General features: G+C 67.6%; 50 protein-coding genes (2 of these 50 cut by a window edge). 25 read left to right on the top strand and 25 right to left on the bottom strand.

Annotated elements, in window-relative coordinates:
• Window positions 1–366, bottom strand: partial view of a penicillin-binding protein activator gene (locus ABC728_RS11930; protein ID WP_416618195.1) — the 5' portion only. It extends 939 nt beyond the left edge of the window; only the first 366 of its 1,305 coding nucleotides appear in the window; it begins with the start codon at window positions 364–366; the stop codon falls past the left edge of the window.
• Window positions 367–406: 40 nt separating this feature from the next.
• Between ABC728_RS11930 and rsmI the strand changes: the two genes are divergently transcribed.
• Both rsmI and ABC728_RS11920 read left to right on the top strand, forming a co-directional pair.
• Window positions 407–1,384, top strand: a complete 978-nt coding sequence (rsmI, locus tag ABC728_RS11925) for a 16S rRNA (cytidine(1402)-2'-O)-methyltransferase (protein ID WP_416618196.1) — start codon at window positions 407–409, stop codon at window positions 1,382–1,384.
• Window positions 1,368–1,751, top strand: a complete 384-nt coding sequence (locus tag ABC728_RS11920) for a YraN family protein (RefSeq protein WP_416618197.1) — start codon at window positions 1,368–1,370, stop codon at window positions 1,749–1,751. Before rsmI ends, ABC728_RS11920 begins: the two co-directional genes overlap by 17 nt.
• Before the next feature lie 157 nt (window positions 1,752–1,908).
• On the opposite strand, the gene ABC728_RS11915 is transcribed toward ABC728_RS11920, so the two are convergent.
• Window positions 1,909–3,231 (bottom strand): RsmB/NOP family class I SAM-dependent RNA methyltransferase, encoded by a 1,323-nt coding sequence (locus tag ABC728_RS11915; RefSeq protein WP_416618198.1) that lies wholly within the window; start codon window positions 3,229–3,231, stop codon window positions 1,909–1,911.
• A gap of 145 nt (window positions 3,232–3,376) precedes the next feature.
• Here ABC728_RS11915 and msrA point away from each other — a divergent pair, with 145 nt between their 5' ends.
• Window positions 3,377–3,886 carry a peptide-methionine (S)-S-oxide reductase MsrA gene (gene msrA / locus ABC728_RS11910; protein ID WP_416618199.1) on the top strand — a complete coding sequence of 170 codons (510 nt, stop codon included), beginning with the start codon at window positions 3,377–3,379 and terminating at the stop codon, window positions 3,884–3,886.
• 21 nt (window positions 3,887–3,907) lie between these two features.
• On the opposite strand, the gene ABC728_RS11905 is transcribed toward msrA, so the two are convergent.
• A complete protein-coding gene (locus ABC728_RS11905; RefSeq protein WP_416618200.1) occupies window positions 3,908–5,074 on the bottom strand; it encodes an iron-containing alcohol dehydrogenase in 1,167 nt (388 codons plus the stop codon).
• Window positions 5,075–5,288: 214 nt separating this feature from the next.
• On the opposite strand from ABC728_RS11905, the gene ABC728_RS11900 reads away from it, so the two are divergent.
• Window positions 5,289–5,702: a cytidine deaminase gene (locus tag ABC728_RS11900; protein ID WP_416618201.1), complete on the top strand. Its 414-nt coding sequence runs from the start codon at window positions 5,289–5,291 to the stop codon at window positions 5,700–5,702.
• Window positions 5,703–5,733: 31 nt separating this feature from the next.
• The gene (gene deoC / locus ABC728_RS11895) at window positions 5,734–6,495 is read left to right on the top strand and encodes a deoxyribose-phosphate aldolase (RefSeq protein WP_416618202.1); all 762 of its coding nucleotides are present in this window, start codon (window positions 5,734–5,736) and stop codon (window positions 6,493–6,495) included.
• Here the strand turns inward: deoC and ABC728_RS11890 are convergent.
• The 4 genes from ABC728_RS11890 to ABC728_RS11875 form a co-directional block, all read right to left on the bottom strand.
• Window positions 6,489–7,133 (bottom strand): ATP-binding cassette domain-containing protein, encoded by a 645-nt coding sequence (locus ABC728_RS11890; RefSeq protein ID WP_416618203.1) that lies wholly within the window; start codon window positions 7,131–7,133, stop codon window positions 6,489–6,491. The genes deoC and ABC728_RS11890 overlap by 7 nt on opposite strands.
• A complete protein-coding gene (modB, locus tag ABC728_RS11885) occupies window positions 7,126–7,821 on the bottom strand; it encodes a molybdate ABC transporter permease subunit (protein WP_416618204.1) in 696 nt (231 codons plus the stop codon). The genes ABC728_RS11890 and modB overlap by 8 nt, the downstream gene beginning before the upstream one ends.
• Window positions 7,822–7,824: 3 nt before the next feature.
• A complete protein-coding gene (modA, locus tag ABC728_RS11880) occupies window positions 7,825–8,592 on the bottom strand; it encodes a molybdate ABC transporter substrate-binding protein (RefSeq protein WP_416618205.1) in 768 nt (255 codons plus the stop codon).
• Window positions 8,593–8,669: 77 nt separating this feature from the next.
• On the bottom strand, window positions 8,670–9,293 hold the full coding sequence (locus ABC728_RS11875; protein WP_416618206.1) for a DUF938 domain-containing protein: 624 nt from the start codon (window positions 9,291–9,293) through the stop codon (window positions 8,670–8,672).
• A 173-nt stretch (window positions 9,294–9,466) separates the two neighbouring features.
• Between ABC728_RS11875 and fdxA the strand changes: the two genes are divergently transcribed.
• The 4 genes from fdxA (at window position 9,467) to ABC728_RS11855 (ending at window position 12,967) form a co-directional block, all read left to right on the top strand.
• Window positions 9,467–9,799, top strand: a complete 333-nt coding sequence (gene fdxA, locus ABC728_RS11870) for a ferredoxin FdxA (protein WP_416618207.1) — start codon at window positions 9,467–9,469, stop codon at window positions 9,797–9,799.
• A 339-nt stretch (window positions 9,800–10,138) separates the two neighbouring features.
• The gene (locus ABC728_RS11865) at window positions 10,139–10,639 is read left to right on the top strand and encodes a CarD family transcriptional regulator (protein ID WP_416618208.1); all 501 of its coding nucleotides are present in this window, start codon (window positions 10,139–10,141) and stop codon (window positions 10,637–10,639) included.
• A gap of 169 nt (window positions 10,640–10,808) precedes the next feature.
• Window positions 10,809–11,627, top strand: a complete 819-nt coding sequence (locus tag ABC728_RS11860) for a hypothetical protein (protein WP_416618209.1) — start codon at window positions 10,809–10,811, stop codon at window positions 11,625–11,627.
• A 365-nt stretch (window positions 11,628–11,992) separates the two neighbouring features.
• Window positions 11,993–12,967 carry an RNA polymerase factor sigma-32 gene (locus ABC728_RS11855; protein ID WP_416618210.1) on the top strand — a complete coding sequence of 325 codons (975 nt, stop codon included), beginning with the start codon at window positions 11,993–11,995 and terminating at the stop codon, window positions 12,965–12,967.
• 214 nt (window positions 12,968–13,181) lie between these two features.
• On the opposite strand, the gene typA is transcribed toward ABC728_RS11855, so the two are convergent.
• A complete protein-coding gene (gene typA, locus ABC728_RS11850; RefSeq protein WP_416618211.1) occupies window positions 13,182–15,005 on the bottom strand; it encodes a translational GTPase TypA in 1,824 nt (607 codons plus the stop codon).
• A 337-nt stretch (window positions 15,006–15,342) separates the two neighbouring features.
• Between typA and ABC728_RS11845 the strand changes: the two genes are divergently transcribed.
• Together ABC728_RS11845 and ABC728_RS11840 are read left to right on the top strand one after the other, a co-directional pair.
• Entirely contained in the window at window positions 15,343–17,148 is a 1,806-nt protein-coding gene (locus ABC728_RS11845; RefSeq protein ID WP_416618212.1) for an autotransporter assembly complex protein TamA, read from the top strand.
• Between the two features lie 104 nt (window positions 17,149–17,252).
• Window positions 17,253–21,599, top strand: a complete 4,347-nt coding sequence (locus ABC728_RS11840; RefSeq protein ID WP_416618213.1) for a translocation/assembly module TamB domain-containing protein — start codon at window positions 17,253–17,255, stop codon at window positions 21,597–21,599.
• 198 nt (window positions 21,600–21,797) lie between these two features.
• Here ABC728_RS11840 and galU read toward each other — a convergent pair whose 3' ends face one another.
• Complete coding sequence (galU, locus tag ABC728_RS11835) at window positions 21,798–22,667, bottom strand: UTP--glucose-1-phosphate uridylyltransferase GalU (protein WP_445376667.1); 870 nt, start codon at window positions 22,665–22,667, stop codon at window positions 21,798–21,800.
• A gap of 338 nt (window positions 22,668–23,005) precedes the next feature.
• Between galU and ABC728_RS11830 the strand changes: the two genes are divergently transcribed.
• Both ABC728_RS11830 and ABC728_RS11825 read left to right on the top strand, forming a co-directional pair.
• Entirely contained in the window at window positions 23,006–23,668 is a 663-nt protein-coding gene (locus tag ABC728_RS11830) for a LuxR C-terminal-related transcriptional regulator (protein ID WP_416618214.1), read from the top strand.
• Window positions 23,669–23,688: 20 nt separating this feature from the next.
• On the top strand, window positions 23,689–24,633 hold the full coding sequence (locus ABC728_RS11825) for an SAM-dependent methyltransferase (RefSeq protein ID WP_416618215.1): 945 nt from the start codon (window positions 23,689–23,691) through the stop codon (window positions 24,631–24,633).
• Between the two features lie 48 nt (window positions 24,634–24,681).
• On the opposite strand, the gene ABC728_RS11820 is transcribed toward ABC728_RS11825, so the two are convergent.
• On the bottom strand, window positions 24,682–25,893 hold the full coding sequence (locus ABC728_RS11820; protein ID WP_416618216.1) for a pentapeptide repeat-containing protein: 1,212 nt from the start codon (window positions 25,891–25,893) through the stop codon (window positions 24,682–24,684).
• Window positions 25,894–25,991: 98 nt separating this feature from the next.
• Window positions 25,992–26,954: a patatin-like phospholipase family protein gene (locus ABC728_RS11815; RefSeq protein ID WP_416618217.1), complete on the bottom strand. Its 963-nt coding sequence runs from the start codon at window positions 26,952–26,954 to the stop codon at window positions 25,992–25,994.
• A gap of 107 nt (window positions 26,955–27,061) precedes the next feature.
• On the opposite strand from ABC728_RS11815, the gene ABC728_RS11810 reads away from it, so the two are divergent.
• Window positions 27,062–27,943, top strand: coding sequence for a sterol desaturase family protein (locus ABC728_RS11810; RefSeq protein WP_416618218.1), 882 nt, complete (start codon window positions 27,062–27,064; stop codon window positions 27,941–27,943).
• Window positions 27,944–28,115: 172 nt separating this feature from the next.
• The gene (pgmG, locus tag ABC728_RS11805) at window positions 28,116–29,510 is read left to right on the top strand and encodes a phosphoglucomutase/phosphomannomutase PgmG (protein ID WP_416618219.1); all 1,395 of its coding nucleotides are present in this window, start codon (window positions 28,116–28,118) and stop codon (window positions 29,508–29,510) included.
• Between the two features lie 133 nt (window positions 29,511–29,643).
• Here the strand turns inward: pgmG and malQ are convergent, their stop codons facing one another.
• Window positions 29,644–31,158, bottom strand: coding sequence for a 4-alpha-glucanotransferase (gene malQ / locus ABC728_RS11800; protein WP_416618220.1), 1,515 nt, complete (start codon window positions 31,156–31,158; stop codon window positions 29,644–29,646).
• Between the two features lie 190 nt (window positions 31,159–31,348).
• Here malQ and ABC728_RS11795 point away from each other — a divergent pair, with 190 nt between their 5' ends.
• The gene (locus tag ABC728_RS11795) at window positions 31,349–34,570 is read left to right on the top strand and encodes a glycoside hydrolase family 15 protein (RefSeq protein ID WP_416618221.1); all 3,222 of its coding nucleotides are present in this window, start codon (window positions 31,349–31,351) and stop codon (window positions 34,568–34,570) included.
• Between the two features lie 7 nt (window positions 34,571–34,577).
• Here the strand turns inward: ABC728_RS11795 and ABC728_RS11790 are convergent, their stop codons facing one another.
• Window positions 34,578–35,471, bottom strand: a complete 894-nt coding sequence (locus ABC728_RS11790; RefSeq protein WP_416618222.1) for a uracil-DNA glycosylase — start codon at window positions 35,469–35,471, stop codon at window positions 34,578–34,580.
• 157 nt (window positions 35,472–35,628) lie between these two features.
• Here ABC728_RS11790 and ABC728_RS11785 point away from each other — a divergent pair, with 157 nt between their 5' ends.
• From ABC728_RS11785 to glcF, 3 genes are all read left to right on the top strand, one after another.
• Window positions 35,629–37,290, top strand: a complete 1,662-nt coding sequence (locus tag ABC728_RS11785; RefSeq protein WP_416618223.1) for an electron transfer flavoprotein-ubiquinone oxidoreductase — start codon at window positions 35,629–35,631, stop codon at window positions 37,288–37,290.
• A gap of 146 nt (window positions 37,291–37,436) precedes the next feature.
• On the top strand, window positions 37,437–38,630 hold the full coding sequence (locus ABC728_RS11780; RefSeq protein ID WP_416618224.1) for an FAD-binding protein: 1,194 nt from the start codon (window positions 37,437–37,439) through the stop codon (window positions 38,628–38,630).
• 5 nt (window positions 38,631–38,635) lie between these two features.
• Entirely contained in the window at window positions 38,636–39,919 is a 1,284-nt protein-coding gene (gene glcF / locus ABC728_RS11775; protein WP_416618225.1) for a glycolate oxidase subunit GlcF, read from the top strand.
• A gap of 21 nt (window positions 39,920–39,940) precedes the next feature.
• Here the strand turns inward: glcF and ABC728_RS11770 are convergent, their stop codons facing one another.
• Together ABC728_RS11770 and ABC728_RS11765 are read right to left on the bottom strand one after the other, a co-directional pair.
• Window positions 39,941–40,495: a molecular chaperone DnaJ gene (locus ABC728_RS11770; RefSeq protein WP_416618226.1), complete on the bottom strand. Its 555-nt coding sequence runs from the start codon at window positions 40,493–40,495 to the stop codon at window positions 39,941–39,943.
• 37 nt (window positions 40,496–40,532) lie between these two features.
• Window positions 40,533–41,651 (bottom strand): cysteine desulfurase family protein, encoded by a 1,119-nt coding sequence (locus ABC728_RS11765; protein ID WP_416618227.1) that lies wholly within the window; start codon window positions 41,649–41,651, stop codon window positions 40,533–40,535.
• A gap of 315 nt (window positions 41,652–41,966) precedes the next feature.
• Between ABC728_RS11765 and ABC728_RS11760 the strand changes: the two genes are divergently transcribed.
• The 4 genes from ABC728_RS11760 to ABC728_RS11745 all read left to right on the top strand — a co-directional run bounded on the left by ABC728_RS11760 (window position 41,967) and on the right by ABC728_RS11745 (window position 44,739).
• On the top strand, window positions 41,967–42,629 hold the full coding sequence (locus ABC728_RS11760) for an alpha/beta hydrolase (protein ID WP_416618228.1): 663 nt from the start codon (window positions 41,967–41,969) through the stop codon (window positions 42,627–42,629).
• A gap of 219 nt (window positions 42,630–42,848) precedes the next feature.
• Complete coding sequence (locus tag ABC728_RS11755) at window positions 42,849–43,163, top strand: ferredoxin family 2Fe-2S iron-sulfur cluster binding protein (protein ID WP_416618229.1); 315 nt, start codon at window positions 42,849–42,851, stop codon at window positions 43,161–43,163.
• Window positions 43,164–43,171: 8 nt separating this feature from the next.
• The gene (tenA, locus tag ABC728_RS11750; RefSeq protein ID WP_416618230.1) at window positions 43,172–43,879 is read left to right on the top strand and encodes a thiaminase II; all 708 of its coding nucleotides are present in this window, start codon (window positions 43,172–43,174) and stop codon (window positions 43,877–43,879) included.
• Window positions 43,876–44,739 (top strand): EamA family transporter, encoded by an 864-nt coding sequence (locus ABC728_RS11745; protein ID WP_416618231.1) that lies wholly within the window; start codon window positions 43,876–43,878, stop codon window positions 44,737–44,739. Before tenA ends, ABC728_RS11745 begins: the two co-directional genes overlap by 4 nt.
• Here the strand turns inward: ABC728_RS11745 and ABC728_RS11740 are convergent.
• The gene (locus ABC728_RS11740) at window positions 44,719–45,603 is read right to left on the bottom strand and encodes a CPBP family intramembrane glutamic endopeptidase (protein WP_416618232.1); all 885 of its coding nucleotides are present in this window, start codon (window positions 45,601–45,603) and stop codon (window positions 44,719–44,721) included. The genes ABC728_RS11745 and ABC728_RS11740 overlap by 21 nt on opposite strands.
• Complete coding sequence (locus tag ABC728_RS11735) at window positions 45,600–46,517, bottom strand: CPBP family intramembrane glutamic endopeptidase (RefSeq protein WP_416618233.1); 918 nt, start codon at window positions 46,515–46,517, stop codon at window positions 45,600–45,602. Before ABC728_RS11735 ends, ABC728_RS11740 begins: the two co-directional genes overlap by 4 nt.
• Window positions 46,518–46,671: 154 nt before the next feature.
• Between ABC728_RS11735 and ABC728_RS11730 the strand changes: the two genes are divergently transcribed.
• Entirely contained in the window at window positions 46,672–47,331 is a 660-nt protein-coding gene (locus tag ABC728_RS11730) for a glutathione S-transferase family protein (RefSeq protein ID WP_416618234.1), read from the top strand.
• Between the two features lie 20 nt (window positions 47,332–47,351).
• Here ABC728_RS11730 and ABC728_RS11725 read toward each other — a convergent pair whose 3' ends face one another.
• The 5 genes from ABC728_RS11725 to hemC all read right to left on the bottom strand — a co-directional run bounded on the left by ABC728_RS11725 (window position 47,352) and on the right by hemC (window position 52,615).
• Window positions 47,352–48,338, bottom strand: coding sequence for a cobalamin biosynthesis protein CobD/CbiB (locus tag ABC728_RS11725; protein ID WP_416618235.1), 987 nt, complete (start codon window positions 48,336–48,338; stop codon window positions 47,352–47,354).
• An 81-nt stretch (window positions 48,339–48,419) separates the two neighbouring features.
• Complete coding sequence (locus ABC728_RS11720) at window positions 48,420–49,712, bottom strand: heme biosynthesis protein HemY (protein WP_416618236.1); 1,293 nt, start codon at window positions 49,710–49,712, stop codon at window positions 48,420–48,422.
• Window positions 49,712–50,968 (bottom strand): COG4223 family protein, encoded by a 1,257-nt coding sequence (locus tag ABC728_RS11715; protein ID WP_416618237.1) that lies wholly within the window; start codon window positions 50,966–50,968, stop codon window positions 49,712–49,714. The genes ABC728_RS11720 and ABC728_RS11715 overlap by 1 nt, the downstream gene beginning before the upstream one ends.
• Window positions 50,961–51,659, bottom strand: a complete 699-nt coding sequence (locus tag ABC728_RS11710) for a uroporphyrinogen-III synthase (protein ID WP_416618275.1) — start codon at window positions 51,657–51,659, stop codon at window positions 50,961–50,963. Before ABC728_RS11710 ends, ABC728_RS11715 begins: the two co-directional genes overlap by 8 nt.
• A gap of 5 nt (window positions 51,660–51,664) precedes the next feature.
• On the bottom strand, window positions 51,665–52,615 hold the full coding sequence (gene hemC / locus ABC728_RS11705; RefSeq protein WP_416618238.1) for a hydroxymethylbilane synthase: 951 nt from the start codon (window positions 52,613–52,615) through the stop codon (window positions 51,665–51,667).
• Between the two features lie 79 nt (window positions 52,616–52,694).
• Here hemC and tsaD point away from each other — a divergent pair, with 79 nt between their 5' ends.
• Window positions 52,695–53,765 (top strand): tRNA (adenosine(37)-N6)-threonylcarbamoyltransferase complex transferase subunit TsaD, encoded by a 1,071-nt coding sequence (gene tsaD / locus ABC728_RS11700; RefSeq protein WP_416618239.1) that lies wholly within the window; start codon window positions 52,695–52,697, stop codon window positions 53,763–53,765.
• A gap of 29 nt (window positions 53,766–53,794) precedes the next feature.
• Here the strand turns inward: tsaD and ABC728_RS11695 are convergent, their stop codons facing one another.
• From ABC728_RS11695 to ABC728_RS11685, 3 genes are all read right to left on the bottom strand, one after another.
• Window positions 53,795–55,270 (bottom strand): FAD-linked oxidase C-terminal domain-containing protein, encoded by a 1,476-nt coding sequence (locus tag ABC728_RS11695; RefSeq protein WP_416618240.1) that lies wholly within the window; start codon window positions 55,268–55,270, stop codon window positions 53,795–53,797.
• Window positions 55,271–55,484: 214 nt separating this feature from the next.
• A complete protein-coding gene (gene ykgO / locus ABC728_RS11690) occupies window positions 55,485–55,610 on the bottom strand; it encodes a type B 50S ribosomal protein L36 (RefSeq protein WP_029014073.1) in 126 nt (41 codons plus the stop codon).
• Between the two features lie 161 nt (window positions 55,611–55,771).
• Window positions 55,772–56,403: the 3' portion of an SAM-dependent methyltransferase gene (locus ABC728_RS11685; RefSeq protein WP_445376547.1), read on the bottom strand. The gene runs 313 nt beyond the window's last position; the window shows 632 of its 945 coding nt (coding positions 314–945); its start codon lies beyond the right edge, outside the window; its stop codon occupies window positions 55,772–55,774.

Here is a 56,403-nt window from a genome sequence, read left to right as displayed (position 1 = left end):
GATGATGCCGGCCCCTTCATCGACCAGCCCCTTTGCCGCCGTCGCCGCGATGCCGGGGCTGCCCTGCGTGTCGCGCGGCAGCAGCGTGAACCTGTCGTCCCCCAGGTCGAACAAGGCCATCTGTGCCGCGTCCAGCATGGACTGGCCCAGCGCGGCATTGGCCCCGGACAGCGGCAGCAGCAGGCCCACGCGCACCTTCCCGTCCTGCGGCAGGGCGGGCGGCAATTCCGCCGGCGGTGCTTCGGGTGGCAGGGCCGTTACCGGCGGGGGTTGCGGGACGGGGGGCGGGGCCGGTACGCTGCGGGGGCTGGCGCAGGCCCCCAGCAGGCCGGCCGCCGCCGTCAGCGTCACCAGCAACGACGCCATGCGCCAACCAGAATTCCTTAGCATCCGGGACCCTTTCCCCTTGACGTCAGACCCTATGGACGACCAGACCCACCTTGACGCCGACCTTGACGGGGAGGATGTCCCCGACCTGGACGACGGCGATGCGGACGCGCAGCCTAGCGGCAGCGGCGCCATCCGTAAACCGGGGCCGGGGCTTTACATCGTCGCGACCCCCATCGGCAATGCCGGCGACATCAGCCTGCGTGCGCTGGACATCCTGCGCGGGGTCGATGCCATCGCCTGCGAGGATACCCGCGTCACGGCCAAGCTGTTGCGCCGGTACGGCATTCGCACGCGCATGGTGCCTTATCATGACCATAACGCGGCAAGGATGCGGCCGGTTCTGCTGGACCGTATCGCCGGCGGCCAGGCCATCGCCCTGGTCAGCGATGCCGGCACGCCGCTGGTCAGTGATCCCGGTTTCAAGCTGGTGCGTGAGGCGCGCGACCGCGGCCTGGGCCTGACGCACCTGCCCGGCGCCAATGCGGCGGTCACCGCCCTGGTCCTGTCCGGGCTGCCATCCGACCGCTTCCTGTTCGGCGGGTTCCTGCCGGCCAAATCGGCGGCACGGCGCAGCGAACTGGAGATGTTCCGCGCGCTGCCGGCCACGTTGATCTTCTATGAATCCGCCCAGCGGCTGGCCGAGATGCTGGCCGACGTTGCGGCCGCGCTGGGCGCGCGCGAAGTGGCCGTGGCCCGCGAACTGACGAAGCTGTTCGAAGAGGTGCGGCGCGGCACGGCCGCCGACCTTGCCCACCATTATACGCAATCCGGCCCGCCGAAGGGGGAGGTCGTCGTCGTCGTGGGCCCGCCGGCGGCCGATGCGGCGGCGGCCGATGCGGCCGACATGGACAGCCTGTTGCGGCAGGCGCTGAGCGGGGGGATGAGCGTGCGCGACGCGGCGGCGCATGTGGCCACCATCACGGGCCAGCCGCGCAAGCAGGTCTATGCCCGCGCCCTGCAACTGGGGACGGGGGGCCATGGCGCGGGTCCGTGAGCGCATCGACCGCCGGCGGGCGGAACGGCTGGGCCGCATCGCCGAGTGGCTCTGCTGCCTTGTCCTGTGGCTGAAAGGGTATCGCATCCTGGCCACCCGCCTGCGTCTGCCCATGGGGGAGGTCGACATCATCGCCGCCCGGCGTGGCGTGCTGGTGGTGGTGGAGGTGAAGGCGCGGCGCACCCTGGCACAGGCGCTGGGCGCGTTGCCGCGGACAAGCTGGCGCCGCCGTCACGCTGCCATCAGCCATTTCATCGCCCGCCGTCCCCACCTGGCCCGGCTTGGTATCCGCTTCGACCTGATGGCCGTGCTGCCCCGGCGGCTGCCGCGCCATATCAAGGATGTCTGGCGGGTGGAGGGGTTGTAGGCCTGCAGGCATGAAACGACCCCGGCCCATCCGCCGTTTCCTAAGCAGGTTCCTCCAGGCCGGGCCACACATGGCCCGGCCTGGAGGAACCTGCCAACTCCATGGTTTGCAGATTTTCCGAGCCCGCCCATCTGTGGGCGGCGTTCGGAAAATCTGCTTAGCCCGTCCGCCGCAGCCGGGCCGCGAAGAACCCGTCCATGCCGCCCTGTTCGGCCAGATGGCCCGGCGTGCAGCGCACGAAACCGTCCCCGGTCAGCAGGTCGGTCAAGCCGCCGACTTCGTCGGGCGTGACGGGTTCGATCACCATCTCCGGCCGGCGATAGAGCAGGTTGGTGATCTGGTTCTCCCCTTCCTCCGGCTGGAGGGAACAGGTGCAATAGACCAGGGTGCCGCCAGGCTTCAGCATGTCGACGGCGCGATAGAGCAGGCGGGACTGGATGCGGGCCAGCTTCTCCACATCCTCTTCCGTCTTCAGCCGGGCGACATCGGGATGGCGGCGGATCGTGCCTGTCGCGCTGCAGGGCGCATCCAGCAGAACCGCGTCCACGGGGGCCGCCGGCCGCCATTCGGTGGCGTCGGCCACGATGGTCGCGACCTGGCCGGCCAGGTCCAGCCGGGCCATGTTCTCCGTCAGCCGGGCCAGGCGCCGGTCCGACCGGTCCACGGCCGTGACCTGCGCGCCCGCCGCGGCCAGTTGCGCCGTCTTGCCACCGGGCGCGGCGCACAGGTCGATGGCGGTGCGGCCGGTCAGGTTCCCGAACAGCCGGGCGGGGATGGCGGCGGCGGCATCCTGCACCCACCAGCCCCCCTCATCGAAGCCGGAAAGCTCTGTCACCTGCCCGCCCGCGGTCCGGCGCAGGGAACCGGTGGGCAGGGGCACCGCCTCCAGCCGCCCGGCCCAGGCGCCCGCATCGCCCTTGACGGTGATGTCCAGCGGGGCTTCGGCCAGATGGGTTTCCACGATGGCCCGTGTCAGCGCCGTGCCATAGGTCTTGCGCCAGGACAGCCACAGCCAGTCCGGTGTGTTCAGCCGCCCGGCGTCCTGGGCCGCCAGGATGGCATCCCGTTCCCGGTCCAGGCGGCGCAGAATGGCGTTGATCAGCCCCTTGTACGGGTGCTGCCGGCGGGCCACGGCCAGTTCCACGGCCGTGTCAACGGCGGCATGGGCGGGGGTGCCCAGGAACAGGAGCTGTGCCGCCCCCAGGCGCAGGATATCCTGCACCACGGCCTTCAATTGTTGCCCCTGCTTGGTCAGCATGGACTGGATGGCATCGTCGATCTGTCCCAGCCGGCGCAGGGTGGTGGCGACCAGCAGGCGCGTGAAGGCGCGGTCGCGCGGGGCGAGCGCCCGCAGGCCGCGGCTGCCTTCCCAGGCATCGTCGAAGGGCACGCGCTTGGCCAGCACGTTGAACAGAAGGTCCAGGGCCACACCGCGCGTGGCAAGCGCGCTGTCGGCCGGGGCGGGGGTCTCGTCGGTCATGGCCGGGGTGTACCCCGGTCTACCCCGCTTGTCGAACGCCGATGACGCAACTGTGCCCGGAAGCGCGCGCCGCATCGCCCTGGACAGGCGGGCGTCGCGTCACCAAATTCCCAGGCCTAACCTTTTTCCGAGAGGAACCAAGCTCATGGCGATCGAACGGGCCATTCTGGCCGGTGGCTGCTTCTGGGGCATGCAGGATCTGATCCGCAAGGTGCCGGGCGTGGTGGGAACCCGCGTCGGTTACACCGGCGGCGATCTGGAGAACCCCACCTACAAGGATGTGAAGACGGGCCATACCGGCCATGCGGAGGCCATCGAGATCAGCTTCGACAATGACAAGCTGAGCTATCGCCGCCTGCTGGAATTCTTTTTCCAGATCCACGATCCCACGACGCAGGACCGTCAGGGCAACGATACGGGCAGCCAGTACCGCTCCGCCATCTTCGTGGCCGATGCCACCCAGGCCGGCACGGCCCGTGCCGTGAAGGCCGATGTGGAGGAAAGCGGACGCTGGCCCGGCAAGGTGGTGACGGAGATTACCGATGTCGGCCCCTTCTGGGAGGCGGAGGATTTCCATCAGGACTACCTGGAGCGCACGCCCGACGGCTATACCTGCCATTGGGTGCGCCCCGACTGGGTCCTGAACGGGGACTGACGGGGTGCTCCTGCCCGGAGATCAGTCGCCGTTCCAGGCCTGGCGGTAGAGCGCCACCATCGCCGCCACGTCGGGCACAAGCGGGTTGTTGCCGGGGCTGCCCGATGCCAAGGCCTGTGCCGCCATGGTCTCCAGCAGCCCGTCCCAGCGGGCAGGGTCGATGCCGTAATGGCGCGGGCTTGGCACCGACAGGTCGGCGTTCAACTGGCGCAGGGCCATGACGAGGGCCAGGCCCGCCGCCGCATCATCCTGCTCCGGCCCGGCCACGCCCATGGCGCGGGCACAATCGGCATAACGGCCGGGCGCGCCCGGCAGCGACCAGGCCGTGACGGCCGGCAGCAGCATGGCGTTCGACAGGCCGTGCGGCACATGAAAGAAGGCGCCGATGGGCCGGCTCATCCCATGCACCAGTGCTACGGAGGCGTTGGAAAAGGCCATGCCCGCCAGGGTGGCGCCCAGCATCATGGCTTCCCGCGCGGTCCGGTCGCCGGGGTCGGCGCAGGCACGGCGGATATGCGGGGCGATCTGGCGGATCGCCGCGATGGCCATGGCATCGGTATAGGGGCTGGCCTTCACGCTGACATAGGCCTCGATGGCGTGGGTCAGCGCGTCGATGCCCGTGTCCGCCGTCAGGCGCGGCGGGCAGGTCAGGGTCAGTTCATAATCGATGATGGCGGCGGCCGGCACCAGCATGGGGCCGGCGATCAGCATCTTCTCATCCGTTTCGGTATCGGTGATGACGGTGAAGCGCGTCACCTCCGATCCGGTGCCGGCCGTGGTGGGAATGGCGATGACGGGAACGCCCGTGCGCGCAATGGGATTGGGCACCTTGTAATCGCGCATGCGCCCGCCATTGGCGGCCAGCACGGCCATGGCCTTTGCGGTGTCGATGGGTGACCCGCCGCCAAGCGCCACCAGCCCGTCATAGCCGCCCGCCAGCAGCCGTTCCACCCCGGCGGCGATCACATCCGTCGTGGGGTCGGGCACGGTCTCGGCGAACATGTCGGCGGTGAAGCCGGCGGCGCGCAGGGGGGCCAGCAGCCGTTCGGCATGGCCGCTGTCACGCATGAAGGGATCGGTCACCACGAGCGGCCGGGTCACCCCCAGGCGGGACAGCACGGCCCCGATGCGGCCGATGGCTCCGCCGCCGATCTCCATGACGGGGGGGACCAGGATGGTGGCGATCATGGCATGTTCCTTGGTTCATCCGATTGTGGCCGCCAGGGCGGGGCACCATGTTTGGCCACACCCCGGTGATTTGCCAAGTCCCTTCCCGTGCGAGGAAAATGCATGGGGCGATGCGGTCCCCTCATCGCGCACCTTCCCCTCGCACGCCATCTGGCCGCCGTGCGTGCAAGCGCCTATGCTAGGGGCCGATACCGGTTTTCCAGGCTGAAAGCGCATGAGCAACCCCGCCCCCGACCTTTTCGACGCCGCCCTGGCTGTCCGCCTTCAGGCGCACGCCCCCTATTCCGGCTTCCGGGTGGGGGCGGCCATCCGGGCGGATGGCGGGCGCATCCATGCCGGTTGCAACGTGGAGAATGCCGCCTATCCCCAAGGCCAGTGCGCGGAGGCCACGGCCATCGGCCTGATGGTGGCTTCCGGCGACCGGCGGATTGCAGAGATCGTGGTGGTCGGCGGTGATGCCGGGGCCGGGGTTCTCTGCACCCCCTGTGGCGGATGCCGCCAGCGCATCCGGGAATTTGCCGGCCCCGACACGCCCATCCATGTCTATGATGCCGGGGGGCATCGCCGCACCTTCACGCTGGGGGAACTGCTGCCCTTCAGCTTCGGCCCCGACAATCTGGGGTTTTGACGTTATGATGGATCATTCCGATTCCGAAATAATGGTTGCCGCCATTGCCACACGCGCGCTGCCCCTTGTCGATCTGACCAGCCTGAACGATGCCGACGATGTCGCCAGCACCGCGGCACTCTGCGCCAAGGCGGTGACGCCGGCCGGGAACGTGGCTGCGGTCTGTCTTTGGCCTGAATTCGTTGCGCAGGCGAAACATGCCTTGATGGGCACGGGTATTCGCGTGGCGACCGTTGTGAATTTTCCTGGCGGCTCGCTGCCGGCGGAAAAGGTCGTGGACCAGATCGCCCGCGCCCTTGCCGACGGGGCGGAGGAGATCGACATCGTCATGCCCTATGGTGCCATCATGGTGGGGCAGGGGGGGGACCAGCGGGCGGCGGACCATCTGGCCGCCTGCCGGGCGGCGTGTGGGGCCGCCACCATGAAGGTCATCCTGGAAAGCGGGTCCCTGGCCAAGCCGGCCCTGATCGAGCGCGCGGCCCGGGTGGCGGTCGATGCGGGGGCGGATTTCCTGAAGACCTCCACGGGCAAGGTGCCGGCCGGGGCCACGCCCGGTGCGGCGCGCATCATGCTGGAAGCCAGCCGTGCGGCGGGCCGGCCTGTCGGCTTCAAGGCGTCGGGTGGCATCCGCGATGTGGAGACGGCGGGCCAGTATCTGGCCCTGGCCGACGAGATATGCGGCCCCGGCTGGGTTTCCCCGGCCCGTTTCCGGTTCGGGGCGTCCGGATTGCTGGATGCGATTCTGGCCGTACTGGGGCACGGGCCGGCGGCGGTGACGTCTGCCGGTTACTGACCCGGCAGCACACGCCCCTTTTCCACATGCAGCCAGGTGGTGGCCAGTTCGGCCAGTTCGTCCGCCTGATGCGTGACATAGAGCATGGGCAGCCCGGCCCCATCGCGCAGACGGATCAGATAGGGCAGCATCTCGGCCCTTCGCGCGGGGTCCAGGGCCGACAGGGGCTCGTCCAGCAGCAGCAGGCGGGGTGCAGACAGCAGGGCGCGGCCGATCGCCACCCGCTGCCGTTCCCCGCCCGACAGATCACGCGGCCGGCGCGACAGCAGGGGGGCGATATCCAGCAGGTCGATGATGGCGCCGGGCGCGGGCCCGCCGGTGTCGGCACCCGCGAACAGCCGGCCGTACAACAGGTTCTGCCGCACCGACAGGTGCGGGAACAGCCGCGCATCCTGGAACACCTGTCCGATGCGCCGCCGGTGGGGCGGCAGCCAGCGACGGGTCGTGGTGTCGACCAGTACAGTGCCATCCAGCACGATACGCCCGCGGGTCGGCCGGGCCAGCCCCGCGACCAGGGCGAGCAGCGTCGTCTTGCCGGCACCCGACGGCCCCGTGATGACGGTGACACCGGGGCCGATGGCCAGTTCCGCCGACAGCCTGAACTCGCCGATCTGGTGGGTCAGCGCGATCTCAAGCATCGCGCCCCTCCACCCGTCGGCGCACGCGCCGGGCCAGCAGCTCGCTGGCGGCGACGGCGAAAACGGCGATGACAACCGCCACCATGGTCAGCCGCAGGGCGGCCGCATCGCCACCCGGCACCTGTGTCAGGCTGTAGATGGCGGCCGGCATCGTCTGGGTGACGCCCGGAATGGCCGCCACGAAGGTGATGGTGGCCCCGAATTCCCCCAGCGCCTTGGCGAAGCACAGGATGGCGCCCGACAGGATGCCGGGCAGGGACAGGGGCAGGGTGATGGTCAGGAACACGGCCCAGGGCGGTGCCCCCAGCCCTGCCGCCGCATCCTCCAGCCGGTTGTCCACAGCCTCCATCGACAGCCGTATGGCCCGGACCAGCAGGGGAAAGGCCATCACCGAACAGGCCAGCACCGCCCCCGTCCAGTTGAAGGCCAGGACGATGCCCATCTCCGCCAGCACGGCCCCGAATGGCCCCTGTCGCCCGAACAGCAGCAGAAGAAGATAGCCCGTGACGACGGGGGGCAGCACCAGGGGCAGATGTACCAGCGCATCCAGAAGAATGCGGCCGGGAAAGGATTTGCGGGCCAGCAGCCAGGCCACCAGGATGCCGGGCACCAGACTGACCATCGTGGCCCAGCAGGCCACCTTCAGCGACAGCCAGATGGCCGTCATCTCCTCCGGCGTGAAATCCATCACTTACCTGGCCAGTATCGTGAAGCCCTGGTTCGTGAAATGGCGATGGCCATCCTCGGACAGGAGATAGTCCAGCAACGGCCGGGCCGTGGCCGCATCCGCCCCCTTGACCAGGGCGATCGGATATTCGATGGCCGGATGGCTGCCGGCCGGGAAAATACCGACGATGGCGACGCCGGGCTCCACCCGCGCATCCGTGGCATAAACGATGCCGGCCCCCGCCTCGCCACGTGCCACCATCGCCAGGGCGGCGCGTACATTCTCCGCCGGGGCCAGCCGGTCCTGCACCTTGTCCCACAGGCCCAGGCTGGTCAGGGCGGCCCTGGCATAGCGGCCGGCCGGCACGGCGTTGACATCGCCCACCGCAAGCCGGTTGCCGGCCAGCAGGCCAAGGATGTCCAGGTCCCCATCCACTGTCAGCCGCCTGGCCTGTGACCGCTGCACGACCAGCACGAGCTGATTGCCCAGGAAGGTGCGGCGGCTGTCGGGCTGGATCAGCCCGGTCTTCTCCAGATGGTCCATCCATTCCTGATCGGCGGAGATGAAAATATCGGCAGGCGCCCCCGCCTCGATCTGCCGGGCCAGGGCGGACGAGGCGGCATAGGCCGCCGTGGCATCCGCGCCGGCCCTTTCCTTGTAGCCGGCCAGCGCCTGGTCCAGCGCGGTCCGCAGGCTGGCGGCGGCATAGACGCTGGCATCGCGTGCCGCGGCGGCCGGCGCCAGCAGCAGGGAAAGGGCGATCAGCAGGCGGGACAGGCGGGAACGCAGCATGGGGCCACTCCGGCGGGGTCGGGAAGGGCAGATTATCGTTATGTTTTGTTAAATACAACGATAGCGCATTCCACTGTCTATCGCCGCCGGAAGCAGAGCGTCAGGTTGTTGGCGGGCATCTGGATGATGTCGGGCGCCCCGAACCCCTGACTGTCGGCCAGTTCCGCCACCGTTTCCAGGTCGCGCACGCCCCAGGCGGGGTTGCGGGCGCGCAGGTCGGCGTCAAAGGCAGCGTTGCTGTCGGCCGTGTGCCGTCCGTCACGGCGATAGGGTCCGTAGAGCAGCAGCGGCGCCCCCGGCGACAGTAGCCGGCCGGCGCCCGTGAACAGGCCGATGGCGGCCTGCCACGGTGCGATATGGATCATGTTCACGCACAATATCGCGTCCGGTGCCGCGCTGCCGGGCCATTCGTCGGACCACTTGTCGGGCTGGGTGGCATTGATGGCCAGCGGCGGGCGCAGGTTGGGCAATGCCGCCTCTGCCGCCCAGGCGCGGATGCTGGCGCGGGCCGCCCCGTCGGGATCGCTGGGCTGGATGATGAGGCCCGGCAGGTTCGCGGCCAGGAACAGGGCATGTTCCCCGCTGCCGCTGGCGATTTCCAGCAGCAGGCCGGTTTCGGGCAGGCGGGGACGCAGGGCCTCCAGCAGCGGCTGGCGGTTGCGCAGGGTGGCGGGCGCGTGGCGCTTGTCGTCGGTCATCATGGGAACCAAGCTATGCCGGAAGCCGGCAGCCCGCCAAGCCCCTTGGCCTGCGCATGTCCGGGTCGCAGGGGATGGCACCATGGAAGCAGTTGCGCTGCCGGCCTTGATTGTCTACCTCTCCCCCTTGATCGATCTGCGGCGCGCGCCGGCCCGTTTTTGTGGAGTGTTTGGGGATGCCCTACGTCGTCACCGAAGCCTGCATCAAGTGCAAGTACACCGATTGCGTCGAAGTCTGCCCGGTGGACTGCTTCTATGAAGGTGAGAATACGCTGGTCATCGCCCCGGACGAGTGCATCGATTGCGGCGTCTGCGAACCGGAATGCCCGGCTGAAGCCATCCTGCCCGACACCGATCCGCGTGCCGAGCAGTGGCTGGAGATGAACCGCGAATACGCCGCGCAATGGCCCAATATCAATCGTAAGAAGCCGGCCCTGTCCGATGCCGACGACTGGAAGGGCGTGCCGGACAAGTATGCCAAGTATTTCAGCGACAAGCCTGGCAAGTAAACGGCCTCGCAAGGGGGCTGCAACTCGCCCCGCCGATGCACCGCTGGAACAGTGTTTCGCGTTCGCCCATGCGGCCGGTGCATGACCGACATAACGTGTCCCCCGCGGAACTTTCTGCGATTGGGGCCTTCTGGGTCTGTCATCTTGGCGTAACATCGACTATATTGATGTTCAAGCGAGGATCGGCACGGCGCCCTGAGAGTGGCGGCGGACATGTAAGCCATCCGCTATCGCCAGAGCATGTGTGACGATCCGTGTCCCGCCGCCCGTGCGGTCGGGGCTCCGAGTTTTTTGTTCCCGTGGCGCGCAGCCCGCGCGGAAAAAGAGAGCAAACCGAACATGTCTGAGAGCCTAGATTTCACCACTGGTGATCACGTTGTCTATCCGGCCCACGGTGTGGGCCAGATCATCGGGATCGAGAACCACAGCATCGCTGACATCAATGTCACGCTCTATGCCATCCAGTTCGAAAAGGAACGGATGACGCTGAAGGTTCCGGTGGCGAAGGCCAAGGCTTCCGGCTTGCGCCGCCTGTCCACCAAGGACCGGATCAAGGCCGCGATGGAGACCCTGCAGGGTCCCAGCAAGGTGAAGCGCATCATGTGGAGCCGCCGCGCCCAGGAATATGAGGCGAAGATCAATTCCGGCGACCCCGTCTCCATCGCCGAGGTGGTGCGCGACCTTTATCGCGGTGAGGACCAGTCCGACCAGTCCTACAGCGAACGGCAGATTTATCATGCCGCGCTGGAGCGCCTGGCCCGTGAACTGGCGGTTGTCGAGAAGATCGACGAGCGCAAGGCGACGGAGAAGCTGGAAGCCGTGTTGAGCAAGGCCGCCTGATCCCTTCTGTCACGGCCCGTTCCAATGGTGCCGGACACAAGATGAAGCATCCCGTTCTTACCCGGATGGGCTATTTAGTATGAAAGAGGCGTCCTAGAACGGGACGCCTCTTTTTTTGCACCGCCGCAGGCTCTACACTGCGAACCTCGTTGCCAGCCGCCGGAATCAGATGTCGGACGATCGCAAATATGCCTTGCTGGGTCGGCCCCGCCATGTGTGGGCCGTGGGGTCTGTGCATGGGGAGGCGGCGCGGCTGGCCGCGCTGCATGATGATATCGGCCGCCGGTTCCAGCCGGGCGACCGGCTGGTCTATCTGGGCAACATGATCGGCCGCGGTGCTGCCGTGCGGGACACGATCGAGGAGTTGTTGTCCTTCCGCCGGCACGTCCTGGCCATGCGGGGGGTGGTGGTGACTGACATCACCTATCTGCGTGGCGGACAGGAGGAAATGTGGCACAAGCTGTTGCAGCTCCAGTTCGCGCCCGACCCGGCTGCCGTGCTGCAATGGATGGTGGGGCAGGGGCTGGATGCCACATTGGCGGCCTATGGCGGCACGGCGGCCTATGGCCTGGCGGCGGCCCGGGATGGCGCGGTATCGCTCTCGCGCTGGACGGGGGAGTTGCGGGCCGCCCTGCGCGCCTCGCCCGGCCACGACAATCTTTTGAGCGCGCTGCGCCGCTGTGCCTACACCAGCGCGGCGGACGGGGCGCCGACCGACCTGCTGTTCGTCAGCGCCGGGCTGGACCCGGCCAAGCCGCTGCATATGCAGGCCGATACCTTCTGGTGGGGCGGGGGCAGTTTCGCCCGCATCGATGCCCCCTATAACGGCTTCCGCCGGGTGGTCCGCGGCTATGACCCCACGCATGCGCCGGGTCCGACCGTGACGGATTTCACGGCCAGCCTGGATGGCGGTGCCGGTTTCGGTGGCCGGCTGATCTGCGCCTGTTTCGCCCCCGACGGGCGGATGCTTGAACTGGTCGAAGCCTGATTGGTATTAAGGGGCATTGAGAAAGCTCTTTGGTATGCCTGAGTGACGGGAGAATCCCGGAACCGGGGATACCTGAGCCCGTGCGGCGGTTAATACCAACTTGCGGTGAGTGGAACTCATCGCAAGTTGGTCCGGCGGCGACTGCCGCCGCGCCGCTCGTGCGGCGCAGCCAAGCCAACGAATGTTGGCGCCGGCAATTGAGGGCGGTGACCAGAACCTATAGGTTCTGGTCACCGCAAAATAGTATAAGCATTTCACCGAACTATTCGGCACATGAATATATGGCAGGTTGGGCGCGGGAGGCCGCCCCGCGCAGGCTCAACCCTCCTGCCTTCACCCGCATGATGAAAAAATAACGACGGGCGGTGATCCGCCCGTCAGGCCGCTGCGTACCAAGCTTCGAGAACCGGCCCGTGACGGGCCGGCCCGCGACAGCGACGGAGCAGGCGGCGATGGCGCATATTGATGATCCCGAGACCCAGCGGGCCAACCTGGCCTTCATCCGTAGCGCCATGCGCGCGCCGCTTCTGGCGCGCGACCATGAAATGGAACTGGCTCGCCGCTGGCGCGAGAATGGGGATCAGAAGGCGCTGCATGAACTGGTACGCAGCTATACCCGCCTGGTCGTCTCCATGGCTGCCCGCTTCCGCCATTACGGCATTCCCTCCGGGGATCTGGTGCAGGAGGGGAATGTCGGTCTGATGCAGGCCGCCAGCCGGTTCGAGCCGGAGCGCGACGTGCGCTTTTCAACCTATGCGGCCTGGTGGATCCGATCGGCCATCCAGGATCACATCCTGCGCAACTGGTCCATCGTGCGCACGGGCACGACGGCGGCGCAGAAGACGCTGTTCTTCAACCTGCGCCGGCTGCGCGCGAAGATCGCCGACAATCCGTCCGGTGAGCGCCTGTCCGACATGGCCCGACAGGAGATTGCCCGGGAGCTGGATGTCGAGGTGGCCGAAGTGGAAAGCATGGAGGCACGGCTATCGGGCAGCGACCAGTCGCTGAACGCCGTCATGGCCGCCGACGGCGATGCGCAATGGCAGGATTTCCTGGCGGACACCCGGCCCGATCCTGAAGAGGTGGCCATCGGCACGCGCGATGGCCGCATGCGGTCACGCTGGCTGGCCGCCGCGCTGGGGGAATTGTCGCCGCGGGAACGCCGCATCATCGCCGAGCGCCGCCTGCGCGACCAGGGGGCCACGCTGGAGGAACTGGGCAAGGCGCTGGGCGTTTCCAAGGAGCGGGTACGCCAGCTGGAGAGCCGTGCCCTCAATAAGCTGCGCGCCAGCATGATGAAGCGTGTGGCCGATGGCAGGGATCTGTTGATGGAGGCGTGATACAATTTGCGGTGATCAGAGCCAATTGGTTCTGATCACCGCCTTCAATTGCCGGCGCCAACATTCGTTGGCTTGGATACGCCGCACGAGCGGCGCGGCGGCGACCGCCCTGCATCGTATCCCGTGGGGCTGACCATCCCCGACAAGACAAAAGCCCCCGCCGGCATCACCGGCGGGGGGTTTCGTGTCATGGTCCCGGACGAGGGGCCGGGGATCAGCCGGCTTCGGCCTGACGCTCGGCACGCTTGCGGGCGTTGGGGTCCAGCAGCTTCTTGCGCAGCCGGATGGATTTCGGCGTCACTTCCACCAGTTCATCATCCTGGATATAGGCCAGGGCCTTTTCCAGGGACATGCGGATGGGCGGCGTCAGGACGACGGCTTCATCCTTGCTGGTGGTGCGGATGTTCGTCAGCTTCTTGCCCTTCTGAACATTGACCTCAAGGTCGTTCTCGCGGGTATGCTCGCCGACGATCATGCCTTCATAGACCTTCCAGCCGGGCTCGATCATCATCGGGCCGCGATCTTCCAGGTTCCACAGCGCATAGGCCACGGCCTCGCCATCGGAATTGGAGATCAGCACGCCGTTGCGGCGGCCGGGGATCGGGCCCTTGAAGGGGGCGTAATCATGGAACAGGCGGTTCATGACGCCCGTGCCGCGCGTATCGGTCAGGAATTCACCCTGATAGCCGATCAGGCCGCGGGACGGGACATGGAACACCAGACGGACCTTGCCGGCGCCCGACGGACGCATTTCCAGCATCTCGCCCTTGCGCTCGGCAACCTTCTGGACGACGACGCCGGAAAATTCCTCGTCCACGTCGACGACGACTTCCTCGATCGGCTCCTGGCGCTGGCCGTTGGCGTCGGTCTTCATGACCACGCGGGGACGGCTGATCGACAGCTCGAAGCCCTCGCGGCGCATGGTCTCGATCAGGATGCCGAGCTGGAGTTCACCGCGGCCGGCGACCTCATAGGCGTCGGCATTGTCCGTCTCGCGGATGCGCAGGGCGACGTTGCCTTCGGCCTCGCGCATCAGGCGGTCGCGGATCATGCGGCTGGTGACCTTGTCGCCTTCGCGGCCGGCCAGCGGGCTGTCATTGACCGAGAAGGTCATGGCCAGCGTCGGCGGATCGATCGGCTGCGCCGGCAGGGCGTTCTCGACGCTCATGTCGACGATGCTGTCGGCGACCGTGGTCTTCACCAGGCCGGCGATGGCGACGATGTCACCCGCCTGCGCCTCTTCCACGGGCACGCGCTCCAGCCCGCGGAAGGCCAGCACCTTCGACGCGCGGCCCTGCTCGATCAGCTTGCCGTCGCGCGACAGGGACTTGATCGCCATGTTGGTCTTGATGCGGCCCGACTGGATGCGGCCCGTCAGGATGCGGCCCAGATAGGGGTTGGCTTCCAGCGTCGTGGCCAGCATGGTGAAGGGCTCATCGACACTGTCGACCTTGGGCGGCGGCACATGGTTGACGACCAGTTCGAACAGCGGCGTCAGGTCCTTGCGCTCGTCATTCAGGTCGACCACGGCCCAGCCGTTGCGGCCCGACGCGAACAGCGTGGGGAAATCAAGCTGCTCGTCGGAGGCGTCCAGCGAGGCGAACAGATCGAAGATCTCGTTGTGGACCTCGTCGGGGCGGGCGTCCTGACGGTCGATCTTGTTGACGACGACCATGGGGCGCATGCCCAGCTTCAGGGCCTTGCCCAGCACGAACTTGGTCTGCGGCAGCGGGCCTTCGGCGCTGTCCACCAGCAGGCAGACACCGTCGACCATGTTCAAGATGCGCTCCACCTCGCCGCCGAAATCGGCGTGGCCGGGCGTGTCGACGATGTTGATGCGCACGTCGTTCCAGACGACGGACGTACACTTGGCCAGGATCGTGATGCCGCGCTCACGCTCCAGGTCGTTGCTGTCCATGGCGCGCTCGGCGACCTGCTGGTTTTCGCGGAAGGTGCCGGACTGCTTCAGCAGCATGTCCACCAGGGTGGTCTTGCCGTGGTCGACGTGGGCGATGATGGCGATATTGCGCAATTGCATGAGGGTACGGTCCTGCGTGCCTGGTGCTGGTCGCGCGCCGCCCAATGACTATGTCCGCCGGATCGGGGTTCGCGCATGAAAAACGCCCGGCCACCTTTGTCGTCCCGCCCGGGATCGGGCGGCGGAACAGGGGTGGCCGGGCTGATGTCGCGGCGCAATATAACGATGACGGCACCGTCCGGCTAGGGCCGGGAACGGGGGGCTGCCTTGCGTTTCAGACCTTCGGCCGGGGGCTGCCGGGGGGCCTACTCCGAAAGTGGACGAGCTTACCCCTGGAAAGCCCGCGCCCACCCGTGCCACCATGGCAAGGCAACCGGGGGAGGATATGGCAACGCCCATGGCACGGAAATGGATGCTGGTGCTGGCGACGGCGGCGCTGCCTGTGGCGACCGTCGCGCAGGCACAGCAGACCCCCTATAAGGTGGTGATCGAAGGGATCGACGACCAGCCGGCCCTGTCGGACCTCATGCGGAACGTCTCCAGCCTTGTGGAGCTGCAGGACGAGCCGCCCCCTTCCCCCATCGGGCTGGGACGCCGGGCCGACGCGGATCTGGACCGGTTCAAGGCGGCGCTGCGGTCCGAAGGCTTCTACGACGCGCTGGTCGTGGCAGAGATCGACACCGACGTTTCCCCTGCCACCGTCGTGATCAAGGTGGAGGAGGGCAGCCCCTATCGCGTGACGCGGGTCTCCCTGGTGTCGGCGGACGGTGCGTCCCTGCCGGAAGGGGCGCCGCTGGCCGACGGGCTGGGGTTGCCCGTCGGGGCCGTGGCGCGGGCGCCGGCGGTCATCGATGCTGAAAGCCGCATCCTGCCGCGCTTCGCCGAACGCGGCTATGCCTATGCCCGGCTGCTGGATCGCAAGCTGGTGGTCGATCATGCCACTCGTGGCATGGATGTGACCTATGTTGTCGATCCGGGACCGAAGGTCACCTTCGGTCCCATCACGATCAACGGGTTGGAGGAAGTGTCGGAGAGGGCGGCCCGCCGGCGCCTGCCCTGGCGCGTGGGCGACGATTACCATCCGGCCACGATGGAGGAGGGCCGGCAGGCCCTGGCCGACCTGGGGGTCTTCTCCTCCGTCCGGCTGCGGCTGGCGGACGAGCCGACGCCCGACCAGCAGGCGCCCGTGATGGTCGACCTGGCCGAACGGGCCATGAATTTCGTGGGATTCGGCGCCGATTACGGAACCGAGGATGGATTTGGTGCCAACGCCTATTGGGGTGATCGCAATTTCCTGGGCAATGCCGAACGGTTCCGTGTCGATGCGCGGTTGGCCGGTATCTCCCGCCGGGGGGAGACGAGTGCCAGCGATTTCGACTACCGCCTGGGCACCTCCTTCATGCAGCCAGACTTCCTGTCCAGAGGCCAGTCCCTTAACCTCTCGGCGGAAGCATTGTCGGAACGGCCCGATGCCTACCGGCGCAAGGCGCTTGTCCTGACGGCAGCCGTGGAACGACGGCTGTCAAAGGGGCTGACGGCCAGCCTGGGCGTGACGGCAGAACAATCCCGCGTGGCGGAAAACACGCAGAAGACCTCCAACACCCTCGTCGGTATTCCGCTGGCGCTGAACTGGGACCGGTCGAACGATCTTTTGAATCCGACCAAGGGATTCCGTCTGTCCGGCGCGGTCACGCCCTATCTGGCAGCACTGGGTGACAGCAACAGCTTCGCCATCGCGCGGGTGGGGGGCAGCACCTATTTCGATTTCAGCGACAATGGCGATTACGTCGCCGCGCTGCGCGGCGTCTATGGTGCCGTGATCGGCGGCGGCCTGCTGGATGTGCCGGCCGACAAGCGTTTCTATGCCGGCGGCGGCGGGTCCATCCGTGGCTATGGCTATCAGGAGGTGGGGCCGCGCGATGCGCTGGGCGACCCGCTGGGGGGCGTATCGCTGCTGGAGATGTCGGCCGAGATGCGCATCAAGGTGACGGAGAATATCGGGGTCGTGCCCTTCGTGGATGCCGGCAACGTCTACACGACCGAATATCCCAAGCTGGGTCAGGGGCTTCGTTATGCCGCGGGTGTGGGCGGACGCTACTACACGCCCATCGGCCCCATCCGTGTGGACGTGGCCGTGCCGCTGAACCGGCGGACAGGCGACAAGACCTTCCAGTTCTATATCTCCATCGGACAGGCATTCTAGGGGGTGGGGGGAATGGACGCCATCCGGGCTGATGCCCTTCCGGCCGCGGCGGATCATCCGCCGGCCCGCCTGTCGAAGCTGCCGGAAAAGTACGGGGAGGCCCCATGCGCGCTGTCCTGATCTGGATCGCCGCCGGCCTGGCGGGGCTTCTGGCACTGGTTTTGCTGCTGGTCATCGGCGCCGGTATCTGGCTGTCCACGCCATCGGGGCGTGACGTCATCCTGGCACAGGCACAGAAGGCCGTGCCGGGGCTGGTCGTGGAGGGGGCGGACGGCTCCATCTTCGACCTGCGCCTGGCCCGCGTGACGATGGCCGATGCCGACGGCATCTGGCTGATTGTCACCGATGCGAGGCTGGACTGGACCCCCTGGCCGCTGCTCGGCCGGTCGCTGGAGGTGGCGAAGGTCGGGGCTGCGACGGTGGATGTGGCCCGTCAGCCCCTGCCGTCGCCCGACCAGACGGAAGCCGGAACCACGCCGTTGCGTCTCCCCGTTTCCGTGACGGTGGACCGGCTGGCGGTGGGGCGGGTGACGCTGGGCGCTGCGCTGCTGGGCGGGGAGCCGGCGCTGCTGACCGTATCGGGCCATCTCAATCTGCCATCGGGCGAACTGGCCGGCGCCGGGGCGCTGGATATCGCGCGCATCGACGAGCATCCGGGCACGCTGGCCGTATCCGGCGCCTACCGGCCGGGCGGAAGGCTGACCCTGGCGGCGGAGGCGACGGAGGAAGGCAACGGACTGCTGGCGGAACTGCTGGATATTCCCGGCCGGCCGGCCGTCGTGCTGACGCTGCAGGGCGACGGCACCCTGTCGGACTGGACCGGCACGGCAACGGCCAAGGCCGGCGATCAGGCCGATGCCCGCGCGGAATTCCGTATCCGGCCCGTCGGCACCAAGTTGACCTTCGGCCTGGATCTTGCCGGCAACATGCAGGCCCTGCTGCCGCCATCCATCCGTGACCTGGTCGGGCCGGATCTGAAGGTGGGGGCCGGTGGCCTGATCGATCCGGGCAAGCTGATCGCGCTGGACGGCGTGGGGATCGAGGCCGCCATCGGCCGGGTGTCCGGCGGCGGCCAGTTCGATCTTGAAACAAGGGCGCTGAATGTCGGTGCCTGGGTGGAGGTGCCCGACGCCGCACCCCTGGACCCGATGGTGGCACCGGCCGCCTTCGCCGCGGCGCGCGGCAGCCTGACCCTGACGGGCACGCCGGAGGCGCCGCATCTGGCCACCGACATGGTGCTGGACCGTGTCGTCCTGCCCGACCTGACGGCCGCGACGCTGGGCATCAAGGGTGTCGTGAAGGCCGAGCCGGGGATGGAAAAGATCGACGTTGCGGCCGACATGGCGCTGCAGGGGCTGGCGGGGCCGCTGGCGACCCTGACAGGCCCGCGCGCCACCATGGTGACGCGCGCCGTCCTGACGCCGGCCCCGGGCCGTATCGATCTGTCGCAACTGGCCTTCAACGGCACTTCCATGACCGCGACGGCCAAGGGTGTACTGACCGGCTGGGGTCAGGATGGCGATCTGGCCATCAACATGGCGGCCCGCAATCTGGCGCCGCTGTCCAACATGGCCGGCCGGCCCCTGTCCGGCGCCATGACGGCAGAGGCCACGGTGCGCCGCCGCAACGGCGAGACGGCGGTCCTGCTGAAGGGCCAGGCCGACGGGCTGGGCGTGGGCCAGGACCAGGCCAACGCATTGCTGGCCGGGCGCACCGAACTGACGGCCGATATCACGGTAGGGGCGGAAACGGTGCTGCGCGCGCTGTCGGTGCGCACCCCGCTGATGAGCCTGACGGCCCAGGGCCGCTATGGGGCGGATGGCATCACGGCCGACGCCACGGCGGAGGTGCCGGACCTGTCGCCGCTGTCGCGCGGGCTGGGCATGGAAATGGTGGGTGCGGTCACGGCCCGCCTGCGCAGCCCCGTCGCGGACAGCCTGGAACTGGAGGTGCGCGGCGATGGTGTGGTGCTGGACGGGCTGAGACTGCCCGACACGCGCCTGGACGCGCGTCTGGCCAATGCGACCACGGCGCCCAACGGCCGTGCCACGCTGGAAACCAGGCTGAACGGTCAGCGCATCGCGGCGGAAACCAACCTGGCGCTGGCCGACGGCATCCTGGAGGTCGCTGACCTGGAGGCCGTGGTTGGCATCAACCGTTTCACGGGCGGGCTGCGGCTGGACACGGGCACGGGACTGGCCAGCGGCCGGTTCCAGGGCACGGTGCCCGACCTGGGCATCCTGGCCTTCATCGCGGGGGACGAGGTCTGGGGCAATGGCACCATCGACCTGTCCCTGTCGGCCGAACAGGGCAGGCAGTCGCTGGACCTGAAGGCGGATTTCAAGGAGATCTGGCGCCGCTGGCACGGGCAGCGCGTCGCCACCATCTCGCTGGCCGCCCGGCTTGACGGCGCCGGCCGCGACCATCCGCTGGATGCCGGCTTCACCATCACCGGTGTGGATGCCGGCACGTTGGACCTGGACCGGATCACGGGCAGCGCGCAGGGACCCCTGGCCGATCTGGCGCTGCGGTTCGATCTGGCGGGCAAGCGCGGCGCGGCGCCGCTGCGTCTGGCCATGGCTGCGCAGTTGGCGACGGGGGCCAAGGACGGCGTGACCCGCCTGGGACTGCGCGATCTGTCCGGCACCTACGCCGATACCGATTTCCACCTGGCCAATCCGGCCGACCTGGCCTTTGGCGAGGGGGTGGTCGGGGTCGACCGGCTGGTCGTGCTGGCCGGCGATGCGCGCATCGACCTGACGGCCGACCTGTCGGCTCGTGGTATCGACGGACGGCTGGCCCTGTCGCGGGTGCCGCTGAACTGGGTACGCCTGATCGACCCCACCCTGACACTTTACGGCCATATCGACGGATCGGCCGAACTTTCGGGCAATGTGCGCGATCCGCGGGGCACGCTGTCGCTGAAACTGACCGATTTCGCCGTGACGCCGCAGGCGCAACGCGGGCCTTCGCCCATCGGCGCGACGCTGGCCGCGACCTGGCGCGATGGCCGCGTCGCGCTGGAGGCGCATGTCGATTCCGCCGGGTCCGGCGTCGGCCTGACGGCGCGGGGCGATCTGCCCCTGGTCATGCAGGGATCGGTGACCAACATCGCCATTCCCACCGACCAGCCCGTCAGCGGCCGGTTGGAAGGCAACCTTGCCCTGCGGCGGCTGAATGATTTCCTGGCCAGCACGGGCGACCGGCTGGGCGGGCAGATGGTTCTGGACCTCACCCTGGGGGGCACGCTGGCGGAACGGCAATTGAGCGGGTCCGTCCGGCTGGAGAATGCCCGGTATGAGAACCAGCAATGGGGCACCCAGATCACGGATATCCAGGCCGTGCTGACAGGCGACACCCAGGGCCTCTCCATCGAGCGATTCGAAGGCCGGACCGCCGGCGGCGGCACCGTCACCGTGGCCGGGTCGCTGGGATTGCGTCCCGAACTGGGCGACCGGCAGATCGACCTGCATCTGAAGGCCAACCGGGCCAAGCTGACCAATGTCGACATGGTGGAGGCCATTGCCGGTGCGGACATCACCGTGACGGGCAGCCTGACCGACGTGACCATCGCGGGCCGGGTGGATGTGCAGCAGGCCTATGTCCGCATGCCGGACAAACTGCCCTCCTCTGTCGTGCAGTTGAAGGTGGTGGAGATCAACCATCCCCGCCGCGTGCCGCCCCCGGGTGCCGTCAGCAGCGCCGACGCCACGCCGGAAGGCACGCCGCCGCCCAAGCTGGTCATCCGCTTCAATGTGGATATCGAGGCGCCCAACCAGATCTATGTCAGCGGGCGGGGCCTGGATGCCGAACTGAAGGCGTCGCTGAAGCTGCGCGGCACGTCGGAGGCACCACTGGTCACCGGCGGCGTCTCGCTGGTCAAGGGCGAGATGGCGCTGCTGGGCCAGACCTTCACCCTGTCGCGTGTCAATATCGGTTTCATGGGCGACAATGCCTTCGACCCGTCGCTGGACGTGTCGGCCCGCACCCAGCGGGGCGAGTTGACGGCCATCGTGGAAGTGTCGGGGCGGCCGTCGAAGCCCGTGGTGAAACTCTCGTCCGAACCGCCCTATCCGGAGGATGAGGTGCTGGCCCGGCTGCTGTTCAACCGTGGTGCCGGTCAGCTTTCGGCGCTGGAGGCCGTGCAGTTGGCGCAAAGTGCCGCCCAGCTTGCCGGCCTGTTCGGCAGTGGTCCCGGATTCGTGGACAATGTGAAACGCTCCCTGGGCGTGGATCGCCTTGAATTCCGGGGCAGCGAGGACGGGCAGGGCGCCGGCACGGTCGCGGCCGGCCGCTATGTCGGCGACAACATCTATATCGGCGTCGAGCAGGAACTGGGCACCGGACAGAGCAAGGCCACGGTGGAATACGGCATCACCCAGAACATCAAGGCCCGTGGCGAAGTCGGGACCGAAAGCAAGGTGGGCATCCAGTTCGAATGGGATTATTGACCGGAGCCGGTCCCCCGACCGCCATTCGCCCCGTCCGATCTCTTCCACGGGTCCGGACGGACGGCACCCGAAAAGCGGGATGCGACGGCAGGGCATGCTTTGGAGTGTGAAAATCAGGGCATGAAAAAAGGGGCGGTCACCCGCCCCTTTTTATCACCTTGCTTTTACCATTGCGCGAAGCCGGACGGGAAGCCGGTCCTACAACATCGCCTTCAATGCCGTGCGCACCTTCTCCGACATGTCGGGCCGGTTCAGGGCATAGGCGACATTGGCCAGCACGAAGCCCAGCTTGTCGCCGCAATCGAAGCGCTCGCCCTCGAACTTGAACCCGTGGAAGGGCTGGTTGCCGATCAGCTTGGCCATGGCGTCGGTCAACTGGATCTCCCCGCCCGCGCCCTTCTCGAACACCGACAGGTGCTTGAACACCTCGGGCTGCAGGATGTAACGGCCCTGGATCGATAGGTTGCTGGGCGCCACGGCGGGGTCCGGCTTCTCCACCAGCCCCTTCACGGCGACCAGCTTTCCATCCTCCGACGCGATGTCGAGGATGCCGTATTTGTTCGTCTGTTCCCGCGGCACCTCGAACACGGACAACAGATTGCCGCCGACCTGTTCATAGGCGTCCATCATCTGCGCAAGGCAGGGTCTGGTTCCCAGCACCTGCTCATCAGGCAGCAGCACGGCAAAGGGCTCATTGCCCACAAATTCGCGCGCGCACCAGACGGCATGGCCCAGGCCCAGCGGCTCGGCCTGTCGGACATAGGAGAGATAGCCCAACTCGATCTGGATATCCTCGACGATCTTCAGCAGTTCGGCCTTGCCGCGACGGCGCAGCGTCTCGTTCAGCTCGTAATTGAGGTCGAAATGGTCTTCCAGCGGGCTCTTGCCGCGACTGGTGACGAAGCAGAACTGGTCGATGCCGGCGGCCTTGGCCTCATCCACGGCATGCTGGATCAGTGGCCGGTCGGCCAGGGGCAGCATTTCCTTCGGGATGGCCTTGGTCGCCGGCAGGAAGCGGGTGCCCAGACCTGCGACCGGGAATACGGCCTTGCGCACTTTTTGGGGCATCTTGGAGCCTGTATTGAATGCCATGATCGATCTGTCCCGCACCTTCAGGTCTTCAGACCGTGGGTGCCTTCTCCTGTTGTGCCATGCCGGACCCCCGCTTCGCAACAAAGCCGGGAGAACGGGCCCCGCTTGTCGGGGAAGGGAGGCAGGATGACTGGCCCCCTCCCTGTCAACACGGCGGCAATGAGATAGTTGTCACAGACAGCCGCATGATTTTGATTTATTAAGGGTGTGATGCTGACCACAAAGTGGCAGGATCGGAAGGATGGCCATCCGGGGCCTGCGTGGGCGGCGCGGGCGGGTGGCTGCACGTTTTATGATTGGGCTGGGATCGACGAATGAAAATCCTGATAGGCGACGACCATCTGTTGTTTCGCGAAGGGCTTTGCCGACTTTTGACCCAATTGGACAGCCAGGCCAGCTTTGTCGAGGCGGGCACGTTCGATGAGGTCCGGGAACTGGCCCGGGATGGGCAGGATTTTGATCTGGTCCTGCTGGACCTGCAGATGCCGGGCTTTCCGGGTTTCAATGGTGTCCAGGAAGTGTGCGAGGCGCAGGCCGGCACCCCCGTTGTCATCGTTTCGGCGTCCGAATCGCAGGCCGACGTGCGTGCCGCGCTGGATGCTGGCGCGTCGGGCTATATCCCCAAATCCTCTTCCGTGAAGATCATGCTGTCGGCGCTGAACCTGATCTTCTCCGGTGGCGTCTATGTGCCGCCGGCTGCCCTGCTGGGTGATGGGCCCGGTGTCGGGGGTGGTGCCGGCGGGCTCCCCGGTGTATCGCCGGGTCCTGGCGGTGGCGCCGGCGGCACCCCTGCCCTGACCCAGCGTCAGCGCGATGTGTTGCGCTGCCTGCGTGAAGGCAAGTCGAACAAGCAGATCGCCTATGAGCTGGGCCTTTCGGAAGGCACCGTGAAGATCCATGTCACGGCCGTCATGCGCAGCCTGGGCGTGCGCAACCGCACCCAGGCCGTGATCGCGTCCAGCGATATGCCCTCCTGAACCCTCCGCACGGGTCAAGCATGACGCATGCCGATGTGACGGCCCCGACGGCAACGCCGCTCGGGGCCACTGCCTATCTGGCGGCCGAGGATTATCTGGAACCGCTTTTGGTCGAACTGGGCGACGTGCGGTCCGTGCATGGGCGCCTGGTGCTGGCCGACGGGCCGCCGCGCCCGGCCGCCTGGGCGCAGAATGTCTGGTACGACCCGGTTCTGATTCCGATCCAGTCGATCAAGCAGGGGGCCAAGGCCCTGCGCGCCATCCAGCGCAATTGGGCGCTGTACGGTTTCCAGCATCACCGCCGCGCGCAACTGATCCAGGATAACCTGCCCCATGTTTCGGCCCGGCCGCTGGTCTTTCCGGCGCCGGCGCCGACGGCGCCGCTGGGGTCCTGGACATTGCTGAACGAAAATACGATTCTGGCGGCGGCGCATTGCGCCAGCCCGTTCCGCAATGGCGAGATCGAGTTTGTCGAGGACAAGGTCACGCCTCCCAACCGCGCCTATCTGAAGCTGTGGGAGGCGTTCACCCGGATCGGCCATACGCCGAAGCCGGGGGAACAATGCATCGATCTGGGCGCCTGCCCCGGGGGCTGGACCTGGGTCATGCAAAGCTGTGGCGCGCGTGTGATTGCCGTGGACAAGGCACCGCTCGACCCCGCCATCGCGGCCTTGCCCGGTGTCACGGAACGGCGGGAAAGCGCCTTCGGCCTCAAGCCCGCCGATATCGGACCCGTCGATTGGCTGGCCTGCGACGTGATCTGCTACCCCTCGCGGCTTTACCGCATGATCCAGGGCTGGCTGCTATCGGGACTGGCGCGCAATTATGTCTGCACCCTGAAATTCCAGGGGGAAACGGACCATGAGACGGCGCGCGCGTTCGCCGCCATTCCAGGTTCGCAACTGGTCCACCTGTGCCAGAACAAGCACGAGTTGACCTGGATACGGCTGGCTGCGGATGCGTGATACCCGCCTGCGATGGGGGACCTCGTCGCAGGCGGGTACATCCGGCGCTTACCGCATGCGGAAGCGGTTACGCAGGCCCAGGCTGATCAGGAACAGCAGGACCAGTCCCAAAACGGTTTGCAGGCCGCTCAGCAAGTATGCCCAATCCGGCAGGCCTTGCAGGGTTTCCGGATCGATCAGATCCTTGCGCAGACCGAGCGAGCCCAGCGTATTGGCTGTGCTGATCCCCAGTGACAGGAACAGGTCCCGAGGCTCCTTGACCCACCAGAGTGGGAGGGCCCCGACAATGATCACCCCCATGAGCCATATGAAAGGCCGCACGAAGCTCTGTCCATAATTGCAAAGAACGCGATAAAGAAGGAACGGCCATTTGCTGCGATCAGGCGCGATGACCCGGCGGCATTCAAGTTCCATGGCAAAGAATTTCAGTTCGTCTTCATGCTTCTTCAGCCGGTCCATTTCAAGCTTCAAACGCTCATAGGCAATGATGAACCGGCTTGCATCGCCCTGCGTCGGCGGGGCGGGGAATTTTGCCTCCCATATGGTGCCCTCGTGCAGTTTGGCGCCGGCAAAGTCCGGTGGATAGCGTTTGAAATTGCATCTTTCGAATGTAGTGCGCGCCTTCATCTCTGTATTGACGAAGGTAATGCTGCTGCCGAAGGTTGCGCTCTCAAAGTATACGCTTTTCTCGAACACGGCATTCTCGAAGCTGGTGGACTTATGGAATTTGGCTGACTCGAAATAAATCGTATTGGAAAAGACTGTACGGCAGAAACTGGACCTTTCATGGAATATCGAGTTATTGAATTTGGCCATTTTCATCAGCTTTGAGTCGTCAAAATTTACATCCCCGACAAACGCGACGCTGCTGAAATTGGCTTCATCCTTGAAGGTCGTATTATTGAAGTCGCATTTCCTGCGGAAAACATAGCCTTGGAAAGATACGGGTTTCTCGAATATACACCCGGAGAAATTGATATTTTCCGAAACGGAGGGGAGGGCGATGGATCGACCATCGGCTCTCGCCGCAAATTTCCGGCGAAGCGCGGATAATTCCTCATCTGTCAGGGGGACTTTTTCCGCGTCGGAAATGCCGGGTGCGGTTGGCCCGGTTGAGGATGCATAGTAGCGGTTCCAGGCGATGCGATTGGCGTTGATCCGGTCCTGGTCATCGGCGGCAGGGACGCCGTCGATGGTGGCCAGCAGGTAGAATGGATTGTCTTCGGGATTGGAACCAAAATTGGATGTTACTTCGGACATGGTCTTTCCCTGATTATAATTGTATTTATTTATAATAATACAACTTATGATCAGGGAAGGAAATCGTTCTGTTGGCACCTCCTGCCGGGGCCGCGCGCCTATCGTGTCATGGCCAGTTCCACGGCGGGCCGCATGGCGATGGCGGCGGTATAGCCCAGCTCGATCAATTCCTCGGCGCGTTCGAATTCCAGGATGCCGATATGGCCGATGCGCGGCGTGATCAGCACGTCCGGCGGCTCTCCGGCCAGGCGGGAGCGGGTTATCCGGTCCTGCATGATGTCGATCGAACTGGCCATCACCTCCAGCACGCCGGGGCTTGGCGGTCGGGGCAGGGGCTTCAGGTGGGTGGCGAACTGGCGGGCGTGCTCGCCCACCTGGTTCAGTCTGGCCGCCAGCTTGGCCAGGGGTTTGGCCACTTCGCGCAGTGGCTTTTCCGGGGGCGTTTCCCCGATCGGATGTTCAGGCAGGCTGACATTGACGGGGCCCAGTTGCGCCTTGGACAGGCGGGGCATCTGCGACAGGTCGCCGTTCAGGTTGATGGCGATCACGACCTCGGCCCCCAGCGCCCGGCACAAGGAAACGGGCACCGGGTTCACCAGCGCGCCATCGGCCAGCCACATGTTCTGGAACGGCACGGCGGGAAACATGCCGGGTATCGCCGCAGACGCGCGCACGACATCCAGCAGATGCCCTTCGCGCAGCCACACCTCCTTGCCCGTGGAAAGGTCCGTGGCCACCGCGGCGAAGGGGATGGGCAGCGACTCGATGGGTACGTCCGTGCGCTCGTTGCGGAAGCGGTCATAAGCCTTTTCGACGCTGACCAGCCCCCCGCGGGAGAAGGTGAGGTCCAGCAGCTTCAGCACATCCAGCATGCCGAACCCCTGGGCATATTCCTGCAGTTCGTCCAGCAGGTCGGTCAGATAGGCGGCGCCGACCAGCGCGCCCACGGATGTGCCGGTGATGACATCGGGCTTCAATCCGAACTCTGCCAGCGCCCGCATCACACCCACATGTGCCCAGCCGCGCGCGGCCCCACTGCCCAAAGCCAGCCCGATCTTCATGATATTCCAACCATCCCTGTGAAATGCCGCCTGCGACACCGGGAAACCTTGCGCGAGAGTGCCGCAAACGGCAATACATCCATGGGTTCTCGCCAAAAGGAAGACCGATGCGCGTCGTCATCGCCCATCTGCTGTGGCCCTTTCTGGTCGCTATCTGCATCGCCGGCTATTGGTATGGCTGGCAGTCGGGTCATGCCGTGCTGGCTTTCAACGCGACCTATTTCGGCCTGGCCGCCACCCTGTTGGTTTTGGAAAGGGTGATGCCTTATGAACGGGAATGGGCGAGAAGCGATGGACAGCTTTTCAACGACATCGCGCATACGCTGCTGAACAAGGGGCTGGGGCAGGTGATCGCCGCTTCCATTGCCATCGCGGGGCTGGACCATGCAGGGCCGCAGACGGCCAGCGGCTTCTGGCCGGGCGACTGGCCCCTGTGGGCACAGGTGCTGCTGGCCCTGGTCGCGGCGGAGTTCGGGCTTTATTGGGCCCATCGCACCGCCCATGAATTCCGCGCCATCTGGCATTGGCACGCCATCCATCACAGCGTCACCCGCCTGTGGATTGTCAATACCGGGCGCTTCCATTTCCTGGACAGCCTCTGGAAGACGGCGTTCGCCATGGTCATCGCCGGTGTGCTGGGGGCGCCCAAGGATGTCATTCTGTGGGTGCTGGCGATCACCACCTATATCGGCTTCCTGACCCACTGCAATGTCGACATGCGGTGCGGCCCGCTGAACTGGGTGTTCTCCACACCGGAACTGCATCGCTGGCATCACAACCGCGACCCGATCGAGGGCAATGTGAACTATGGCGAGAACTTCATCCTCTGGGATGTGGTGTTCGGGACCCGCCACCTGCCGGCCGACCGCAAGCCGCCCGTGAATATCGGCTGCAAGGACCCGGTGCCGGACACCTTCCTGGGCCAGCTTGCCTACCCGTTCAAGGCGTGGGCCCGGCGAGACTTCTTCAACAGCCGGAAGGCGGCCTGACGGGCCGGCCGGTGGTGTTCGCCGGTCCTGTAGTGCTACCGCCACCGCTACCATCGCGGTGGCGAAACAATCTGCGCTTCTGCGCGTTGGAACAAGCTGGCGAGCCGCGTCGCCATGTGCTTTGCTGCGGGCGACGCATCTCTTAACCAACATCAGTTCGGGTGAACCAAACATGACCCTGGCGCACAAGTTCCATCCCACGGTCCTGCGCGAATATGACATCCGCGGCATCATCGGCAAGACGCTGACACCCGACGACGCCCGTGCCATCGGCCGCGGATTCGGCACCATGGTGGTGCGGGGCGGGGGCAGCAAGGTGGCCATCGGCTTCGACGGCCGCCTGTCCTCACCGGAACTGGAGGCGGCGGCCGTGGAAGGGCTGAAATCCACCGGTCTGCACGTGGTGCGCATCGGTCTGGGCCCGACGCCCATGCTGTATTTCACGGTGCGTCATCTGAAGCTGGATGCCGGCGTGATGATCACCGGTTCCCACAATCCGCCCGACTATAACGGCTTCAAGATGATGCTGGGCAAGGGCCCCGTCTATGGCAGCCAGATCCAGGAGATCGGTCAGATCGCCGCGGCGGGCGATTTCGCCACGGGCGATGGCACGGACGAGACGATCGACATCCAGGACACCTATGTCGACCGCCTGGCGCAGGATTATGACGGCACGGCCGATCTGAACGTCGTCTGGGACAATGGCAACGGCGCGGCCGGGGAGATCCTGCGCCGCCTGGTGAAGAAGCTACCGGGCACGCATACGCTGCTGTTCGACCAGATCGACGGCACGTTTCCCAACCATCACCCGGACCCCACCATTCCGGAGAACCTGGAAGATGTGATCCACAAGGTGGCCGACCGGAAGGCGGACCTGGGCATCGCGTTCGATGGCGATGCCGACCGGATCGGGGCCGTCGATGAACGCGGCCGCATCGTCTGGGGCGACCAGTTGGTCGCCATCTATTCCAAGGATGTGCTGGAGGCGTTCCCCGGCGCCACCATCATCGCCGATGTGAAGGCCAGCCAGACCCTGTTCGACCAGATCGCCAAGCTGGGCGGCAAGCCGCTGATGTGGAAGACGGGCCATTCGCTGCTGAAGGCCAAGATGGCCGAGACGGGCAGCCCGCTGGCCGGCGAGATGTCGGGCCACATCTTCTTCGCCGACAAATATTACGGCTTCGACGACGCGCTTTACTGCGCCGTCCGCCTGCTGGGCCTGGTGTCCCGCCGCGGCAGGCTGTCGTGCTTGCGTGACGAGTTGCCCGATGTGCTGAACACGCCGGAGGTCCGGTTCCAGGTCAGCGAGGAACGCAAGTTCGCCGCGGTGGAGGAGATCAAGGCCCGCGTCAAGCAAGAGGCAGCCGCCGGCGGGATCGAGGTGAACGACATTGATGGTGTGCGCGTGAAGACGCCGGACGGCTGGTGGCTGCTGCGCGCCTCCAACACCCAGGACGTGCTGGTGGCGCGCGCCGAGGCGTTCGCCAATGACGGGCTGGAACGGCTGAAGGATGCGATCAAGGGTCAGTTGTCGGCCAGCGGCATTGCCGCTCCGGCCGATTTCTGATCAGCGATTCCCTTGAGAAGCGGGAAAGGGCCGGTGGAGGTGTTCCGCCGGCCCTTTTCCTTTCCGTCCGGGCACATGCCGGCCCATGGAAAGCCGCCCGTTGGTGGTGCCGGCCTTTGATGTCTGGCCGGTATCAGGCGACCAGCCGCCCGGCGGCGGCCGTCAGGTCGCGCAGCCGCTCCACATCCTCATCCCGCCATTGTCCCGGCTTCAGGCGCCAGCCCCAGTTACCATCGGGTTGGCCCGGCACATTCATGCGGCCTTCGGTACCAAGGCCCAGCACATCCTGCAGGGGCGTGATCGCCAGTTCGGCATTCACGCCCAGGGCGAAGCGGATCAGGTCCCAATGCAGTTCCCGCCCGTCGGTGTTCAGGTAGGAACGGATGCGCTGTCCCAATTCCCCGTCCAGGCCCCCGCGTGACGCGACCCAGCCCAGGATCGTGTCATTGTCGTGGGTACCGGTATAGAAGACGGAATGCGCGGCATAGCGGTTGGGGTCGTAGTGCCAGGGCTCGAAATGGTCGCCCCACTCGAACGGGAGCACGCGCATGCCGGGGAACCCGAAATGGTCGCGCAGCCGTTCCACCTCCGGTGTGATGATGCCCAGATCCTCCGCGATGATGGGCAGCGGGCCGTGGGCATCGCGCAGGGACTGAAACAGTTCGTAACCCGGTGCCGGCACCCACTGGCCATGGATGGCCGTTTCCTCCTGCGCGGGGATTTCCCAATAGCTTTCAAATCCGCGGAAATGGTCGATGCGCACCATGTCGACCGTTTCCAGGGTGCGGGCGATGCGCCGCCGCCACCAGGCGAAACCTTCCGCCCTGTGGGCGTCCCAGCGATAGAGCGGGTTGCCCCAGCGCTGGCCCGTGGCCGAGAAATAATCGGGTGGCACGCCGGCCACGACGGTGGGCTGGCCGCGTTCGTCCAGCGCGAACAGGTCGCGGCGGGACCAGACATCGGCGCTGTCGCCCGCCACGAAGATGGGGATATCCCCCATGATGTGGATGCCGCGCTGGTTGGCCTCCTTCTTCAGGCGCATCCATTGCCGGAAGAAAAGGAACTGCTGCACCTTCACCTTCTTGATGTCGAAGGACAGCGTATGCCGGGCTTCCCCGATGCCGATGGGATCGCGCGCGATGTAGAGCGCGTTCCATTCCGGCCACGCCCTGCCCTGGTGGCGGGCCTTCAGCACGGTGTAGAGCGCATAATCATCCAGCCATTCGGCATCGTTGCGGGCGCGGAACAGCTCGAAATCGCCCCACTCCTCGTCATCGGACGACCGTTTCAGGAAATCGCCGGCCACGATGTCCAGTGAGGCCAGCTTCATGGCGGCCACCCCGTCATAATCCACCCGCTCCGGCCCGTTTCCGGGCAGACGGTCCAGCAGGGCGGAATCGGCCAGCCCGTCGGCCACCAGATCGTCGAAACTGATCAGCAGCGGGTTGCCGGCGAAGCTGGACAGGGCCGAATAGGGGCTGTTGCCCAGGCTGGTCGGGGCCAGCGGCAGGATTTGCCATATGGTTTGCCCCGCAGCCTGGAGTTGCGCCAGGAAGGTGCGGGCAGCCGGCCCCATGTCCCCGATGCCATGCCCGCCGGGCAGCGAGGTCGGGTGCAGAAGGATGCCGCTGGCGCGCTGGTTGATCATGGGGCCGGTTCTTTCCTGGGGCTGGTCGCAAACGCGGAGGGGGCGGCGGGCAAGGGGCCGCCATTCCTATCAGGCCGACCCATGGCGCCCATGATTTCGCAACCCATGTTGCATTGCAACAGTTGCGCGCGCCGGTAACGCTGTTACAGTCTTGGGATCAGGAAGCGGGCGTTGTTGTTACGGGGGACAGATGCCGGAAGCGCCATTGCCACGGGGGATCGGCAAGCAGGGACCGCAGGCGGCCAAGACCGCGCTGGATCGGCTGTTCGACCATGTGAACCGGGTGATCCTTTCCCGCCAGCACCCCATCACCGGGTTGTTGCCGGCCTCCACGGCCGTGACGGTGCATGGCAACTACACCCATGCCTGGGTGCGCGACAATGTCTATTCCATCATCGGTCCCTGGGCCCTGTCGCTGGCCTATCGCCGCCGCGGCGACAGCGCGGCACGCGCCCGCCTTCTGGAACAAAGCGTGGTGAAGACCATGCGGGGCCTTTTGCAGGCCATGATGCGTCAGGCCGCGAAGGTGGAACGGTTCAAGCAGACCCAGGCGCCCCTGGACAGCCTGCACGCCATCTATTCGGCCAGCACGGGCGAGGCCGTCGCCGCTGACGATGGCTGGGGACATCTCCAGATCGACGCGACGTCGCTGTTCCTGCTGATGCTGGCGCAGATGACGCGGTCCGGCATGTCGCTGATCTACACGATGGACGAGGTGGCCTTCGTCCAGAACCTTGTCCATTACATCGGTCCCGCCTATCGCATCGCCGATTTCGGCATCTGGGAGCGGGGACGCAAGATCAATGACGGGGCTGTGGAACTGAACGCCAGTTCCATCGGCATGGCCAAGGCCGCCATGGAGGCCATGCAGGGGCTGGACCTGTTCGGGGAGGATGGGGGCCGGGTTGCCGTCATCCACGCCGTGCCGGACGAGATCGCGCGGGCCCGGGCCACGGTGGAGGCACTGCTGCCGCGCGAGTCCGGATCGAAGGAGGTGGATGCCGCCCTGCTGGCCATCATCGGCTGGCCCGGCTTCGCCGTCGACGTGCCTGATCTGGTGGAGCGCACGCGCGCGGAGATCCTGTCGAAGCTGGGCGGCCCCTATGGCTGCAAACGCTTCCTGACCGACGGGCACCAGACCGTGCTGGAGGATCATTCCCGCCTGCATTACGAGGCGGGCGAGTTGGAGCGGTTCCGTGGCATTGAAAGCGAATGGCCGCTGTTCTTCACCTATTTCTACGTCACGGCCCTGCTGACAGGGGATGCGCGCGGGGCGGCGCAATGGCGCGAGCGGCTGGAAGGGCTGCTGGTGGAGCGCGGGTCCGACACGCTGCTGCCGGAGCTTTACATCGTGCCCGCCGACACGGTGGAGGCGGAGCGCGCCAGCCCCGGCAGCCAGGCGCGCATCCCCAACGACAATGTGCCGCTGCTGTGGGCGCAAAGCCTGTTCATCATGGGCCTGCTGCTGGACGAGGGGTATCTGTCGGCCGGCGACGTCGATCCGCTGAACCGGCGGGCCAAGCTGAAGCCCAAGCCGCCGGTGCCGCTGCGTCTGGTCGTCCTGGCTGAGGACGAGCCGGTGCAGGCCGAACTGCGCGGCCATGGCGTCTTCTGCCAGACCCTGTCCCAAGGCGGTGGCTCCATCCATATCTGCCATGTCGATGTGCTGGTCGGGGCGCTGGCCGAACTGGGGCGCTGCGAGGCGCTGGGGCTTTCCGGTCGGCCGCCGCGCCGGCTGGGCACGCTGATCACGGCCAACGGCTTCCGCTTCGCGGGGCAGCCGGCCGTCATCGTGCCCACCTTCGTCGATGAACAGGACGGTTTCTATTTCACCTATGACCACCGGTTCCTGGTCGAACGGCTTTTGTCGGAAATCGCCTATATCAACCGCACCTGGACCTTCACCAAGCCGCCGTTGCTGGTCTTTCCCGTGTCCAAGGGCATGGCGGCGGGCGAGGGGTTCGCCGAACTGGCCCGCACGCTGGCCGATCTGCTGGCGGGCAGGGTGCCGGACCTGGTGGTGCGTGGCGGCGATCTGGCCGACACCTATGCTGGGTCCCGCATCATCGCCTTCGACCAGATTGCGCCTTCCTGCCCGGTTTCCGCCCGGCCCGTGCGGGCGCGCGATGCCGGTGCCGGTTTCGATTTCGCGGCCCCGCCGCCGGGTGCGGAGGATCGCCGCTGGATCGAGGAGGGGGACACGCCCTGGCTTGCCCGGTCGCTGGACGGGGAGCGGCGGGCCGACTGGCACCTGCTGATGCTCTCGCTGCTCTGGCAGCGCCAGGGGCGTGATTTCGTGCCCGATGGCGACAGCCGGCCCCTGTGGCAGCGGGCGGAGGATCTGTACCGCGCCGCCGGCCATGCCGGGCACTGGGACATCGTCCGGCCGCTGGCCTGGCTGATGGACCGGCATGACGAACGCCTGCAGGACGCGGTGAAGGAGATCGTGGTCCGGCAGAAACACGTGATTCTGGGCGACTGTGCGCGGGCGGGCGCGGTCGTCGACCGGCCACTGGCGAATGCGGAGATCAGTCACCGGCTGGCCGCCATCGGCGGCGACCCGGCGACGCTGATGCTGCGGGAAGAGATGCTGCTGTTCAGCGGCACGCTGATCAAGGCCAGCCCCGAACTGTTCCGCTATACCCTGTCGGCCCGGCCAGCCGATCTGCTGGGCCTGCTGGTCCGGTCCGTCGGCCGGCAGCGCGGCGTGTCGGAGGCCGCGGCGCTGGAGATGCTGAAGGGCGAGGGACCGCACACGATCCTGACGCGCTTGCGCCGGCTGATTTCCCGCTGTCCCGGCATGACGGGGGATTTCTGTCTGCCCGTCCTGTCGCGGGCCTGCGCCGTGGACCGGCCGGAATTCGCCATGGAGGGGGACCATTGGTCGGCCCACATCCTGACGGGCGGGGACTGGTGGGGCTGGCGCGACACGGCCGGCACCCTGCTGCCCGTGCCCGACGAATTCTTCCACCGCGTCTGGGGTCTGCTGCGCCATGGCGACGGCCTGATCATCGCCGATCCCACCAACCATGACATGCGCCTGGACAGCGCCACCCTGCGCGCCGACCGCACCCCCGGCGAGCGCGACTTCGCGCGCGAGGTGGAAAGCCGGCTGGATCGCATCATGAACCCCGAATACCGGCAATTGACGGTGGAGGCGCTGTGGGCGGTGTCGGAGATGCTGTCGGTGCATAGCGAGGTGCGGCTGCCCGGCCTGATTTCCACCGACCGTATCATCGCCACGGCGGTGGCGCGGCATTGGTCGCTGAAGCATCCGGGCATCGGCGATCCCAACGGGGCAACGGCCTGGAAGGGGTTTTACAACCTGTCCCCCGTGACGGCGGCCGAACATCTGGCCACCGGTGCGCTGATGCTGGCCGGCCTGGCCGACGGCGTGCCGGACGCGGCCTGAGGGCGCATCAGCCCGCGTCCGCCCCGTCCAGCCGCAGCCGCAGGGCCAGCAGGTCCTTCCAGGCTTCCCGCTTGGCGGCCGGGTTGCGCAGCAGATAGGCGGGGTGCAGCATGGGGATGGCGGTCACCGACTTGCGCAGGCCGGCCGATCCGTAATCGAACCATCGGCCGCGCAGGCGCGTGATGCCTTCGGTACGGTTCAGCATGGCCTTGGCACTGATGCCGCCGGCGAAGATCAGGAAGTCGGGCGCCAGCAATTCGATATGCCGCACCATGAACGGCATGCAGGCCGCGATCTCGCTGTCGGTCGGGCTGCGGTTGCCGGGCGGGCGCCAGGGCAGCATGTTGGTGATATAGACGGCCTTGGCCGGGTCTTCGGCATGGCGGTCCAGCCCGATGGCGGCCAGCATACGGTCCAGCAACTGCCCCGCGGGCCCCACGAAGGGCAGGCCCTGCCGGTCCTCGTTCTCGCCCGGCGCCTCGCCGACCAGCATGATGCGGGCCTGCCGGCTGCCCATGCCGAACACCAGATTGGTGGCCGTCTTCTTCAGCGCACAGCCATCGAAGGCGGCCAGCGCCGTCTTCAGCGAATCCAGGTCATGGGCTGCGGCCGCCGCGGCGCGCGCCGACTGTCCGGCTTCGTTCGCGCCAAGGGGAGGTATGTTCCCGATTTTAGCCTGTTGTGCATTCTCTGCTGGTCCCGCGGCCGGTCCCGGACCCCGATCCGGCGGCAATGAGGCGGCCGGTTGGGGTGCGGCGGGGGGCGGTGACGCACCGGCCGCCTTGCCGCGCGCCCTGATGGCCACGGCCGACCAGTCGGTCGGCGTGTCCTCGATCGCCTCGTCAACCCCGGCATCCAGCAGGAAGCGCAGGGCCGATACGGATTCTGCAAGCCCAATCATGGTTTGACCCTACCATCCGCCTATGCTGTCTTAACAGCGTCGTAGAGGACCGGCCCCGCTGGATGGGCCGGCAGCCGCGCCATGGCTGGATCGCAGGGACCGCATGACAAGGTCCCGCCGGCCGGTGCGGGCTGTAATGGAAGCGGTGGGACGGGGTATGGAACGCGAATCGATGGAATATGATGTCGTGATCGTCGGCGCGGGGCCTTCGGGCCTGTCCGCGGCGATCCGGCTGAAGCAACTGGCCGCGGAAAAGGGTCAGGAGGTCAGTGTCTGCGTCCTGGAAAAGGGATCGGAGGTGGGGGCCCACATCCTGTCGGGCAACGTCATCGATCCGCGGGGGCTGACCGAACTGATCCCCGACTGGAAGGAAAAGGGCGCCCCTCTGAACACCCCCGTCACCGACGACCGCTTCTACATGCTGTCGGAAAAGGGTGGCATCCGCGTTCCGAACTTCCTGCTGCCGCCGCTGATGCATAATGACGGCAACTACGCCATTTCGCTGGGCAATCTCTGCCGCTGGCTGGCGGGCCAGGCGGAGGAACTGGGCGTTGAGATCTATCCCGGCTTCGCCGCCGCGGAGGTGCTTTACAACGAGGATGGCAGCGTCAAGGGTGTGGCCACCGGCGACATGGGCATCGGCAAGGATGGCGAGCCGACGGCCAACTACACGCCCGGCATGGAACTGCACGGCAAGTATACTTTCTTCGCGGAAGGCGTGCGCGGCAACCTGTCCAAGCTGCTGATGGAGAAGTTCGATCTGCGCTCCGACTGCGACGTGCAGAAATACGGCATCGGCATCAAGGAACTGTGGCAGATCGATCCGGAAAAGCATCAGCAGGGTCTGGTCATCCACACCCAGGGCTGGCCGCTGGATTCCAAGACGGCCGGCGGTTCCTGGATGTACCATCTGGAAGAGAACCAGGTGTCGATCGGCTTCGTGGTGAACCTGGATTACTGGAACCCGCATCTGTCGCCGTTCGAGGAGTTCCAGCGCTTCAAGCAGCACCCGTTCGTTCGCAAATATCTGGAGGGCGGCAAGCGCCTGTCCTATGGCGCGCGCGCCATCAATGAGGGCGGGCTGCAATCCGTGCCGAAGCTGGTGTTCCCCGGCGGGGCGCTGATCGGCTGTTCGGCCGGCTTCGTCAACGTGCCGCGCATCAAGGGCACCCATAATGCCATGAAGACGGGCATGCTGGCGGCCGAGGCGGCGTTCGCCAGGCTGGCATCCGGCGTGGGGTCCGGCGACACGCTGGACGCCTATGAGGCGTCGTGGAAGCAAAGCTGGGTTTACGAGGATCTGTACAAGGTCCGCAACGTCAAGCCGGGCCTGAAGGCCGGGCTTATGCTGGGCAATCTGCATGGCGGCATCCAGATGTGGGCGCATGATCTGGGGCTGGGCAAGCTGCTGCCCTACACCCTGCACCATGCCAAGCCGGACAATGAAAGCCTGGTTCCCGCCAACATGGCGCGGAAGATCAAGTATCCCAAGCCCGATGGCGTGATCAGCTTCGACCGGCTGTCCTCGGTGTTCATTTCCAACACCAATCACGAGGAAGACCAGCCGGCGCACCTGAAGCTGAAGGACCCCGGCATCCCCATCGCGTACAACCTGCCCAATTATGACGAACCGGCGCAGCGTTACTGCCCGGCCGGGGTGTACGAGGTGATGCGGGATGATGACGGGTCCAACCCGCGCTTCGTGATCAACGCGCAGAACTGCGTGCATTGCAAGACCTGCGATATCAAGGACCCGCTGCAGAACATCGTCTGGACCGTGCCGGAAGGCGGCGGGGGACCGAACTATCCCAATATGTGACGAGCCCCTCCGCGTGCGGGGATATGGGACGGTCAAGGGGCGGTGGCGCAGGCTGCCGCCCCTTTTCCATCTGGCGGGATTGATATTGCGCCCGCCCGGATGCAGGACAAGAATGCCGCCATCCGTTTCCACCGCCGATCGCGACCATGCCGCCGACCCTTGCCGACCTGACCGATGCCATCCGTGCCGGCACGCCCCTGCGTATCGCGGGCGCGGACAGCAAGGCGGGGTTCGGCCATGCCGTGACGGCGGCGGCGGACCTGTCCGTGGCCGGCCTGGACCGCATCATCAGCTATGAGCCGGAGGAACTGGTCCTGGTGGCCGAGCCGGGACTGCCCCTGACGGTTCTGCAGGCGACGCTGGCAGCGCGCAGCCAGACGCTGGCGTTCGAGCCGCCGGACCTGGGGCCGCTTTACGGCCGGGCGGCGGGGCAGGGGACGCTGGGCGGCGTGGTGGCCTGCGCCCTGTCGGGGCCGGGGCGCCTGCGTGCCGGGGCCTGCCGTGACCATGTGCTGGGCATGACGGCCCTGTCAGGGCGGGGGGAGCTTTTCCGGGCCGGCGGCCGGGTGGTGAAGAATGTCACGGGCTTCGACCTGCCCAAGTTGCTGACGGGTGCGCATGGCACGCTGGGGGTGATGGTGGAGATCGTGGTCAAGGTGCTGCCGGCCCCACCCGTGTCCCGCACCCTGGTGCTGGCCGGGATCGACGGGGCCGCCGCCACCCGCGCCCTGGCCGATGCGCTGGGATCGGCGGCGGAGGTGGCGGCCGCCGCCTGGACACCGGCCGGCCTGCCGCTGCACGACCTGCTGCCCGACCGCACACCCTGCGTGCTGCTGCGCCTTGACGGGGTTGCGGCGTCGGTGGCGGCGCGGCTGGCCACGCTGGAACGGCTGCTGGCGGGACGGGCCGCCATGGGTGTGCTGGATGGTGGGGAGACGGCGGCTCTTTGGGCCGGGCTGCGCGATGCGCTGCCGCTGGCCGACCGGCCCGACCTGGATGTCTGGCGCCTGTCGGTGCCGCCCATGGCGGGCATGGATGTGCTGGAAGCGGTGCGGGCCCGGGTTCCGCGCGCGCGGGGCTGGCTGGATTGGGGCGGCGGGCTGGTCTGGCTGGGCCTGCCTGCCGGTATGACCGATGCCGGCGCCGCTATCGTTCGCGGTGCCGTGGGGGGCGCCGTGGGGGGCGATGGCCACGCCACCTTGATGCGGGCTTCCGACGCCGTGAAGGAAACGGTGCCGGTCTTCCACCCGCCGGCGCCCGCCCTGGCCGCATTGACCGCCCGCGTGAAGGCGCAGTTCGACCCGGGCAATCTGCTCAACCCCGGCCGCATGGGGTTCTGACCGGCATGCAGACGCATTTCACCCTGGCGCAACTGGCCGACAGCGGCACGGCGGAGGCCGAGCGCATCCTGCGCGCCTGCGTCCATTGCGGCTTCTGCACGGCGACCTGCCCCACCTATCTGCTGACGGGAGATGAGCGTGACAGCCCGCGCGGCCGCATCTACCTGATCAAGGACATGCTGGAGAGCGACCGGCCGGCCGGCCCGGTGGAAACCCACCATATCGACCGCTGCCTGTCGTGCCTGTCCTGCATGACGACCTGCCCGTCGGGTGTGCATTACATGCATCTGGTTGACCATGCGCGCGCGCATATCGAACGGACGGGCCGCCGGCCGCTGCCGGACAGGCTGCGCCGGCTGGCCCTGCGCCTGACCCTGCCCCATCCGGGGCGGTTCCGGGCGGCCATGGGTCTGGCGCGGGTGGCAAGGCCGTTCCGGACCCTGCTGCCGCGCGCGATGCGCGGCATGCTGGACCTGGCACCGGCCCGCATCCATGGGCGCACGGCACAGGAAGGACCGGCCCATTTCCCGGCCGAGGGGCGGCGGCGGATGCGCGTCGGCCTGCTGCCCGGCTGCGTGCAGCCCGCCCTGGACCCCGCCATCAATGAAGCGGCGATCCGTCTGCTGACCCGCCTGGGGGTGGAGGTGGTGGTGGCGAAGGGGGTGGGCTGCTGCGGGGCGCTGACCCATCATATGGGCCATGACGGCCATGCCTTCGCCGCCGCGAATATCCGCGCCTGGATGGCGGAGGTGGAAGGGCCCGGCCTGGACGCCGTCATCGTCACGGCCAGCGGCTGCGGCACCACCGTGAAGGATTACGGCCATATGTTCCGCGATGATGCCGCACTGGCCGGGCCGGCGGCCCGCATCGCGGCCCTGGCCCGCGACGTGACGGAGGTGCTGGCCCAATTGGGCCTGCCCGCCGGCATCACCCCGCCCCGGCCGCTGCGCGTCGCCTATCATGCCGCCTGCTCCCTGCAACATGGGCAAAGGGTGAAGGATGCGCCGCGCGACCTGCTGCGCGCGGCGGGCTTCACGGTTCTGGATGTGCCGGAAGGCCATATCTGCTGCGGGTCGGCCGGCACCTATAATCTTTTACAGCCCGACCTGGCCGGCCAATTGCGGGCCCGCAAGGTGGCGGCCATCGAAGGAACGCGCCCCGATGTCGTGGCGGCCGGCAATATCGGATGCATGACGCAGATTGGATCAGGCACGGCCCTGCCCGTTCTGCATGTCGTGCAGTTGCTGGACTGGGCCACGGGCGGACCGGCACCGGCCGCGATGGTTTAGCAGGGGCCGGTGCGGCGGCCTCTACCCGGCGCGGCGGGCCGCATCCAGCGCCATGGCCATGGCCTCCACCCGGGCCAGCCGGGTCGCGGCCAGGGTCGGATCACCCAGGCGGAAGGCATCCAGCAGCAGGCGCAATTCGCCCTGCATCTCCGTTTTCACCGCTTCCAGGGCCCGGGTGCGGGCACCGGCGTCGGGGGCTGCGGCCAGTGCGATTTCCCATGGCCCGCCATTGGCCGGCCGGGCCGGGGCATCGCCGGTCAGGTCCAGCAGGGCGCGGGCACGGGCTGCGGGATCGCGCAGCACGACCGCCGCCCGCGTCTGGGCCTGCCGGTGGGCGGCGGCATGGGCCGCGGCCGCCTCACCCCTGGCGGCGAAGCGGGCCGGTGCCAGGATGCGGGCGAAGCCGGCCAGTTGCCGGTCAATCGCGGCCATGTCCAGTTCAAATGACGCTACCAGTCCCAGCCGCGTGAAGGGATCGGCGGCCCCCGGCGGCTGGATGGCACCGCAGCCATGGCAGAACAGGGCGCGGGCCGAGACGTTGCCGGCGCAGTGCCAGCAGGAAAGGGGGGCGTCCAAGGGGCGTCTTCCTTCAACGGGTGGAACGGCGGCGTCGTCAGCCGGCGGGCCGGGCGCGGCCGGTCAGCGGGATGTAGGTGGCCAGAAACCTGTCGATATCCCGGTCGCCGCTGTCCCAACCCAGGCTGACGCGGATGGCGGAGCCGGCCACCTCCTCCCCATATCCCATGGCTTCCAGCACGGGGGAGGATTTGACCGTGCCCGATGAACAGGCAGACCCCGCCGACACCGCGATGCCGGCCAGGTCGAAGGCCATCAACTGGCTGTTGGCGGCCATGCCGGGAAGGGCCAGGCAGCTTGTATTCGCCACGCGCGGGCTGCCGGTTCCGATGATGCGCACCTGCGGGGCCGCCTGACGCACGGCTGCCTCCAGCCTGTCGCGCAGGGTGGCGATGCCGGCATAGCCGTCCAGTCCGGCCAGTGCCTCGCGCGCCGCCGCGCCGAATCCGGCGATGCCGGCCACATTTTCCGTTCCGGCCCGCATGCGCCGTTCCTGGCCCCCGCCGCACAGCAGCGGGACCAGCGGCACCGATGGGGCGGCCAGCAGGGCGCCGACGCCCTGCGGCCCGCCGATCTTGTGGGCAGACAGCGTCGCCAGGTCCAGCCCGATGGCCTGCATGTCCAAGCCGATGCGGCCTGCGGCCTGCACCGCGTCGCTGTGCAGCCAGCCGCCATGGCGATGGACGATGGCAGCGATGGCGGCTAGCGGCTGGATGATCCCTGTCTCACTGTTCACGGCCTGGATGCTGACCAGGGCGGGGGCGGGGTCGGCGGCCAGCAGCCGGTCCAATGCCTCCAGATCAATCAGCCCGTCGGGCCGCACGGGCAGGATGCCGGCCCCCGGCCCGCCGCATCCGGCCACCGATGGGTGCTCCGTGGCGCCCAGCAGCAGCCGGCGGCCCGCCGGTGCCGCCAGGGCCAGGGCATGGTTGTTCGCCTCCGTCCCGCCCCCGGTGAGGGTGATCCAGGCCGGTGGCACCCCGGCCAGGGCGGCCACCTGCTCGCGCGCATCCTCCACCAGCCGGCGGGCCCGGCGGCCATGATTGTGGATGGAGGAAGGGTTGCCCGTCACGTCCAGCGCGGCGACCATGGCGGCTCTGGCGGTGGCGCGCAGCGGTGCGGTGGCGTTCCAGTCGAGGTAAAGGGGGGCCGGCATCGGCTGTTTTTCCGCCAAAGGCTTGATTTGCCCCTGCGAAGAGGCTTGAACACGAACATGGGCGCTGTGGTATAGTCCGCCCCCGTCCCATCGCGGTTAACGCTTTGGGACAGTCCCGTGGACGGCGGGGCGCGTCCTTGTCCGGCGCGTGTCGACGGCCCACTCCCCGCCTTGAGGCATCCTATAGAATGACAGGGATGGACGGTCAAGAATTGCTCATGCACCAGGGCCGCAAGGCTTCGGGCGGTGCCGTGGCCGATGCCGTTCCCGCCCTGATCCTTGCCCCATGCATGTCTGACCGGGACCGGTGAAGCAATGCCTGACGTGATCATGAACGGCCCGGCGGGCCGGCTGGAAGGACGCTACTCCCACAGCAAGCTGCCGAATGCGCCCGTGGCGCTGCTGCTGCATCCGCACCCGCAGCATGGCGGCACGATGAACAACCGTGTCGTCTATACCCTGTTCCACGCCTTCACCAAGCGTGGCTTTTCCGCCCTGCGCTTCAATTTTCGCGGGGTGGGCCGCAGTCAGGGCACCTATGACCGGGGGGAGGGGGAATTGTCCGATGCGGCCAGCGCGCTGGACTGGCTGCAGACCTACAATCCCAATGCCTCCTCCTGCTGGATCGGCGGGTTCAGCTTCGGTGCCTGGATCGGGATGCAATTGCTGATGCGCCGGCCCGAACTGGACGGTTTTCTGTCCATCGCGCCGCCGGCCAACATGTTCGATTTCTCCTTCCTGGCGCCGTGCCCTGCCTCCGGCCTGATCGTGCATGGCGACCGGGACGAGATCGTCCCCGAGGCGTCGGTGACGCGGCTGGTCAACAAGCTGTCGGCGCAGAAGGACATCAAGATCGATTACCGCCGTGTCGAAGGGGCCAACCACTTTTTCAACGAGAAGGCCGACGATCTGGGCCGGATCGTTGATGATTACCTGGATGTGGCCCTGTCAAAGCCGGCGGGTGCCGCCGCTGGCTGACGGGCCGCAAGCCTGGCCTTCAGGAAACGGGCGGTGCCGCCGGGCCCGCCCGTTTCGCTGTCCGTCCCGCCGGTTTCCGCGTGGGCGCGCGTCCGCCTGTCGCCCGCGCCGTCCGTGACCACCGTCGCAATGGCGGTCATCCCTGCCGAAACGGTGCTTTACTCCGTCGCCGCGGCTTCGTAACACATCGGCATTGTCTGGTTTGGGAGTGCTGGCGCAATGCCGAAGATGGTGTTCATTGAGACCGATGGCACCCGCCGCGAGGTGGATGCCCCCCTAGGCCTGTCGATTCTGGAGGTGGCCCGCCGCCATGATATCGACCTGGAAGGTGCGTGCGAGGGATCGCTGGCCTGTTCCACCTGCCATGTCATCGTCACGCCGGAATGGTACGATCTGCTCCCCGACGCGGAGGAGGATGAGGAGGACATGCTGGACCTCGCCTTCGGCCTGACCAAGACCTCCCGTCTGGGGTGCCAGATCCGGATGGTGCCGGAACTGGACGGCCTGACCGTGAAGCTGCCGGGCGCCAAGTAAGGTCCCCGATGGCCCCGTCCCCCCGGACCCTGCCCGATCTGGCAACGCCCGATGGCCTGTTCGACCGGCTGCGCGCCGCGTGCAGGCCATCCTGGGACCGTTATGTCCGGCACGGTTTCGTGGCGGGTCTGGGCGACGGCACCCTGCCGGAAGCATGCTTCCGGCATTATCTGGTGCAGGATTACCTGTTCCTCATCCATTTCGCCCGCGCCTATGCGCTGGCCGCCTTCAAGGCCGACAATCTGGCCGACATGCGGGCGGCGGCCCGTTCCATGGCGGCCATCCTGGATCTGGAAATGGGCCTGCATGTGAAATATTGCGCCGGCTGGGGCCTGGACGAGGCGGCGATGCAGGCCACGGCGGAAGCGCAGGGCACCCTGGCCTATACGCGCTTCGTGCTGGAGCGCGGGTTGGCCGGTGACCTGCTGGACCTGCATGTGGCGCTGGCCCCCTGCATCATCGGCTATGCGGAGATCGCGGCCAACCTGCTGTCCGATCCGGCCACGAAACTGTCGGGAAACCCCTATGGCGACTGGATCGCCATGTATGCCGATCCGGAATACCGGGCCGTGGCGGCGGGGCAGGTGGCATTGCTGGACCGGCTGTCGGCCACGCGCGGCGGTGCTGCGCGGTTCGCCGACCTGTCGCGCAGCTTCGATGCCGCCAGCCGGCTGGAGGCCGGGTTCTGGGACATGGGCCTGGGGCTGCTGCCATGACGTCGCCGGTGTCGGCCCGGCCCGACCGGCTGACCCTGCTGGCCCCGCTGCTGCTGGTACTGTCGGTTTCCATGCCGCCCATCGGCGGCGCCTTGGCCAAGGAACTGGCGCAGGGGCATGACATTCTGGGGCTGGCCTTCCTGCGCAATCTGCTGTCGGCCCTGGTGCTGCTGGCCTGGGTGCGGCCGGATCCGCGCCGCCTGACAGGTGCGCAATGGGCGGCCGCGTTGGGCCTGGGCGCCGCGCTGGCCGTCATGAACGCCAATTTTTACCTGGCGCTGGAACGCCTGCCGCTGGGCGTGGCCGTGGCCGTGGAATTCCTGGGACCCCTGTCCGTTGCCCTGCTGGGCAGCCGCAGGCCGCTGGATTTCCTGTGGCCGGTGCTGGCGCTGGGCGGGGTGCTGCTGCTGACCCCGCTGACGGGTGCGGCGTCGCTGGACCCGCTGGGGCTGATGTTCGCGGGCATCACGGCCGTGGGCTGGGCCGGCTATATCCTTCTGTCGCAGCGCACCGGCCGGCTGATCCCCGGCATGTCGGGGCTGGCACTGGCGTTGGCCGCTGCGGCGCTGTTCACGGCGCCGGTGGGCCTTCCGGCGGCGGGACCCTATCTTGCCACCCCGGCCCTCGCGCTGCAGGTCGCGGCTGTGGCCTTGTTCTCCACCCTGTTGCCCTACATTCTGGAATTCCTGGCGTTGCGGCGGGTATCGACGGCGCTGTTCGGCATCATGATGGCCATGGAGCCGGCCCTGGCCGCGCTGGCCGGGCTGCTGCTGCTGGGGGAACGATTGTCGCTGGCCGCCCTGGTCGCCATCGCGCTGGTCTGTATCGCGGCCCTGGGGTCAAGCCTGACGCGGCGATAGGCCCCGCGCGATGAAGCCCGTGCGCACCCCCGCCAGCCAGTAGAAGCCGATGGTCGCGGCCTGCACGGCGGCGAATTCCAGCACCTCCGCCACGCCCTGGAAATCCGGCGGGTCGGGATCGGTCAGGGTGGTCACGCCGGGGAAGGGCAGGGCGCTGCCGCCGATGAAGATGGAAAACAGGATATTGTTGACGATATGGACGCCCATGGCGGCTTCCAGCCGGCCGAAGCGTACCGTCGTCCAGGACAGGAAAAGGGCCATCACCATGATGGCGGCGCGCTGCGTCCAGACGGCCTGGTTGCCGCTGCCTTCATGCGCGGCGGTGAACAATGCCGCCCCGATCAGGGCACCGGGCAGGGCATGGCGGAATGCCACCTGCATCCCCTGGGCCAGATAGCCGCGAAACAGAAGTTCCTCAGCAGAGGCCTGGGCCAGGAACAGCAACAGCGTCAGCGGTAGCAGGGCCAGGAACAGCGCGGCCGGCGTATCCGCCTGCCGCAGGTCTCCGGCAAGCAGGCCCCAGCCCACCTGCACCAGCAACGGCACGGCAAAGACCAGGGCCGAGCGCGCCAGCATGCCCGTGTCGAAGCGGCGGCCCGGTGCGATCATGTCCATGAAGGGCCGGCGGTGCAGCTTGGCCATCACCAGCCACAGGACGGGAATGACCAGGGCGTTGACGCCCAGGAGCAGATAGCTGTCCAGGAAGGCGACATGCCCACGCTGGCGCATCAGCGCCTGTATCCCCAGCACGACAGGCAGGGCCAGCAGCAGCGTGCCCAGCAGCGTCAGGACAAGACCGGCCAGATAGCGCAGGGGCGTCTGGCCCGTGGCCTGTCCCGCCTGGAGAAGGGGGATGCTCGTCATGACGGGTCCGTTCCTTGTGCCTGCCAGCCGCTGGCCACGAAGCCGGTGCGCAGGCCGATGAACCAGTAATTGGCGCAGACCGCGCCATAGACCAGCGTCTGGACCAGCAGCGCATCGGCGCTGAAGGGCTTCTGGGGTGGCGGCTCGGTAAAGCCGCTGACCGACGGCAGCCCGTAATCGGGCTGCGCCACCAGGGTGAAGATGATGATGTTGTGGGCGAAATGCACGCCCATGGCCGGTTCCAGCCGGCCGCATTGCACGGTCAGCCAGGACAGGGCCAGGCTGATGGTCAGGATGTTGGCCTTGCGGTCCCAGCCCGTATCCCATCCGCCCGTATCGTGCAGCAGCAGAAAGATGACGGCCACGGGCAGGGCGGCCATGGCCGCGTGCCCGAACAGCACCTGGAACCCCTGGGTCATGTAGCCGCGGCAGACCATCTCCTCCGCCGTGGCCTGCAGGGCCACCAGCACCAGCATGACCGGCAGCAGGGCCAGCGCTGCCCGCCAGTTGCCCAGTCCCAATTGCCCGCTCATCACGGCCATGACCAGGATGGGGGTGAAGGCCAGCGTATAGGTCGCGGCGGAGCGCGCCATCATGCCCAAGTCCAGATGCTGCTGCGGGGCCACGACGCTCATCAGCGACCGGCCCTGAAGACCCAGGATGATCCGCAGCAGCAGAATGATGCCGGCCAGGGCCATCAGGTCGGCGATGCGGCGGACGGCGGGCGCGCCCGGCGGCAGGTCCATCAGGCCGGTCACGGTCTCTGCCACCCCGCCGGCCGTCCAGGCCAGTGGAAAGACCAGCAGGCCGAGCGCGGCCATGCCCGTCAGATAATGCCAGAAGGAAAGGCGCAGATGCACGCCGACCATATGCACCGGTATCGGCGTCCAGCCGCTTTCGCGCCCTTGTCCCATGCCCTGGTCCGTTCCGCTTGCCTGCTGTTCGGGTTCCGTCGTTCCGGTGTACATGGCCGACCGGCGGACGGGCAAGGCGCGCTAAATCATTTCATGGCCCGGCGGCTTGGCGCATCATGCCGCAAAGCCACGCTAAACCGGAAGGAAGCCCGTCATGATCGACCTTTACACCGCCGCCACGCCCAACGGGCACAAGGTTTCCTGCACGCTGGAGGAACTGGGTTTTCCCTACAATGTGCATGTGATCTCGCTGTCCAGGAACGAACAGAAGGAACCCTGGTTCCTGGCCATGAACCCCAATGGCCGCATCCCCGTCATCATCGACCGGGCAGAGGATTTCACGGTGTTCGAATCCGGGGCCATCATGGTCTATCTGGCGGAAAAGGCCGGCCGCCTGCTGCCCGCCGACCCGAAGGGACGCAGCCGCGTGCTGCAATGGCTGATGTTCCAGATGGGCGGGGTGGGCCCCATGATGGGGCAGGCCAACGTCTTCCACCGCTATTTCCCGGAAAGGATACCGGCCGCCATCGACCGGTATCAGAAGGAGACGAAACGCCTGCTGACCGTGCTGGACGGTCACCTGAAGGACCATGAATATCTGGCCGGCGACTTTTCCATTGCGGACATCGCCAACTGGTGCTGGGCGCGCACGCATGATTGGTCCGGCGTCGCCATCGATGATCTGCCGCACTTGTCCCGCTGGATCGCGCGGCTGGATGCGCGGCCGGGCTGTGCGGAGGGTTTGCTGAAGCCGCCCCGTCAGGTGTCGGCCGCCGAACTGGTGCAGTCGGCGCAGACCATCGTGGTGCGTTGACGCCGGGGGGGCTCCGCGTCCTATCCCACGGCCAGCAGGCCGGCCCCCACGATCAGCCCCGCGGCGATCAGGGTGGCCGTGGCGTAAAGCGCCATGGCCGCCCGCAGGTCGCGGGGAACGGCGCGGGCCCGGCCCGACCCCAGCCAGGGTTCCTTGATGGTCCGGTCCCCCTCCCGCCGCGGGCCCGCCACCGACAGGCCCAATACACCCGCGAAGGCGGCGATGGGCAGGGCATCGGTGCCCATGGGATGGCCGCGCCCCGTTTTCATGTCGCTCATGCCGCGGACAAGATCGGCCCGTGGCACGAACAGCGCCGCCAGCAGCACCACCAGCGTGGACAGCAGGGCCGGGGGCAAAGCGATCAGGGAGGACAGGCGCCGGGCCGTGGCCCCGAAATGCCGGTAGCGGCCGGCATGGTGCCCGATGACCCGCGCCGTGCCGTCGATGGCGGCCCAGCCCAGCAGGCCCGCCAGCCCGAACAGTGCGTAGAACAGGGATGGCGCCACCACGCCATGGGTCAGGGCGCGTGCCACCCCCTCCACCCCGGCGCGGACCGTGCCGTGATCGTCCAGGCTCCATAGCTGGCGGTCGGTCAGGGGGCCCACCGCCTGACGCGCGGCCTCCGCGTTGCCGCCTTCCAGTGCCGCCACGGTACGCCCCAGCGCACCCCAGGGCAGGCGCAGGGTCAGACAGCGGGTCACGATCAGCAGTTCCAGCACGCCGCCGGCCGGCAATGTGCGGACCAGCACCGACAGGCAGAACCCGATCAGCCCCCCCAACAGCAGCAGCAGCAGTGCCACCAGCGCGCCCCGTGCCTGGCGCACCGCATCGCTCCGGTCGATGCGGTTCAGCCGCCGGTCGAGCATGGCGACCAGCCTGGAAACCAGATCGACCGGCCCCGGCAGGAAACGGCGCAACAGCCCGCTGTCGCCGATACAGGCGTCCAGCACCATGGCGATGATCAGCAGCAGCAGGGCATCGACCCCGCCGGAAAAGGGCAGCAGCATGGGACGGGGTCCGTATCAGGGCCGACCGGCAAGGATGTATCCGGCCCCGGCCGGCAAGGGAAGGGGGGATGCGCGCCCCGCCTACCTTGTTGTTGCCTTGGGCCAGGTGATGGCGTCGACCGCCCCGCAGGCGTCACAGACGGCGTGCCAGTCGCCGTGCGTCGTGCCGCACTGGGTGCAGCGCCAGCGGGGGTCGGCGGGGGCGGACATGGCCTTGTTCAGCAGGGCCTGCACTTCCGGTCCGTTGCCGCGCTCCGCCTGCTGCACATCGGCCAGACGGCGATAGATGCGCGTGCTGGGGGCCAGTTCGCGCGCCTTTTCCAGATGGTTGCGGGCCACGCCCCACAATTGCGCCTTGATCGCGGCCTCCGCCAGCCCGACATGGGCATCGGCGGCACCGGGTTTCATTGCCACCAGCGCCTCGTACCGCTTCACCAGGGCCAGCGGGTTCTGGTCTGCCGCGGTCTCGCCCCAGGCATCGGCCAGATCCGGATGCGGGCCCAGGCGCCAGGCCTGTTCCAGGACGCGCGTGGCCTTGGCGTGCTGGCCGGCCTTGGCGCGCAGCCGGGCCAGCAGGCTGGCGGCGGGCACACGGGCCGGGTCCATGTCGAAGGCGGCCTGGGCTGCCTGCAGGGCCGCTTCGGGCCGGCCGCCGGCAGCGGCCTGGCGCGCCTCCTCGATCAGCAGGGCGGCGCGGCGGTGGCCCGCATCGGCCTTGTCCAGCACCTTGCTTTTCTGCGCGCGGGCCAGGGCGGCATCGGCCTCCAGCCAATTGCCGCCGCCGGCTTCCAGTTCGGCCAGCGCCTTGGCGGGCCAGTCGGCCTTGGGGCGCAGTTCCAGGGCACGGCGCGCATGTTCCAGCGCTGCGGCCCGGTCGCCGTCGGCCATGGCCTGCTGCATCAGCGCCCGCCGGCCGGCCAGTTCGGTGGCCGGGTTGGCCAGCATGGCCTTGCGGTAGGTGGCGGCCCCTTTGGCGTCGCCGCGCATTTCCGCGGCCCGGGCCGACAGAGCCAGTGTCAGGGCCGGTTCCTGCAACAGCTTCTCGGCCGTGCGGGCGGACTTGGTGGCGATGTCGGCATCGCCCGCCGCTGCCGCGACCCAGCCCTGGCCCAGCGCGCGGAATCCGCCTTCACGCCGGCCGGCGTCGCGCCGCCGGCCCAGCATTCCGGGGCCATTGCGTAGCAGCCGCCAGCCCCATGTCGCCATCATGATCAGCCAGACTAGCAGCAGGATCAGGATGGCGGCGATGCCCACGGGCATCTCGGCCACATGGTCCAGCCATTCGATGGTGACGCGGCCCGGGCGCTGTGCCAGCCAGACGGCGGCGGCGACCAGCAGGCCGATCTTGATGAAGAAGAAGACGGCCTTGCGCATCACCGGGCCTCCGTGCCGGTCATGCGGGCCAGGGACAGGTCGGCCAGGGTCGCGGCGGCGGCCTCAGCCGCCATGCGCGCCTCGGCCAGCTTCATCCATTCAGCGGCCGGGGCGGCGGCATGGGCTGGCAGCTTCTCCATTTCCTCCACGGCGCGTGGCAGGTCGCCGGCGATCAGCGCGGCCTCGGCGCGGGCCAGCACGGCATCGGCATGATCGCCCGCGACATCGCCGGATGTGCTGCGCAGCGTCACGATGCTGGACAGCCGGCCCAGCACCCGGTCGGTCCAAGGAGCCCCCTCGCGGTCACGATCGGCGCGCAGCACCTCGGGCGCCAGCAGGCGGAACCTCTCCCGCAGTTCGATATCGCCGGCCAGACCCTTTTCCGCCGTCTGCTCCAGCGGGGCCAGAAGGTCCAGCAATGCGGTGTCATTGGCCGCCAGCGCCTGGGCGGCCCGCAATTCCCGGGCATAGGGCCGGCCTGCCGTCAGGGCGGCCTGCAACTGGCCCACGGCGATGATCAGCGCCTCGCCCACGGCGCCCATCTGACGCCGGGTCTCCAGCATGGTGACGCGCGGGATCATCTCCGTCGCTACCGTTTCCAGGGCCGTGACGCGGCGGGTCAGGGGTTCCAGGTCGACCGTCTCGGGCGTCTCCGGCTCCCGCGCTTCCAGCGCGCTGACGCGGGCGGCCAGTTCCTCGTCGCGCGGCGGTGCCACCGGCTCTGCCAGGCTGACTGAGGGCTCTGACGGGGTGACCTGGGGCTCTGCCGGGGTGGCCGGCTGTTCCGCTGAGGTCGGCGCCGCTGCCGGGGCCGTACCGGGCGCGGTTCCCGCCGCCAGCCGGGCTTCCAGACTGTCCTGGCGCCGCGACAAGGCGTCCAGCATTTCCCCCAGATCCTGCTGCCGCGTCTCCAGCGCTGCCACGCGGTCCGTCAGGGGGGACAGATCGGCGCCGTCATCGGCCGCAACGGGCGGCGGGGCGGCCATATGGTCCCGCCAATAGCCATAGCCTGACAGGCCCAGGGCGCCCAGCGCCACAAGCAGGGCCGTACCCCCCAGCAGGCCGCCGCCGCTCCGGGCGGGCGGGCGGGGTGGGGGAACGGGCTTGTCGGCGGACATCCCGCCGGCGGGCGTCGCAGTGGCCGTGGGCGGCGGTGGCGGCGGTGGATTCTTGCTGCTGGCGGCGATATCGCGTTCCAGGTCTTCCAGGCTGATGCCCTTGCCCGTGGGAACGGTGTTCTTGTCAGCGTCACTCATTCTTCTTCCCCTTCACCGCCGGCAGCAGCGCCAGCAGGGAGGCGGCATCCGGTGCCGCCGCAATCTGCATCGCGCCGAAGCCCAGCCTGCCTGCCGCCCTTGCCACGGCGTCCGACAAACACAGGGCGGTCCATCCCCCCGCCCATGGTGCCAGTCCGGCCTTCTCTGCCAAGCTAACAAAGCAGGCGGCCGTTCGTGGCGAAAAAAAACTGACATACGCCACCTGTCCGTCACGCAGGGCCTGCTGTCCCGCAGCGGGGATGGCATCGGCGGGCAGGGCGCGGTAAACGGTCATCCGTTCCACCGCGACACCGGGCGGGGTCAATTCGCCGGCAATGTCGGCGCCGGCCACATGCAGGATGCGCCCGGCCCCCGATCGGGCCAGCAAGGCGGTCAGCGAGGCGACATCCCCATCCGCATGGTCCACCCTGGTGAAGCCCAGGTCATGCGCCAATTCCGCCGTGCGGCGGCCGACGGCATGCAGCGGGTGGTGGCGTTCGCTGCTGCGCGCGGCCAGTGCCCGCAGCCCGTTGCCCGACGTCACGGCCACGCCGTCATATCCCGACAGGTCGATGGGCGGGCCCGGCAGGGGCTGGATGGACAGCATCGGCGCCAGGATGGGATGATAACCCCGGTTCCGCAGTGCCGTCGCGGTCTCGTCCGCGCCTGGCTGCGGGCGGGTGACCAGCACGCCCGTCAAATCACCGGTCCGTCGGGGTTCATGCCGGCGAAGAATGCGGCCGGCAGTTTCGCCTTCAGTTCCTGCCCGGCATCCACGCCCAGGGCCAGCGCGTCCGTGACGCGCCCGGCCCGGCCGCAGGTGAACCATTGCCTTCCGTCGGGCCGGACGACCAGGGCACGCAATGACAGGGCATCGCCATTGACCAGGGCCAGGGCCGCGATGGGCGTGCGGCAGGACCCGTCCAGCGTGGCCAGGACGCCGCGCTCGGCCGTCACCCGCGCCTGCGTCACCGCGCAATTCAGATGGCGGACATAGCGGTTGGTCCGTTCATCGTCGCGCCGCGTCTCGATCCCGATGGCGCCCTGTGCCACGGCGGGCAGCATCTGGTCTTCGGACAGTGCCGCCGTGGCGCGGTCGGCCAGGCCCAGCCGGTTCAGCCCGGCCATGGCCAGCAAGGTGGCATCGACCTGCCCTTCCTCCAGCTTGCGCAGACGGGTCTGCACATTGCCGCGCAGGGCGATGACGCGCAGGTCGGGCCGGCGCATCAGCACGATGGCCTGCCGGCGCAGGCTGGCCGTGCCGACCAGCGATCCGGCCGGCAGGTCGTCCAGGGTGGCGGCCCGGTGGCTGAACCAGGCGTCGCGATGATCCTCCCGCGGGAGATAGGCCGCGATGTCCAGCCCGTCGGGCAGGGTGGTCGGCACATCCTTCATGGAATGCACGGCCAGATCCACGCCGCCATCGATCAGGGCCTGTTCGATTTCCTTTGTGAACAGCCCCTTGCCACCCGCCGCGCTCAGCGTGCGGTCCAGGATGCGGTCGCCCTCGGTCTTGAAGGTGACGATTTCCACCGCGCCGTCCACCGCCAGTTCGGGGAAGGCGGCGGCCAGGCGGTCGCGGGTTTCGTGGGCTTGCGCCAGCGCCAGGGGGCTGCCGCGCGTGCCGATGCGCAGGATCGTGGTCATGGCCAATTCAATATCCCCGAATGGCTTGTCAGGGAAGCCCCGCTTGCGGGCCGGGCCTGCGGCGGATAGGTTCCGGCCCATGAAAGTGCTTGGCATCGAAACCAGTTGTGATGAAACCGCCGCCGCCATCGTGGAAAGCGATGGGGAGGGGCCGGGCCGTGTGCTGTCCAATGTGGTGCTGAGCCAGTTGGACGATCACCGGCCCTATGGCGGGGTCGTGCCGGAGATCGCGGCGCGCGCCCACCTTCAGCATCTGGATGGTCTGGTGCGCCAGGCACTGGACCAGGCGGGCCTTGGCCTGGCCGGGCTGGACGGGGTGGCCGCCACGGCGGGGCCGGGCCTGATCGGCGGGGTGATGGTGGGGGTGATGACGGCCAAGGCCATCTGCGCCGTCACGCGCCTTCCTTTCATGGCGGTGAACCATCTGGAAGGCCATGCGCTGACGGCGCGGCTGACCCATGGCGTGTCCTTTCCCTTCCTGCTGCTGCTGGTATCCGGCGGGCATTGCCAGTTGCTGGCCGTGGAAGGGGTGGGGCGATACCGCCGTCTGGGCACCACCATCGATGATGCCGTGGGGGAGGCGTTCGATAAGTCCGCCAAGATCATGGGTCTGGGCTATCCCGGTGGCCCGCTGATGGAGAAGGCGGCGGCCGGGGCAACCGATCCCGGCCGGTTCGACCTGCCTGTGCCCATGAAGGGCCGCCCCGACTGCGATTTCAGCTTTTCCGGCCTGAAGACGGCCGTTCGCCGGCATGTGGAGATGCTGGGCGGCACGCTGGGCGATGCCGACCGCGCCGACCTTGCCGCCTCCTTCCACAAGGCGGTGGGGGACAGCCTGATCGATCGCTGCACCCGTGCCATGAAGCTGTTCAAGCAGGATTTTCCCACCGGTGGCACCCTTGTCGTGGCGGGGGGTGTGGCCGCCAACCAGGTGCTGCGCGGCCGGCTGACCGACCTTTGCCGCCGTCGTGGCTTCGATTGCGTGGCCCCGCCGATGGGGCTTTGCACCGATAATGGCGCCATGATCGCCTGGGCCGGTCTGGAGCGGTTGCGCCTGGGCCTGACCGACGGGCCGGACTTCGCCCCCCGGCCGCGCTGGCCGCTGGACCCGACGGCCAAGGCGGCCCCCTTCGCCGGCGTGAAGGCCTGACCGGACCGGCCGGAGAAGGGGTGGGTGTGTCAGAAGCGGGGAATATCCTGGAACGCCCCCGGCCCGCCATTGCGCATCCAGCCGCTGTCGGCGCAGCGGTGCAGGGTGGGGAACAGCTTGCCGGGGTTGAGCAGCCCATCGGGATCGAAGGCGCATTTCAGGCGGGTCTGCTGGCGCAGGTCATCGGTGGTGAACTGCGTGCCCATCAGGTCGCGCTTCTCGATTCCCACCCCATGTTCGCCCGTCAGCACGCCGCCCACTTCCACGCATAGGCGCAGGATGGCGGCACCGAACGCCTCCACCCGTTCCAGTTCCCCCGGCCTGTTGGCATCGAACAGGATCAGCGGGTGAAGGTTGCCGTCGCCGGCATGGAAGACGTTGGCGACCCGCAGGCCGAACTCCGCCTCCATCGCCGCCATGCGGGTCAGGACGGTGGGCAGCGCCTTGCGCGGGATGGTTCCATCCATGCACATATAGTCGGGACTGATCCGGCCCACGGCGGGGAAGGCGGCCTTGCGGCCGGCCCAGAAGGCCAGCCGCTCGGCCTCGCTGCCGGAAAGGCGGGGCGGGCGGGCGCCATGGGCGCCGGCGATGGCGGCCACCTGGCCGATCAGGTCGTCCACCTCCGCCGCCGGCCCGTCCAGTTCGACGATCAGCAGGGCTTCCACGTCGCGGGGATATCCCACTTTCACGAAATCCTCTGCCGCGTGGATGGCGGGCCGATCCATCATCTCCATCCCGGCGGGGATGATGCCGGCCGCGATGACGGCGGCCACGGTATCGGCCGCATCGATGGTGCGATCGAACCCGACCAGAAGGGCGCGCGCCGTTTCCGGGCGGGGCAGGATGCGCACCGTCACCTCTGTCACGACCCCCAGCAGCCCTTCCGATCCGGTCAGCACGCCCATCAGGTCGTAGCCCCCCGAATCGAGATGCCGGCCACCCAGGCGCATCACCTCGCCCTGCATCGTCACGAACTCGATGCCCAGCAGGTTGTTGGCCGTGACGCCGTATTTCAGGCAATGCACGCCGCCGGAATTCTCCGCGACATTGCCGCCGATGGAACAGGCGATCTGGGAGGAGGGGTCGGGCGCATAATAAAAGCCGCGATCCGCCACGGCCTGGCTGATGGCCAGGTTGGTGACGCCGGGCTGTGCCACCACGGCGCGATTGTCATAATCGATGGCCAGGATGCGCGACAGGCGCGACAGGACCAGCAGCACGCCATCGGCCAGCGGCAGGGCGCCACCCGACAGACCCGTGCCGGCGCCGCGCGGCACGACCTTCACGCCCATCTCGTGGCAGATGCGCAGCACGGCGGCCACTTCCGCCGTGTCGCGGGGCAGCACGACCAGCAGCGGCCGCTGCCGGTAGGCCACCAGGGCGTCAGTGTCATAGGCGCGCAGCGACACCTCGTCCGCTATGACCCCGCCAGGCACGGCCGCGGTCAGGCGGCGCAGCAGGGCGGGCCGGCGGGTGATGGCATCGGCATCGGGTTTGGGCATCGATGGCATGGCTTCCCCTTGCCCGGCGGTTCGATACCGCCATGGCCCGGACCGGATTCGGTGTCACCATATCGATGGCACCCGGCGCGCTGGCGGGGCGGAATCATGCCGTGACCGGCGGGGAAACGGAACCCCCAACAGCGAAAACCGCGCCCGGGGGCGCGGTTTCAGCATGCCGGGGCGGTGCCGCCCCGGCCAATCCGAACGCGGAAACTCAGCCCTGGCGGGCCTTGAAACGCGGGTTCAGCTTGTTGATGACGTAGACGCGGCCCTTGCGGCGGATGACGCGGCAAGCCTTGTGGCGGGTCTTCATCGACTTCAGCGAATTCACGATCTTCATGATTAGGTACTCTGACGCTGGAGGCATTCTTTGCGAGGCGCGGAACATAGTCGCCGTCCGCCCCCCTGTCAACCGCGGGCCGCCGCGTTTGCGCGCAACCCCCGCCTGCGACGGCATTGCCATGGAAAACGGCCATAGCGTCATTGCGGACAGGCCTGCGGTCAGCTCAATTCGGCCGGCTTCATGGCATAGAATCGGTAATAGCGCAGGCCCGATGACAGGGCTGCCACGCGCCGCGCCCACATTTCCACCTCTTCCACCACGGCCAGTTTGGTGTCGCGGTCCATCGACACCGTCTCCAGATGCCGCACCAGTTCCTGGATGGCGGTCAGGATCAGGGTGCGCTGGGTGTCGGAATTATCTTCCGTGATGCGAATGTCCAGGTTCCGCTGGGCCAGGGCGGCGGCGTACTGCTCGATGGTCCAGGGCGTGGGCTCCACGGGTTCCGCGCTCATCCAGCCGTCGAAATCGCGGCCCCGGATCTGTTCGCGGTCGACGACGTAATCGGTGAACAGCAACTGGCCGCGCGGTTTCAGCGCCGCCTCTATGCTGTCGATCAGCTTGTCCTTGTTGCGCACCGTATAGAACGCCTCCTTGGAAAAGATGGCGTCCACGCGCTTGTTCCAGGCGAAATTCTCCAGATCGATGGGCATGATGGGGGCCTGGCGGGCCAGGCCGGCCTTCTGCGAACGGAACATCCCTGCCTCGGCGAGGACCGGGTTCGGTTCCAGCCCCGTGATCCAGGTGCCGTACTGCTTGGCCATGGCGCGGCTGGCGCCGCCCAGCCCGGCGC

This window comes from Niveispirillum fermenti (genome assembly GCF_052474395.1).
This window is presented reverse-complemented; position numbering and strand designations above follow the sequence as displayed.

What these genes read in the sequence shown, in the direction of transcription:
- tsaD (WP_416618239.1), top strand. Translation starts at nt 52,695, where the DNA reads ATGAAAGTGCTTGGCATCGAAACCAGTTGTGATGAAACCGCCGCCGCC.
- ABC728_RS11720 (WP_416618236.1), bottom strand. Translation starts at nt 49,712, where the DNA reads ATGCGCAAGGCCGTCTTCTTCTTCATCAAGATCGGCCTGCTGGTCGCC.
- typA (WP_416618211.1), bottom strand. Translation starts at nt 15,005, where the DNA reads ATGCAATTGCGCAATATCGCCATCATCGCCCACGTCGACCACGGCAAG.
- ABC728_RS11715 (WP_416618237.1), bottom strand. Translation starts at nt 50,968, where the DNA reads ATGAGTGACGCTGACAAGAACACCGTTCCCACGGGCAAGGGCATCAGC.
- ABC728_RS11900 (WP_416618201.1), top strand. Translation starts at nt 5,289, where the DNA reads ATGAGCAACCCCGCCCCCGACCTTTTCGACGCCGCCCTGGCTGTCCGC.
- ABC728_RS11730 (WP_416618234.1), top strand. Translation starts at nt 46,672, where the DNA reads ATGATCGACCTTTACACCGCCGCCACGCCCAACGGGCACAAGGTTTCC.
- ABC728_RS11790 (WP_416618222.1), bottom strand. Translation starts at nt 35,471, where the DNA reads ATGATTGGGCTTGCAGAATCCGTATCGGCCCTGCGCTTCCTGCTGGAT.
- ABC728_RS11795 (WP_416618221.1), top strand. Translation starts at nt 31,349, where the DNA reads ATGCCGGAAGCGCCATTGCCACGGGGGATCGGCAAGCAGGGACCGCAG.
- fdxA (WP_416618207.1), top strand. Translation starts at nt 9,467, where the DNA reads ATGCCCTACGTCGTCACCGAAGCCTGCATCAAGTGCAAGTACACCGAT.
- ABC728_RS11820 (WP_416618216.1), bottom strand. Translation starts at nt 25,893, where the DNA reads ATGTCCGAAGTAACATCCAATTTTGGTTCCAATCCCGAAGACAATCCA.
- pgmG (WP_416618219.1), top strand. Translation starts at nt 28,116, where the DNA reads ATGACCCTGGCGCACAAGTTCCATCCCACGGTCCTGCGCGAATATGAC.
- ABC728_RS11905 (WP_416618200.1), bottom strand. Translation starts at nt 5,074, where the DNA reads ATGATCGCCACCATCCTGGTCCCCCCCGTCATGGAGATCGGCGGCGGA.
- glcF (WP_416618225.1), top strand. Translation starts at nt 38,636, where the DNA reads ATGCAGACGCATTTCACCCTGGCGCAACTGGCCGACAGCGGCACGGCG.
- ABC728_RS11830 (WP_416618214.1), top strand. Translation starts at nt 23,006, where the DNA reads ATGAAAATCCTGATAGGCGACGACCATCTGTTGTTTCGCGAAGGGCTT.
- ABC728_RS11920 (WP_416618197.1), top strand. Translation starts at nt 1,368, where the DNA reads ATGGCGCGGGTCCGTGAGCGCATCGACCGCCGGCGGGCGGAACGGCTG.
- ABC728_RS11760 (WP_416618228.1), top strand. Translation starts at nt 41,967, where the DNA reads ATGCCTGACGTGATCATGAACGGCCCGGCGGGCCGGCTGGAAGGACGC.
- ABC728_RS11815 (WP_416618217.1), bottom strand. Translation starts at nt 26,954, where the DNA reads ATGAAGATCGGGCTGGCTTTGGGCAGTGGGGCCGCGCGCGGCTGGGCA.
- ABC728_RS11780 (WP_416618224.1), top strand. Translation starts at nt 37,437, where the DNA reads ATGCCGCCGACCCTTGCCGACCTGACCGATGCCATCCGTGCCGGCACG.
- ABC728_RS11865 (WP_416618208.1), top strand. Translation starts at nt 10,139, where the DNA reads ATGTCTGAGAGCCTAGATTTCACCACTGGTGATCACGTTGTCTATCCG.
- ykgO (WP_029014073.1), bottom strand. Translation starts at nt 55,610, where the DNA reads ATGAAGATCGTGAATTCGCTGAAGTCGATGAAGACCCGCCACAAGGCT.
- ABC728_RS11785 (WP_416618223.1), top strand. Translation starts at nt 35,629, where the DNA reads ATGGAACGCGAATCGATGGAATATGATGTCGTGATCGTCGGCGCGGGG.
- ABC728_RS11725 (WP_416618235.1), bottom strand. Translation starts at nt 48,338, where the DNA reads ATGCTGCTGCCCTTTTCCGGCGGGGTCGATGCCCTGCTGCTGCTGATC.
- malQ (WP_416618220.1), bottom strand. Translation starts at nt 31,158, where the DNA reads ATGATCAACCAGCGCGCCAGCGGCATCCTTCTGCACCCGACCTCGCTG.
- ABC728_RS11765 (WP_416618227.1), bottom strand. Translation starts at nt 41,651, where the DNA reads ATGCCGGCCCCCCTTTACCTCGACTGGAACGCCACCGCACCGCTGCGC.
- modB (WP_416618204.1), bottom strand. Translation starts at nt 7,821, where the DNA reads ATGGATTTCACGCCGGAGGAGATGACGGCCATCTGGCTGTCGCTGAAG.
- ABC728_RS11740 (WP_416618232.1), bottom strand. Translation starts at nt 45,603, where the DNA reads ATGACGAGCATCCCCCTTCTCCAGGCGGGACAGGCCACGGGCCAGACG.
- ABC728_RS11695 (WP_416618240.1), bottom strand. Translation starts at nt 55,270, where the DNA reads ATGCCCAAACCCGATGCCGATGCCATCACCCGCCGGCCCGCCCTGCTG.
- ABC728_RS11745 (WP_416618231.1), top strand. Translation starts at nt 43,876, where the DNA reads ATGACGTCGCCGGTGTCGGCCCGGCCCGACCGGCTGACCCTGCTGGCC.
- ABC728_RS11755 (WP_416618229.1), top strand. Translation starts at nt 42,849, where the DNA reads ATGCCGAAGATGGTGTTCATTGAGACCGATGGCACCCGCCGCGAGGTG.
- ABC728_RS11840 (WP_416618213.1), top strand. Translation starts at nt 17,253, where the DNA reads ATGCGCGCTGTCCTGATCTGGATCGCCGCCGGCCTGGCGGGGCTTCTG.
- galU (WP_445376667.1), bottom strand. Translation starts at nt 22,667, where the DNA reads ATGCCCCAAAAAGTGCGCAAGGCCGTATTCCCGGTCGCAGGTCTGGGC.
- hemC (WP_416618238.1), bottom strand. Translation starts at nt 52,615, where the DNA reads ATGACCACGATCCTGCGCATCGGCACGCGCGGCAGCCCCCTGGCGCTG.
- ABC728_RS11875 (WP_416618206.1), bottom strand. Translation starts at nt 9,293, where the DNA reads ATGATGACCGACGACAAGCGCCACGCGCCCGCCACCCTGCGCAACCGC.
- ABC728_RS11810 (WP_416618218.1), top strand. Translation starts at nt 27,062, where the DNA reads ATGCGCGTCGTCATCGCCCATCTGCTGTGGCCCTTTCTGGTCGCTATC.
- modA (WP_416618205.1), bottom strand. Translation starts at nt 8,592, where the DNA reads ATGCTGCGTTCCCGCCTGTCCCGCCTGCTGATCGCCCTTTCCCTGCTG.
- deoC (WP_416618202.1), top strand. Translation starts at nt 5,734, where the DNA reads ATGGTTGCCGCCATTGCCACACGCGCGCTGCCCCTTGTCGATCTGACC.
- ABC728_RS11845 (WP_416618212.1), top strand. Translation starts at nt 15,343, where the DNA reads ATGGCACGGAAATGGATGCTGGTGCTGGCGACGGCGGCGCTGCCTGTG.
- ABC728_RS11860 (WP_416618209.1), top strand. Translation starts at nt 10,809, where the DNA reads ATGTCGGACGATCGCAAATATGCCTTGCTGGGTCGGCCCCGCCATGTG.
- ABC728_RS11915 (WP_416618198.1), bottom strand. Translation starts at nt 3,231, where the DNA reads ATGACCGACGAGACCCCCGCCCCGGCCGACAGCGCGCTTGCCACGCGC.
- ABC728_RS11825 (WP_416618215.1), top strand. Translation starts at nt 23,689, where the DNA reads ATGACGCATGCCGATGTGACGGCCCCGACGGCAACGCCGCTCGGGGCC.
- msrA (WP_416618199.1), top strand. Translation starts at nt 3,377, where the DNA reads ATGGCGATCGAACGGGCCATTCTGGCCGGTGGCTGCTTCTGGGGCATG.
- ABC728_RS11735 (WP_416618233.1), bottom strand. Translation starts at nt 46,517, where the DNA reads ATGGGACAAGGGCGCGAAAGCGGCTGGACGCCGATACCGGTGCATATG.
- ABC728_RS11890 (WP_416618203.1), bottom strand. Translation starts at nt 7,133, where the DNA reads ATGCTTGAGATCGCGCTGACCCACCAGATCGGCGAGTTCAGGCTGTCG.
- tenA (WP_416618230.1), top strand. Translation starts at nt 43,172, where the DNA reads ATGGCCCCGTCCCCCCGGACCCTGCCCGATCTGGCAACGCCCGATGGC.